Origin of the sequence: Streptomyces sp. NPDC101151, assembly GCF_044768335.1 — a bacterium.
Taxonomy (GTDB): domain Bacteria; phylum Actinomycetota; class Actinomycetes; order Streptomycetales; family Streptomycetaceae; genus Streptomyces.
This window is the reverse complement of the sequence record NZ_JBIWPP010000014.1, coordinates 1-56,424: the sequence shown is the minus strand read 5'-3', so window position 1 is coordinate 56,424 and position 56,424 is coordinate 1. Positions and strand designations below refer to the sequence as shown.

At 70.3% G+C, this 56,424-nt stretch carries 49 protein-coding genes, 5 pseudogenes and 2 riboswitches (1 of these 56 only partly in view); of the genes and pseudogenes, 26 read left to right on the top strand and 28 right to left on the bottom strand.

Translation table 11 applies throughout. The annotated features are described in order from the left end of the window. Positions 1 to 142, bottom strand: the 5' portion of a protein-coding gene (locus ACIRU3_RS24945; RefSeq protein WP_404060091.1) for a DoxX family protein. It extends 416 nt beyond the left edge of the window; 142 of the gene's 558 nt are visible here — the first part of the coding sequence; the start codon lies at positions 140 to 142; its stop codon lies beyond the left edge, outside the window. Between the two features lie 283 nt (positions 143 to 425). On the opposite strand from ACIRU3_RS24945, the gene ACIRU3_RS24940 reads away from it, so the two are divergent. Continuing rightward, positions 426 to 3,716 carry an AfsR/SARP family transcriptional regulator gene (locus tag ACIRU3_RS24940; RefSeq protein ID WP_404060089.1) on the top strand — a complete coding sequence of 1,097 codons (3,291 nt, stop codon included), beginning with the start codon at positions 426 to 428 and terminating at the stop codon, positions 3,714 to 3,716. 68 nt (positions 3,717 to 3,784) lie between these two features. Beyond that, positions 3,785 to 5,197: an FAD-binding oxidoreductase gene (locus tag ACIRU3_RS24935; RefSeq protein ID WP_404060087.1), complete on the top strand. Its 1,413-nt coding sequence runs from the start codon at positions 3,785 to 3,787 to the stop codon at positions 5,195 to 5,197. A 133-nt stretch (positions 5,198 to 5,330) separates the two neighbouring features. On the opposite strand, the gene ACIRU3_RS24930 is transcribed toward ACIRU3_RS24935, so the two are convergent. After that, positions 5,331 to 6,332, bottom strand: a complete 1,002-nt coding sequence (locus tag ACIRU3_RS24930; RefSeq protein WP_404060084.1) for a polyprenyl synthetase family protein — start codon at positions 6,330 to 6,332, stop codon at positions 5,331 to 5,333. A 492-nt stretch (positions 6,333 to 6,824) separates the two neighbouring features. Further along, on the bottom strand, positions 6,825 to 7,001 hold the full coding sequence (locus ACIRU3_RS24925; protein ID WP_404060081.1) for a hypothetical protein: 177 nt from the start codon (positions 6,999 to 7,001) through the stop codon (positions 6,825 to 6,827). 223 nt (positions 7,002 to 7,224) lie between these two features. Here ACIRU3_RS24925 and ACIRU3_RS24920 point away from each other — a divergent pair, with 223 nt between their 5' ends. From ACIRU3_RS24920 to ACIRU3_RS24885, 8 genes are all read left to right on the top strand, one after another. Continuing rightward, the gene (locus ACIRU3_RS24920; protein ID WP_404060079.1) at positions 7,225 to 7,791 is read left to right on the top strand and encodes an EF-hand domain-containing protein; all 567 of its coding nucleotides are present in this window, start codon (positions 7,225 to 7,227) and stop codon (positions 7,789 to 7,791) included. 956 nt (positions 7,792 to 8,747) lie between these two features. Next, positions 8,748 to 10,427, top strand: a complete 1,680-nt coding sequence (locus ACIRU3_RS24915) for a S8 family serine peptidase (protein WP_404060077.1) — start codon at positions 8,748 to 8,750, stop codon at positions 10,425 to 10,427. A 48-nt stretch (positions 10,428 to 10,475) separates the two neighbouring features. Continuing rightward, positions 10,476 to 11,141, top strand: a complete 666-nt coding sequence (locus tag ACIRU3_RS24910; RefSeq protein WP_404060075.1) for a hypothetical protein — start codon at positions 10,476 to 10,478, stop codon at positions 11,139 to 11,141. Positions 11,142 to 11,274: 133 nt separating this feature from the next. Beyond that, positions 11,275 to 13,188 (top strand): glycoside hydrolase family 5 protein, encoded by a 1,914-nt coding sequence (locus tag ACIRU3_RS24905; protein WP_404060072.1) that lies wholly within the window; start codon positions 11,275 to 11,277, stop codon positions 13,186 to 13,188. Positions 13,189 to 13,443: 255 nt separating this feature from the next. After that, positions 13,444 to 14,505: an alpha/beta fold hydrolase gene (locus tag ACIRU3_RS24900; protein WP_404060070.1), complete on the top strand. Its 1,062-nt coding sequence runs from the start codon at positions 13,444 to 13,446 to the stop codon at positions 14,503 to 14,505. Between the two features lie 62 nt (positions 14,506 to 14,567). Beyond that, entirely contained in the window at positions 14,568 to 14,762 is a 195-nt protein-coding gene (locus ACIRU3_RS24895; RefSeq protein WP_404060068.1) for a hypothetical protein, read from the top strand. A 106-nt stretch (positions 14,763 to 14,868) separates the two neighbouring features. Continuing rightward, complete coding sequence (locus ACIRU3_RS24890) at positions 14,869 to 15,432, top strand: CGNR zinc finger domain-containing protein (protein WP_404060066.1); 564 nt, start codon at positions 14,869 to 14,871, stop codon at positions 15,430 to 15,432. A gap of 32 nt (positions 15,433 to 15,464) precedes the next feature. After that, the gene (locus ACIRU3_RS24885; protein WP_404060064.1) at positions 15,465 to 15,710 is read left to right on the top strand and encodes a Smr/MutS family protein; all 246 of its coding nucleotides are present in this window, start codon (positions 15,465 to 15,467) and stop codon (positions 15,708 to 15,710) included. Positions 15,711 to 15,737: 27 nt separating this feature from the next. Here the strand turns inward: ACIRU3_RS24885 and ACIRU3_RS24880 are convergent, their stop codons facing one another. Next, a complete protein-coding gene (locus ACIRU3_RS24880) occupies positions 15,738 to 17,006 on the bottom strand; it encodes an alpha/beta hydrolase family protein (RefSeq protein WP_404060061.1) in 1,269 nt (422 codons plus the stop codon). A gap of 146 nt (positions 17,007 to 17,152) precedes the next feature. Between ACIRU3_RS24880 and ACIRU3_RS24875 the strand changes: the two are divergent. Further along, positions 17,153 to 17,247, top strand: a pseudogene (locus ACIRU3_RS24875). 32 nt (positions 17,248 to 17,279) lie between these two features. Here the strand turns inward: ACIRU3_RS24875 and ACIRU3_RS24870 are convergent. The 3 genes from ACIRU3_RS24870 to ACIRU3_RS24860 form a co-directional block, all read right to left on the bottom strand. Continuing rightward, complete coding sequence (locus tag ACIRU3_RS24870; RefSeq protein WP_404060419.1) at positions 17,280 to 17,756, bottom strand: DUF6174 domain-containing protein; 477 nt, start codon at positions 17,754 to 17,756, stop codon at positions 17,280 to 17,282. A 111-nt stretch (positions 17,757 to 17,867) separates the two neighbouring features. Beyond that, entirely contained in the window at positions 17,868 to 18,794 is a 927-nt protein-coding gene (locus ACIRU3_RS24865; RefSeq protein ID WP_404060059.1) for a hypothetical protein, read from the bottom strand. 144 nt (positions 18,795 to 18,938) lie between these two features. Further along, complete coding sequence (locus ACIRU3_RS24860; RefSeq protein WP_404060416.1) at positions 18,939 to 20,168, bottom strand: hypothetical protein; 1,230 nt, start codon at positions 20,166 to 20,168, stop codon at positions 18,939 to 18,941. A 244-nt stretch (positions 20,169 to 20,412) separates the two neighbouring features. Here ACIRU3_RS24860 and ACIRU3_RS24855 point away from each other — a divergent pair, with 244 nt between their 5' ends. Together ACIRU3_RS24855 and ACIRU3_RS24850 are read left to right on the top strand one after the other, a co-directional pair. Then, positions 20,413 to 20,553, top strand: a complete 141-nt coding sequence (locus ACIRU3_RS24855) for a hypothetical protein (protein WP_404060057.1) — start codon at positions 20,413 to 20,415, stop codon at positions 20,551 to 20,553. A 69-nt stretch (positions 20,554 to 20,622) separates the two neighbouring features. Next, positions 20,623 to 21,423, top strand: coding sequence for an SAM-dependent methyltransferase (locus ACIRU3_RS24850; protein WP_404060054.1), 801 nt, complete (start codon positions 20,623 to 20,625; stop codon positions 21,421 to 21,423). 79 nt (positions 21,424 to 21,502) lie between these two features. Here the strand turns inward: ACIRU3_RS24850 and ACIRU3_RS24845 are convergent. Next, positions 21,503 to 21,685, bottom strand: a pseudogene (locus ACIRU3_RS24845) (substrate-binding domain-containing protein); the annotation flags it as partial. On the opposite strand from ACIRU3_RS24845, the pseudogene ACIRU3_RS24840 reads away from it, so the two are divergent. Further along, positions 21,681 to 22,862, top strand: a pseudogene (locus ACIRU3_RS24840) (coagulation factor 5/8 type domain-containing protein); the annotation flags it as partial. The pseudogenes ACIRU3_RS24845 and ACIRU3_RS24840 sit on opposite strands and share 5 nt — an antisense overlap. Before the next feature lie 208 nt (positions 22,863 to 23,070). On the opposite strand, the pseudogene ACIRU3_RS24835 reads toward ACIRU3_RS24840, so the two are convergent. Further along, a pseudogene (locus tag ACIRU3_RS24835) lies at positions 23,071 to 23,937 on the bottom strand (class I SAM-dependent methyltransferase). Between the two features lie 105 nt (positions 23,938 to 24,042). Between ACIRU3_RS24835 and ACIRU3_RS24830 the strand changes: the two are divergent. Then, positions 24,043 to 24,534, top strand: a complete 492-nt coding sequence (locus tag ACIRU3_RS24830) for a peptidylprolyl isomerase (RefSeq protein ID WP_404060052.1) — start codon at positions 24,043 to 24,045, stop codon at positions 24,532 to 24,534. Between the two features lie 104 nt (positions 24,535 to 24,638). On the opposite strand, the gene ACIRU3_RS24825 is transcribed toward ACIRU3_RS24830, so the two are convergent. Both ACIRU3_RS24825 and ACIRU3_RS24820 read right to left on the bottom strand, forming a co-directional pair. After that, entirely contained in the window at positions 24,639 to 24,968 is a 330-nt protein-coding gene (locus ACIRU3_RS24825) for a branched-chain amino acid transporter permease (protein ID WP_404060049.1), read from the bottom strand. Beyond that, positions 24,961 to 25,710, bottom strand: a complete 750-nt coding sequence (locus tag ACIRU3_RS24820) for an AzlC family ABC transporter permease (RefSeq protein ID WP_404060046.1) — start codon at positions 25,708 to 25,710, stop codon at positions 24,961 to 24,963. Before ACIRU3_RS24820 ends, ACIRU3_RS24825 begins: the two co-directional genes overlap by 8 nt. A gap of 62 nt (positions 25,711 to 25,772) precedes the next feature. On the opposite strand from ACIRU3_RS24820, the gene ACIRU3_RS24815 reads away from it, so the two are divergent. From ACIRU3_RS24815 to ACIRU3_RS24805, 3 genes are all read left to right on the top strand, one after another. Beyond that, entirely contained in the window at positions 25,773 to 26,261 is a 489-nt protein-coding gene (locus ACIRU3_RS24815; RefSeq protein ID WP_404060044.1) for an Lrp/AsnC family transcriptional regulator, read from the top strand. 116 nt (positions 26,262 to 26,377) lie between these two features. Continuing rightward, positions 26,378 to 27,043 carry an epimerase gene (locus ACIRU3_RS24810; RefSeq protein ID WP_404060041.1) on the top strand — a complete coding sequence of 222 codons (666 nt, stop codon included), beginning with the start codon at positions 26,378 to 26,380 and terminating at the stop codon, positions 27,041 to 27,043. A gap of 157 nt (positions 27,044 to 27,200) precedes the next feature. Further along, positions 27,201 to 28,016 (top strand): ribonuclease BN, encoded by an 816-nt coding sequence (locus ACIRU3_RS24805; RefSeq protein WP_404060039.1) that lies wholly within the window; start codon positions 27,201 to 27,203, stop codon positions 28,014 to 28,016. A 276-nt stretch (positions 28,017 to 28,292) separates the two neighbouring features. Here ACIRU3_RS24805 and ACIRU3_RS24800 read toward each other — a convergent pair whose 3' ends face one another. Both ACIRU3_RS24800 and ACIRU3_RS24795 read right to left on the bottom strand, forming a co-directional pair. Continuing rightward, positions 28,293 to 29,183 (bottom strand): NmrA/HSCARG family protein, encoded by an 891-nt coding sequence (locus tag ACIRU3_RS24800; RefSeq protein ID WP_404060037.1) that lies wholly within the window; start codon positions 29,181 to 29,183, stop codon positions 28,293 to 28,295. 456 nt (positions 29,184 to 29,639) lie between these two features. Continuing rightward, a complete protein-coding gene (locus tag ACIRU3_RS24795; protein ID WP_404060034.1) occupies positions 29,640 to 31,706 on the bottom strand; it encodes a protein kinase in 2,067 nt (688 codons plus the stop codon). A gap of 396 nt (positions 31,707 to 32,102) precedes the next feature. Here ACIRU3_RS24795 and ACIRU3_RS24790 point away from each other — a divergent pair, with 396 nt between their 5' ends. Together ACIRU3_RS24790 and ACIRU3_RS24785 are read left to right on the top strand one after the other, a co-directional pair. Beyond that, positions 32,103 to 32,681, top strand: a complete 579-nt coding sequence (locus ACIRU3_RS24790) for a hypothetical protein (protein WP_404060031.1) — start codon at positions 32,103 to 32,105, stop codon at positions 32,679 to 32,681. A 117-nt stretch (positions 32,682 to 32,798) separates the two neighbouring features. Further along, on the top strand, positions 32,799 to 33,647 hold the full coding sequence (locus ACIRU3_RS24785) for a maleylpyruvate isomerase family mycothiol-dependent enzyme (RefSeq protein WP_404060029.1): 849 nt from the start codon (positions 32,799 to 32,801) through the stop codon (positions 33,645 to 33,647). A 32-nt stretch (positions 33,648 to 33,679) separates the two neighbouring features. On the opposite strand, the gene ACIRU3_RS24780 is transcribed toward ACIRU3_RS24785, so the two are convergent. The 8 genes and pseudogenes from ACIRU3_RS24780 to ACIRU3_RS24745 all read right to left on the bottom strand — a co-directional run. Continuing rightward, positions 33,680 to 33,907, bottom strand: coding sequence for a hypothetical protein (locus ACIRU3_RS24780; RefSeq protein WP_404060026.1), 228 nt, complete (start codon positions 33,905 to 33,907; stop codon positions 33,680 to 33,682). Beyond that, a complete protein-coding gene (locus tag ACIRU3_RS24775; RefSeq protein ID WP_404060024.1) occupies positions 33,894 to 34,208 on the bottom strand; it encodes a DUF6400 family protein in 315 nt (104 codons plus the stop codon). Before ACIRU3_RS24775 ends, ACIRU3_RS24780 begins: the two co-directional genes overlap by 14 nt. Positions 34,209 to 34,317: 109 nt before the next feature. Next, positions 34,318 to 35,052 carry a hypothetical protein gene (locus ACIRU3_RS24770; RefSeq protein ID WP_404060021.1) on the bottom strand — a complete coding sequence of 245 codons (735 nt, stop codon included), beginning with the start codon at positions 35,050 to 35,052 and terminating at the stop codon, positions 34,318 to 34,320. A gap of 93 nt (positions 35,053 to 35,145) precedes the next feature. Next, positions 35,146 to 36,114: a threo-3-hydroxy-L-aspartate ammonia-lyase gene (locus ACIRU3_RS24765; RefSeq protein WP_404060018.1), complete on the bottom strand. Its 969-nt coding sequence runs from the start codon at positions 36,112 to 36,114 to the stop codon at positions 35,146 to 35,148. Between the two features lie 69 nt (positions 36,115 to 36,183). Continuing rightward, positions 36,184 to 37,353 carry a DSD1 family PLP-dependent enzyme gene (locus tag ACIRU3_RS24760; protein ID WP_404060015.1) on the bottom strand — a complete coding sequence of 390 codons (1,170 nt, stop codon included), beginning with the start codon at positions 37,351 to 37,353 and terminating at the stop codon, positions 36,184 to 36,186. Beyond that, positions 37,350 to 38,324, bottom strand: a complete 975-nt coding sequence (locus tag ACIRU3_RS24755) for an ornithine cyclodeaminase family protein (RefSeq protein WP_404060013.1) — start codon at positions 38,322 to 38,324, stop codon at positions 37,350 to 37,352. Before ACIRU3_RS24755 ends, ACIRU3_RS24760 begins: the two co-directional genes overlap by 4 nt. Before the next feature lie 65 nt (positions 38,325 to 38,389). Further along, a complete protein-coding gene (locus ACIRU3_RS24750) occupies positions 38,390 to 39,040 on the bottom strand; it encodes a transcriptional regulator (RefSeq protein WP_404060010.1) in 651 nt (216 codons plus the stop codon). Positions 39,041 to 39,223: 183 nt separating this feature from the next. After that, a pseudogene (locus ACIRU3_RS24745) lies at positions 39,224 to 39,814 on the bottom strand (DUF4291 domain-containing protein); the annotation flags it as partial. 59 nt (positions 39,815 to 39,873) lie between these two features. On the opposite strand from ACIRU3_RS24745, the gene ACIRU3_RS24740 reads away from it, so the two are divergent. After that, positions 39,874 to 40,062: a hypothetical protein gene (locus ACIRU3_RS24740; RefSeq protein WP_404060007.1), complete on the top strand. Its 189-nt coding sequence runs from the start codon at positions 39,874 to 39,876 to the stop codon at positions 40,060 to 40,062. On the opposite strand, the gene ACIRU3_RS24735 is transcribed toward ACIRU3_RS24740, so the two are convergent. The 4 genes from ACIRU3_RS24735 to ACIRU3_RS24720 all read right to left on the bottom strand — a co-directional run bounded on the left by ACIRU3_RS24735 (position 40,059) and on the right by ACIRU3_RS24720 (position 44,507). Further along, positions 40,059 to 40,973, bottom strand: a complete 915-nt coding sequence (locus tag ACIRU3_RS24735; RefSeq protein WP_404060004.1) for a hypothetical protein — start codon at positions 40,971 to 40,973, stop codon at positions 40,059 to 40,061. The two genes, ACIRU3_RS24740 and ACIRU3_RS24735, sit on opposite strands and share 4 nt — an antisense overlap. A gap of 5 nt (positions 40,974 to 40,978) precedes the next feature. Further along, positions 40,979 to 41,428 (bottom strand): peptidase inhibitor family I36 protein, encoded by a 450-nt coding sequence (locus ACIRU3_RS24730; protein WP_404060002.1) that lies wholly within the window; start codon positions 41,426 to 41,428, stop codon positions 40,979 to 40,981. A 234-nt stretch (positions 41,429 to 41,662) separates the two neighbouring features. After that, positions 41,663 to 42,766 (bottom strand): hypothetical protein, encoded by a 1,104-nt coding sequence (locus ACIRU3_RS24725; protein WP_404060000.1) that lies wholly within the window; start codon positions 42,764 to 42,766, stop codon positions 41,663 to 41,665. 331 nt (positions 42,767 to 43,097) lie between these two features. Further along, positions 43,098 to 44,507: a short-chain fatty acyl-CoA regulator family protein gene (locus tag ACIRU3_RS24720; protein WP_404059998.1), complete on the bottom strand. Its 1,410-nt coding sequence runs from the start codon at positions 44,505 to 44,507 to the stop codon at positions 43,098 to 43,100. Between the two features lie 372 nt (positions 44,508 to 44,879). On the opposite strand from ACIRU3_RS24720, the gene aceA reads away from it, so the two are divergent. The 5 genes from aceA to ACIRU3_RS24695 all read left to right on the top strand — a co-directional run bounded on the left by aceA (position 44,880) and on the right by ACIRU3_RS24695 (position 52,347). Then, positions 44,880 to 46,163: an isocitrate lyase gene (aceA, locus tag ACIRU3_RS24715; RefSeq protein ID WP_404059996.1), complete on the top strand. Its 1,284-nt coding sequence runs from the start codon at positions 44,880 to 44,882 to the stop codon at positions 46,161 to 46,163. 117 nt (positions 46,164 to 46,280) lie between these two features. Further along, on the top strand, positions 46,281 to 47,879 hold the full coding sequence (gene aceB, locus ACIRU3_RS24710) for a malate synthase A (RefSeq protein WP_404059993.1): 1,599 nt from the start codon (positions 46,281 to 46,283) through the stop codon (positions 47,877 to 47,879). Then, positions 47,876 to 48,745 carry a 3-hydroxybutyryl-CoA dehydrogenase gene (locus tag ACIRU3_RS24705; protein WP_404059989.1) on the top strand — a complete coding sequence of 290 codons (870 nt, stop codon included), beginning with the start codon at positions 47,876 to 47,878 and terminating at the stop codon, positions 48,743 to 48,745. The genes aceB and ACIRU3_RS24705 overlap by 4 nt, the downstream gene beginning before the upstream one ends. A gap of 182 nt (positions 48,746 to 48,927) precedes the next feature. Continuing rightward, positions 48,928 to 49,151: riboswitch (cobalamin riboswitch) on the top strand. Between the two features lie 152 nt (positions 49,152 to 49,303). Continuing rightward, entirely contained in the window at positions 49,304 to 51,613 is a 2,310-nt protein-coding gene (gene metE, locus ACIRU3_RS24700) for a 5-methyltetrahydropteroyltriglutamate--homocysteine S-methyltransferase (RefSeq protein WP_404059986.1), read from the top strand. 143 nt (positions 51,614 to 51,756) lie between these two features. Then, positions 51,757 to 52,347: a histidine phosphatase family protein gene (locus ACIRU3_RS24695; protein ID WP_404059983.1), complete on the top strand. Its 591-nt coding sequence runs from the start codon at positions 51,757 to 51,759 to the stop codon at positions 52,345 to 52,347. Between the two features lie 254 nt (positions 52,348 to 52,601). On the opposite strand, the gene ACIRU3_RS24690 is transcribed toward ACIRU3_RS24695, so the two are convergent. The 3 genes from ACIRU3_RS24690 to ACIRU3_RS24680 form a co-directional block, all read right to left on the bottom strand. Continuing rightward, positions 52,602 to 53,354 (bottom strand): CbtA family protein, encoded by a 753-nt coding sequence (locus ACIRU3_RS24690; protein WP_404059980.1) that lies wholly within the window; start codon positions 53,352 to 53,354, stop codon positions 52,602 to 52,604. Between the two features lie 21 nt (positions 53,355 to 53,375). Continuing rightward, complete coding sequence (locus tag ACIRU3_RS24685; RefSeq protein ID WP_404059977.1) at positions 53,376 to 53,594, bottom strand: CbtB-domain containing protein; 219 nt, start codon at positions 53,592 to 53,594, stop codon at positions 53,376 to 53,378. A gap of 36 nt (positions 53,595 to 53,630) precedes the next feature. After that, positions 53,631 to 53,780: riboswitch (cobalamin riboswitch) on the bottom strand. Positions 53,781 to 53,911: 131 nt separating this feature from the next. Then, the gene (locus tag ACIRU3_RS24680; RefSeq protein ID WP_404059974.1) at positions 53,912 to 56,104 is read right to left on the bottom strand and encodes an MMPL family transporter; all 2,193 of its coding nucleotides are present in this window, start codon (positions 56,102 to 56,104) and stop codon (positions 53,912 to 53,914) included. Positions 56,105 to 56,424 lie beyond the last annotated feature (320 nt).

Sequence of the window (56,424 nt, the reverse complement as noted above, 5' to 3'; positions counted from 1 at the left end):
CGTGTGCCGCCATCAGCAGTCCGAAGGTCAGCCGAATGAGCAAGAGACCCCAGTCGGCGGCGGACGACGCCGGTGCGGCGGTGGCGTGCGATCGCGATCCGGTAGGGCTCGAAGGACGGTGCAAAATCCGTTTCGCATGCATGACAAGGCTCCGGGTAGGAACGCCGGAACGGGCGTTTCCCCCTGCTCGGACGGACGCCGAGGCACCGGTCGATGGAGAGTTCTGCCTGCGGTGCAGAGCGTGGACCACCACTGCCGATCCTTCCGCGGCGACCATGATCGTGCATCTGGGCGGCGCGGCCGTCGAGCGGCCGTCCCGCGGCTGTCCGGCAGCCCCGTCCGGGCCGGCCTCGACGGGTCCGGGGGGCGAGCGGGCTCGCGGGTCCGGCGTCCGGTGTGGCGGTAGCCTGCTCGTGAGGGCAGCCATGGGCGATGAGGTGTGCATCCGGCTCCTCGGCGGTTTCGCGGTGGCGGTCGAGGACCGCCCGGTCGCCGCCGGGGTGTGGCGGCTGCGCAAGGCCCGGAGCCTGCTGAAATTGCTGTGCATGTCCCCCGGTCACCGCATGCACCGGGAACGGCTCTACGACCTTCTGTGGCCCGACCTCGACCGGACGGCCGCGTCGAACAACCTCCACCAGGTGCTGCATGCGGTACGGCGCGCACTGGCCGCCACGGGGGCGCCGGGCGACCTCGTCGTACTCCGCGACGACATGGTGCTGCTCGGCCCCGACGGCGGGGTGCGGATCGACCTCGACGAATTCGACGAGGCGGCCCGGCGGGCCTCGGACGGTGGCGGTGCCGCGGACTACCGGGCCGCGCTCGACCTGGCCGGTCAGGAACTACTGCCCGAGGACCGCTACGAGCTGTGGGTGAGCGAGGCGGCCGAGGCGCTGCAGACGCGGCGCACGGCACTCCGGCTGGGCCTGGGTGAGGCTCTTGAGCACGATCACCGCACGGCCGAGGCCATCGACGTACTGGGATCCCTGATCGCCGAGGATCCTCTGCACGAGCCCGGCCACCGTGCGCTGATGAGGGTCCTCGCCGAGGCCGGCCGGCGCCGGGAAGCGTTGGCCGCCTACGAGCGGTTGCGGGACGCACTCCGTCTCGGCACCGGCGCCGACCCCGACCCGCAGACGCGCCGCCTCTACCGTGAGCTGCTGGCCGACTCGGTCGAGGGTCGGGAGCAACAGCCGCAGACCCGTCGGCACCATCAGGAGCAGCAGCCGCAGACCCGTCGGCCCGATCGGGAGGAGCGGCCGCAGCCGCCTCGGCACAATCTGCCGGCGTCGGCGACGGCTCTCATCGGGCGGGACCGCGAGATGGCCGAGGTGGAGGCGCTGCTCGGGCGGAGCAGGCTGCTGACCCTCACCGGGGCCGGCGGCTGCGGCAAGACCCGGCTGGCGCTCGCCGTGGCGGCCCGCCGGAGCGACGCCTTCCGTGACGGGGCGTGGTTCGTGGACCTGGCCGGGCTGGTGGAACCGCACCTCGTGCCCGAGGCGGTCGCAGCGGCCCTGGGACTGCAGCTGCCGCCGTCCGGCGAGGGCCGGGACGCGCTGATCACAATGCTCGGCCACCGGGACATGCTGCTGGTGCTGGACAACTGCGAACACCTGATCGACACCTGCGCCGTGCTCGTCTCGGAGGTCATGACGCGCTGCCCGGACGTCTTCGTACTCGCGACCAGTCGGGAGCCGTTGCGCAGCTACGGCGAACGTGCTTTCAGGGTGCCCTCCCTGGGGCTGCCGGATCCGCGTCGGCTGCCGTCCGTGCAGGAGCTGGGCCGCTTCGCCTCCGTGCGGCTGTTCGTGGAGCGTGCTGCGGACGCCGCCCCAGGATTCAGGCTGACCTCGCAGAACGCGGAGGCCGTCGCGCAGATCTGCTTCCGGCTCGACGGAATGCCCCTGGCCCTGGAGCTCGCGGCGGCTCGGGTGCATGTGCTGGCCCCACGCCAGATCGCCGAACGCCTCGACGACGCCATGACCCTTCTCGACCGGGGCAGCCGGCGCGCAGCGACCCGGCAGGAGACTCTGCTGGCCACCCTGGAGTGGAGTCACCGGCTGCTCGACGACCAGGAACGGCGCCTGTTCCGCCGGCTCTCGGTCTTCGCGGGCGGGTTCTCCCTTGCCGCCGCCGAGCAGGTGTGCGCCGCCGGTACCCAGGACGCCTCGGTGCTGGACCTCCTGGGCCGGCTGGCCGACAAGTCCCTGGTGGGGGTGGAGCCCCGGCCGGACGAGGTCCGCTACCGGCTGCTGGAAACGATCCGGCAGTACGCCGCCGGCCTTCTGCGGGCCGCCGGGGAACTGACAGCCACCGAGGCCGGACACCGGCGCTTCTATCTGGCACTCGCCGAGGCACGGGACCGCGAGCCGCCCACCGGCATCTGCGGGGCGACGTCGCTGGAGCTGGAGGCCGACTACGACAACCTCCGGGCCGCCCTGCGCTCCTTCCTGCGGCACGAACCGGAGAGCGCGCTGCGGCTGGCCGTCGCCCTGCGCTCGTTCTGGCCCGAACGCGGGCGCCTCGCCGAGGGCAGGCGCTGGCTGGACGACGCCCTGGCCGCCGCACCGGATCCCACCCCGCAGCGGGCGAGGGCCTTGATGGGACGCGCCGTGCTGGCGATCCGGCTCGGTGACGGTTCCCCGCTGGAGGACATCGCCGAGCGGATCGTCGGGATCCACCAGCGGCGGCGTGACCCGGCGGCGCTCGCCTCCGCCCACTGCCAGCAGGCCATCCTGCTCTGGATGCGCGGTGCGTGGGGCAGCGCCCGCACCGCGCTCGACCTGGCCCGTTCCTTCGCCCAGGAGGCGAGCGATCCCTCGGTCCTCGCTGCCGCCGCGTACCTGGAGGGGGTGTGGGCGGTCTGCCGTGGCGAGCACTCGGTGGCCCGCGAGACCTGCACGGAATGTCTGCGGCTGCTCGAAGAGGTCGCAGCGGACAACGGCCCGTTCTTCCCGGTCATGACACCTGGCTACGCGGTCGAGGAGGACGAGGAGGGGCGGGTGTCGGTGTTCTTCGAGGAGACGGTGCTCGCCGGCCGTACGGTCGGCCCGGCCCGGGCACGCGGCTACGCCCTGGCCGATCTCGCCTGGTCGAGCCGCCTCGGCGGCGACGCCGGCACCGCCGTCGAGGCGGCCGAGCGCAGCGCCGACTGCTTCCGCTCGCTCGACGACCCGCACGGCGAGTCCCTGGCCCTCAACGCTCTGGGCAACATCCACCGCAGCCGCGGCGACCGCGACGCGGCAAGGAAGTACCTCGACGCGGCGCTGGCGATCAGACGCCGACTCGGCGACCGCCGGGAGGAAGGCATCACTCTGGGTTGCCTGGGCCTCCTCCAGCTGGCCGACGGGGACACCGACAGCGCACAGGCGACCATCGCCCGGGTCCTCTCGGGCTTCGAGGAGACCGACGACCTCCCAGGCACCACCAACAGCCTGCTCCACCTCGGGCTCGTGGCCCGGACCGCAGGCGACTCGGCGCGCGCCCGCACCCTGCTGACCCGCGCCCAGCGCCTGGAGCACGTCGCCGGCTCGACCTCCGCCGCCGGCTGGGTCGGCCTCATGCTGGCGCAGCTGCAGTGGCGGACGGGCGAGCGGGAGGCCGCCGAAGCCACCGCCGCCCGGGCCGAGGCCCTCTTCACCCGCCTCGGCGACACCCGTGGCCCGGACGTCCTGCGGCGTTCGGTGCCCACCGCACCGACCGGCCAAAGCAGTTGCTGAGTGAGTGCTAAGAGGAGCTGCCTACGGTCCTGACCATCAGCGCGAACACTCACACCGAGGAGCCGACCATGTCGATCGACACGGCAAAGGGTGTCCTGGGGGACGCCACCGTCGCCGAACTGGAGGCGGGCCTGCGCGGCACCGTCGTACGCCCCGACGACGCCGGCTACGACCAGGCCCGCGCGGTCTGGAACGCGGCCCACGACAAACACCCGGCCCTGATCGTGCGCTGCGCGGGGACCGCGGATGTGATCCGCGCCGTCGAGTTCGCACGCAGCGAGGACCTGCTCGTCGCCGTGCGTGGCGGCGCCCACAGCATCGCCGGCTTCTCGACCTGCGACAACGGGATCGTCATCGACCTGTCCCCCATGAAGGGCGCGATCGTCGATCCCGTACGGCGCCGGGTCATCGCCCAGACCGGCCTGACCTGGGGCGACCTCGACCACGAAACCCAGGCCTTCGGCCTCGCCGTGACCGGTGGCCTGGTCTCCTCGACCGGTATCGCCGGCTTCACGCTCGGCGGCGGAGTGGGCTGGCTGCTGCGCCGCCACGGTCTGGCCTCCGACAACGTGACGGCGGCCGAGGTCGTCACCGCGGACGGCCGTGTGGTGCGCGCGGACCCGGACGAGCACTCCGACCTCTTCTGGGCCCTGCGGGGTGGCGGCGGCAACTTCGGTGTCGTGACCTCGCTCGAGTATCAGCTGCACCCGGTCGGACCGCAGGTCCTGGCCGGCCTGATCGTCTATCCCCTGGAGCAGGCCCGGCAGGTGGTCTCGGGCTGGCGTGAGCTGACGGGAGACATGCCCGACGAGCTGACGACGGTGATCAACCTGACGACCGCGCCTCCGCTGCCGTTCCTGCCCCCGGAGGTCCACGGCACCCGCATCGTGGTGCTGGTCGGGATGTACGCGGGCGACCCCGCGGCCGGCGAGGCGGCCGTAGGACCGCTGCGCACGCTGGGAACCCCCGTTGCCGACCTCATGGGCCCCATGCCGTACACGGCGATGCAGACACTGCTCGACCCGCTGTGGACGGCAGGCGCGCACAACTACTTCACGTCGGCGTTCATCGAGCCCTCCGACTCCGCGCTCGACGCGGTGCTGCGCCGCCACCTGACGACGCCCACACCCGCCAGTGAAATCCATCTGCACCAGCTGGGCGGCGCCTTCGCCCGCGTGCCGGCCGATGCCACGGCCTTCAGCCAGCGGGATCCGAGCGTGCTGTGCAACGTGGTCGTCCGGTCCCCCGACGCGACCGGCTTCGACGACTCCGTCGCCTGGGGCCGCGAGGCCCGCGAGGAGATCGCACGCCACGGCCGCGGGTCCATGTACGTCAACTTCACCGGGGACGCTGCCGAGGACAAGGTGCGCGCTTCGTATCCCGGGGCGGTTCACCAGCGGCTGGTGAGGGTCAAGGACGCCTACGATCCCACGAACCTCTTCCGCCTCAACCAGAACATCCGCCCGTCGGCCGCGGCGTGACCGCGTGAGCCCGGCGGCAGTGGTCGCCGCCTTGGTGCTCGGCCCGGCCGGAAGGGCCAACCGGTGGTCCGCTCGGGGACGTTGTCATCGGGACGGTGTTTCGAGCCCGGCCGTGAGGGTGCGTCCTGGGACGTCACCCGGGGGGCGAGGCGGTGGCGGTGCGGGGCTCGAGGAGTATGCGGGACGACTGGTCCACCAGGTCCCGGAGAACGGGCCGATAGGTCTCGTGGCCACCGAGTTCGTCCAGGATGCGGTGGGCGCGGTCGCGGAACTCGTCGATGTCCTTGGCGTAACGGCGCAGGACCGTGGGCGCGAGGAGCATGTCGGTGAGGTCCGTCCGGGCCTGCGCGGAGGTCTTCGCGGCGGAGTGCAGGGCCATGACGCGCTCTGTGGCAACGGAAGGCGTCTCTTCGAGGGCGCAGGCGAGCAGATAGGTCACGGTGCCGTTGCGCAGGTCCTCGTCGCGGCCGGACATGATGTCCTCCTGGTCGTTGAGGAGTTGCCACAGCACCCCGAAGACGTCGCCGAACTCGCGCCACAGCTCCACGCGCCGTCTGTCTGCGCCTGCGAGTTCCGCGGACATGGTGGTGATCATGCTGAAAGGTGCGCCGGACTTACCGATGTAGGCCGCGACCACAGACTCGCGTGTGGCGACGGCCGCCTCCCCGCGCAGGTCTCTGAGCTGGCCCTCGGCCGCCCTGACCGAGCACGCCACCAGCTCGGCCGACAGGACACCGCGGACCGGCTCCGCGGCCCGCATCGACTGAACGACGAGAAGCGGGAGGGACGTTCCTGCGAGCAGAGTGGCGATGAGCGCCTGGTTGTCAGTCAGGTCACCGGCCGCCCAGGTGCCCTGGGAGTCCGCCAGATCGTCCAGACAGCAGGCCGACGTCCACCACAGGTCATGGACGGCCGCCAGCGGCAGCGCCGGTTCGAGTGCTCCGGTCTCGACGGCGTGCACGACCAACGGCAGAACGGACAACGGGTATGTGAAGGTGCGGTGCTCCAGGAGTTCGGCCACGGCCGCGCGGGCCGTGGACGCCGAGGGACCGAGCAGGCCGAGTGCGGTGTCTCGCTCCGCTTCGATCCTGGCGGCCATCCGCCGATGCAGATCCGCGTACGACACTGCAGTCACGCAAGCTCCCCACCACCGAGTGCAATCGAGCACCGATTCGATCACCCCGCAAGGTGGGTCGCCAGATCGAATTCACGCCATGGCCGCTCAGGCGTACCCCGCTCAGGGAGGTGACCGACACACAGGGCGATGTGATCCCTTCCGTAACTCCCCTACATTCCTGGGACGTTGTGGATCAGGGCTGGGGGGCAGGGCGGCGTTACGGTCATTCTCCGAACGGGCGCGGGCGACAGAGTTGCCGGTGCGACGGAGGAGCCGGATGCCGAGTCATCCCTCGCCCTCAGCAGAACGGCCTGCACGATGCCGTTCAGCCGCGCGATGTTCAGTGACCATGCCAAAACACGGCCCCTGGCGGCGCAGCCGCCGACAGCAGCCGGACGACCGTGCGGGCCTGCCGCGAACGACAGAGGACCTGCATGGGCCTCGTAGCCGAGAGCGCGCAGGCACACGGGCCGGACGACCTGCCCGCGCCGCGGCGACCCGCACGCGCGGTCATGCACCTCCCGCGTCCTGCATCCGCTCGCCCTCCGCCTGGGACGGCTCCGTCCTGGGGACGTCCGGGTGCTGCTCCACACCTGTGCGCTCGGCCGGCTCGTCGCGCTCGCCCTCGGCCTGGGAGGGAGTGCGTGAGTACAGATAGGCGTCGTAGTCCGAGGCTCCGGTCTTCATGACGGCCCCCTTTGCTCGCTCACCTTCCATGTTCCTCCGCGAACGGCAGCGGGGCGAGAGCAGTCGGATCGGTCCCGTACGGCGCCTGATCACCACGCCGCCGGCCGGCGGCCGGGCAGGCCCCCGAACGGGGTATCTCCCGTCGCCCTGCGTCGCTCGGCGCAGCCGTGCGGGGAATACATGGCGGAGGACTTCAGCACCTGTCGCCGTGAAAGGGAGGAAAATGTCCGAGGACGTTCTCCGCGAGAAAATGGCCAAGCTGTTCGGCGCCTACGACACCGACGGCAATGGATATCTCGAGCGCCGTGATTTCGAGATTCTGGCGGACAGGATCTGCAAGAATTTCTCGGACTCCGGTTCGACGCGGGCGGCCGCCGTCAGTGCCGTCTTCCAGGAGGTGTGGGAGGACATGGCCTCGCGGATCGACCTCGACGGCGACCAGCGGATCTCCCTCGATGAATTCATCACGGACAAGCTCGAGGCGGCTCGGGTCGGTGCTGACACCTCGCGCATCCGGAAGCGGGAAGACGTCAGAAGGCGTCTTTTCGAGGCGATGGACCGGGACCGGGACGGCAGGGTGAGCCTGGACGAACACCAGGGTTTCTTCGGGGCCTTCGGTGTCTCGGCCACCGATGCCGAGATCGCGTTCGCCAGGCTCGACGCGGACGGGGACGGTTTCCTGTCGGTCGACGAGATGGTCGAAGCGACCCTGGAATACAACACCAGCACGGACGCGCAGGCCGACAGCAGCGGCCTGCTCGGCCCCCTGAATTTCAGAAGTAGCAGGTAGAGCGCCCCTGACCGAGCCCCCGACTCTTCCCGGAGCCTGTCGAGCCGATCGGCTGCCGGCCGTTCCGCAGGCCGCCCGCGCCAGGCCGTCTCCCCTCGCCGACCACTCGGCCGTGGGACTCAGGGCGCGGGCGGCGTCCAGCCTCTGCGCGGTCGCGCAATCCCCGGAGCGCACCGCGCCGAAGCCGCCCCGCCGGATTCCGTCGCCCGCGTACCCGCGACCCGGCCGGCCCGGACCCGAGCTCGACGACGGGTCGCGGGCGGCCGACGTTCTGCAGCAGTGGCGGAGAGTCTGGCCGGTTCGCCCCGTCCGTACGCCACTCCAGCCGCTGAGTTGAAGACAGGAGCCAGCAGGGTAAGGCAATTCCCCATGCCTGCATAGAATGCGTCGCCACCGGCACCTCTAAATGATTAACCACTTTCAGCCAATCGAATCTTTTCGGCCATATTTCACGGCACTGGCCTCTTGTGATCGAATTGCGCCACAGGCCCGCCATCGCCGAATTCGAACGCCAACAGACCAATTGACGCATAACTTTGCAGGCCTTTACGCTTGACGCCGACCACGGGGGAACTTGGGCGGCGCACATCTGTCTTGTCCTGCTTCACCTCGGCCGTTCGGTGGGTTCAGTCGCCCGGCACGCGAAAGGGGTCGGCTCGGCTCGGGGGTGCCGTGTGGTGATCAGCAAACTCGACGGACCGCTTCTCTCTCGCGTGCAGGCTCTGAAGGAACTCGTCCGCCATGCCGACGAAGCTGCCGAACGAGCCGCGGCACAAACCGCTCCGTCGAGGAGCGAAGCGGCCGCGGCCGCACGGACCGCGGTCGAAGCCGTGAAGACCGCGGGCCAGGAACAGGTCAGGGTCCTGACACACCTCGAGGGAGACTCGGCGGCCGCCGAGAGTGCCGGACTGTGAATCGAATTCCGCACGGCACGGATCGCGGTCGGCAGGGTCGCGGTGGCCGACCTGGAAGAGGTGGCCGCGGTGACCGGCGTCGTCGCGATCCACAGTGACCAGCCGGTGAAGCCGCTTCGTCCGGACCACGCTGGACACGCTCCGGCACAGGCGCAGACGGAAAGCAGGCGCCCCGATATCACGCGGGACATATCCACCAGGGACGCCGCAGACACGCACGCCGAGGCCATGCCGCCGCTGCCCAGCGGCGTGAGCGGGAAAGGCGTGCTCGTCGGTGTCATCGACTCCGGAATCGACATCTACCACCCCGCCCTCATCAAGCCGGGCAGCAATCCTCCCCGGACCCGGATCGTCTCACTGTTCGACTTCACACTCCGCCAGACGCCCGCGACACCGGTCGTCGTCGACTTCACGGGCCGCTACGACGGCAGAACGGTCGAGGAGATCGACCCGAAACCCACGTTCACCGGGGGCACCACGCCCAAGATCGCCGTGAGGCGCGGCCGCGAGATCACCGAGGCCGAGATCAACGCCGCGCTTCAGGCGAATCCACGTGCCCCGTTCGTGTCCCGGGAGGGCACCGACCATGGCACACACGTCACCGGCATCGCGGCGGGCGTCGGCAAGGTGTCCCGTGGGTGCTGCAAACGTGATCAGCCGATCGGCGTCGCCCCCGACGCCGACCTTGCCATCGTCAGGGCCCTGACCAAGGCCGACATCGTCGGGGGCGCCGCGCACATCTTCGGCCAGTCCTGGCTCGCCCCCGGGGTGTTCAAGAAGCCGGCCGTCGTGAATGTGAGCCTCGGCCGCTTCGGCACCGCAGGCGACGGCTCCGACCGACCGACATCGGACTGGACGACCTGCTGGTGGGAACCCAGGCGTCCGCGCCCCGACGCCGTCCTGACCATCAGGTACACCGAGCGCGTCGGCGGCAAGCTCACCCTCTTCGAGGTGTCCTCCCTGGCCGACACCCTGCGCTCGCTGCTGACCACCGCGCGCCCCCTGCGCCCGACCGACCTGCGGGCCGCGGCCGGTTCGAGCCCGGGCGACGCGACCGACGACGAGGCCGTCACGGTGCCCAGGGAACGCCCCGCCGCCGTGCGCACGGCCCTCGACGCCCTCCGCAAGAGCGTCGACGCCTTCCTCCGCGACCTGACCCCGCTCTTCCCGGCACCGCCCGCCGTCCCCGCGCGCGGTGAACTCGTCTCCGGCATCGACGACTTCCTCTCCCGGTACTCCGGACTGGTGACGACAGGCGGCGGATTCGGGATGGTCCGCAGCGGCTGGGGCGAGGGCATCGAGTGGCGGCGGAGCGTGTGCGCGGACTTTCTGGCGGCCGTCGCCGTCGCCGCCGACCGGATGGCCCGCTCCCTCGCCGACGCCGACGCCCTCGTCCGGGCGTACGACAACCTGCCCCTCTCCACCCCGGACGAGCAGCGCTTCGGCCTTCTCGAACAGGCCGAACGGCTCCTGACCACCACGCCCACCAGCCCCCGTCCGTCCAGCCCGGCCCGGCTGCGCGCCACCGTGGCGGTCGAGGACGGCCGTACGAACTTCGCCGCCGTGACCCCCGACAGCACCGACCTGGCGCGGCTGGTCTTCCTGGAGTTCGCGCTCGTCTACAGCAACGACTGGTACCAGCTGCCCTGCGCCCTGCCGGCCGGGACGTATACCTCGATCCGCGGGCTCGCCGTGACCGACGTCTTCGGGGAGAAGCTGTGAACCACTCCCGCGGGGGCGGGCAGCGACGCCCAGTGGCAGCGCTGGTCGATGTTCACCCTCGACACCGTCGGTGAAGACGACGTTCCCGCCGACACCGGTCTGCTCCTGCCGCCGGGTGCCGTGGTGGTGGCCGACGGCCGGCCGCTGGAGGAGGTCGTCCTCGCGCGCGACGAGAGCGCCAACCTGGTGTGGGGAGTCGAGGCGACCGTGCCCACCGCCACCGGAGCGGCCAGGCGCGGCACCGAGATCTCCGCCGAGGAACTCGCCCACCGGTTGCGGCTGCGCACACCACCCACTGTGCCGGCACCGGCGGCGGCCGTCGCCTACCAGGCCATGAACTCCGTGCCGGAGCACTGGATCCCGTTCATCCCCGTGCATGTGCCCGGGCAGGACCGGGCGATCCGGTTGCAGCGCGCCGCGATGCCGAGCACCGTCACCGGCCTGCCCGTCCACCCGCGGACCTCACTGCTGCGGCAGGGCCTCGATCGAAGGCAGCAGTATTTCGTCAACGAGGAGGAGGTCCCGCAGACAGGCACCCGTCTCTGCCTGGCCTACAACCGTGCCCGTTGGCGTGACGGCCGCGTCTCGGTCTGGCTCGGCGCCCGCCGGGGCACCGGACCGCGGCGAGGGCTCCAGCGGGCTGGCCTTCGACTTCCTGGCGGACACGACGGAAACGGGTGGGGCGGGGAGCCCGTGAGGGGTGCCGGCCGGTGAGGAAGGGAGGGTCGGCCGACTGGACCTTCGCAGCCCCAACGGGCACCGTACATCCTCGGAGAACTCCGCCTGCCCCAGGCGGAGTTCCTCTCCATTGGTCGTACGGCTCCCCCAACTACCAAGGGCTGTCCTCATGTCGATCGCACCAGCTGTCCTGCGTCTGGCCGGAACAGTCGCGGGACTAGTGCTCGTGGCCGCGCAGACGACCACGGCGTCCGCCGCCCCACCGGCCCGCTCGCCCGCCCTCCACGCCCCTGCGAGGGACTCCGCCACCTGGTCCGCACCGCTGTCCACCCAAGGCCGCTACATCGTCGACGGGCAGGGCAACCGTTTCCGGCTCAAGGCCGCCAACTGGGACGGCGCACAAGGATCGTGGACGGGCAACGGCAGTGTCACCGACCCCGCCAACCATCACGCCGGCCAGAACTCCTACGGCATACCTCTCGGCCTCGACCGCGTCCCGCTGGACGGGCTGCTGGCCGACTTCCACGAGCTGGGGATCAACACCATCCGGCTGCCGTTCTCCAACGAGATGATCCACGGTACGACCCCCGTGCCCGACAGCGCCGTGGGCGCCAACCCCCGGCTGCGGGGCAAGACGCCGCTGCAGATCTATGACGCCGTCGTCGGTGCGCTCGGCGAGAGCGGGTTCGCCGTCATCCTCAACAACCACACCAACACGTCCCGATGGTGCTGCGGGATCGACGGCAACGAGCGGTGGAACACCGGGCAGTCCACTCGGCAGTGGGCCGACGACTGGGTCTTCATGGCCCGGCGCTATGCCTCCGTTCCCCGCGTCGTCGGGGCCGACCTGTACAACGAGGTCAGACGCAATGTGCTGGACGATCCCAACTGGGGCCTGGGCGACGACCACGACTGGTACTCCGCCGCCCAGCTCGCCGCCGACCGGATTCTCACCGAGGCCAACCCCCGTCTCCTCGTCGTCATCGAGGGTATCAACTGGACCGGCGTACCCGTCGACGGACTCCCGCACGGCCGGCCGGCGCTCACCCCTGCCCGCACGCTGTCGCACACCCTCGTCGACGCCCACAAGCTGGTCTACTCCGCCCACTTCTACGGCTACACCGGCCCGCACCACAGCGGTGCCACCGGCATCGGCGAGACCCACGATCCCCGCTACCAGGACCTGACCCGCGAGCAGTTGGACGCGGCGCTCGACGACGAGGCGTTCTTCGTCGAGGAGACCGGTCGGCACTACACGGCACCCGTCTGGGTCAGCGAGTTCGGCATCGGGACCAACGAGACGAACGCGGCGGCCCGTACCTGGTTCGGCAACATCACCGACTACCTCGCCGGCCATGACGCCGACTTCGCGTTCTGGCCGCTGGTGGGCTTCGAGGGCCACGACGACTGGTCGCTGCTGCGTTACGACAGCGCGGGGCACCGCACCGGCATCCTCGACTCCGGCGACTGGCGCGGTGCGGCATGGCAGCACCTGATGTCCGCGTCGAGCACGACCGGTCCCGTGGCGGACGTTCCCCTCTGGCGGATGCTCGGCACCGACCATGGTGACGCGGTGGAGTCGCTGCGTGTGCGGAGCGCGGGAGACTGGGATTCGGGAGCCCACAAGGCCGCCTGCCCCGACGGGTTGCGGCTGATCGGCCTGAGCCACACGACCGGCCGGGGCCTGTGCACCGACGCCGGCGCGACAGATCTGCGGACCGCGGAAGCGGGTCAGACGGTCGTCGCCGACGAGCGCTACGTTCCCGCGGGCGCCGACTGGGCGTCCGGGTACACCAAGCTCCAGTGCCCGCCGGGCGGTTTCCTGATCGGCTACAGCGTGCGTGGGGAACGTCTGTCGGCTGCCCTGTGCGTGCCGGCACGCACGGCTCTGTCGGGGAGCGGACGCACCGTGTGGTTCGACCGGTCCGACAACCGTCCCTCCGGCGCGGCGGGCGGCGACTTCGCCTACGGCGACTACAAGGGCCAGTGCGCGGTGAACGAGTACGCCGCCGGGATCGCCTTCACCACACGCGTCGGCAGCAGTCCGGGACCCGATGCACTGCTGTGCCGGACGCTTTCCTGAGTGAAACGACACGGGCAGGGGCGCTGTCCAGTGGGCCTACGGCACGAGGCTGTGCGAGGAGGCCGACTGGTCATGCGCCCCGGCGCTCACAGCCTTTCGGCATCAAGGAAACCGGCCCCTGCGGGCCCGGAACCCTTCCCCACCAGCGTCACCTGTTTGACCGGTGACGCGCTCTGTGCGACAGTCGACGCACGCGCCTACCATGGCGAGCGGGGCGGCGCGGAGGTCGACACCGAACCGCACGGAGGGCTTCAGATGATCAAGAGGCGCACCTTCAACACGGCTTTGAGCCTGGGCACCGGCGCGGCCGCTGCTTCCACGGCCGGCCTGCAGGGTCTCCCCACCGCCTCTGCCGCCACCGGAGACGGAGCCGGGACGAGGACGTCACCCACGGTCACCCCGGGTGCGCACACGTCGTTCGCCTCGCTGAAGCAGGTAAGGGCCGGTCTGCTGAACGTCGGCTACGCCGAGGCGGGCCCTGCCCACGGCCCCGTGGTCATCTGCCTGCACGGCTGGCCCTACGACATTCACAGCTTCGTGGACGTGGCCCCACTGCTGGCGTCGGAGGGCTACCGGGTGATCGTCCCGCACCTCCGCGGTCACGGCACGACGCGCTTCCTCTCCTCGCGGACGTTCCGCAACGCTCAGCAGTCGGCCATCGCGCTCGACATCATCGCCCTGATGGACGCCCTGAAGATCGACAAGGCCGTACTCGCCGGCTTCGACTGGGGGTCGCGGACCGCCGACATCATCGCGGCCCTGTGGCCCCAGCGCTGCAAGGCCCTGGTGTCGGTGAGCGGATATCTCATCACCAACCTCGAGGCCAATCTGCGGCCGCTGGCGCCCAAAGCCGAATACGCCTGGTGGTACCAGTACTACTTCGCCACGGAACGAGGACGCCTCGCCCTGGCGGACAAGGCCAAGCGCCACGAGCTGACCAGGCTCGTCTGGGACACCGTCTCCCCGACCTGGGACTTCGACGACGCCACGTTCGAGCGCACGGCCGCGGCTTTCGACAACCCCGACTACACCGACATCGTCATCCACAACTACCGGTGGCGACTCAGCCTCGCCGACGGCGAGCCCCGCTACGACGGATTCGAGAAGCGGCTCGCCGCACGGCCGGTCATCGACGTGCCGACCATCACCCTCGATCCCGAGCGCGACCCCTTCACGGCGCCGGGCAACGGAGCCGCGTACCGGGACAGGTTCAGCGGCGCATACGACCACCGCACCCTGGCGGGCATCGGCCACAACCTGCCGCAGGAGGCGCCCTCGGCCTTCGCACAGGCCGTCGTCGACGTGGACCACTTCTGATCGCATCAGCCAAGCGTCACCCACTTGAAGGGTGATGCAGTAGAGGAGCAGGGAGGACGACTGTGGAGAGCGACAACATCCTGGACGGCGCCGCCGCGGCACGCAACGCACGGTTCGGCAAGCTGCCCGAGCGCATCCGCTACGAGGACATGGTCGAGGAAAGGGCTGCGGGACCGAAGGACCCGACGGGCGACTCGCACTCCCCGGAAGGATCTTGGACTTCCTTTTCCTGCCTGGCCGCGGACCTGGGCCTCTGAGCCGCGGATTCCGGACGGACACGCGCCGGAAGCAGCCCCGGGAGCCGGCACCCTGCAGCCCCCGACGCACCTTGCAGGCCCCATCGTCACCTGTCAAGATGGTGATGTGAACCTGGAGCACGTCTTCGTCTGCGGACACCCCGCCCTCGACTTCGCCGCAACCCTCCGCGCGCGCCGCACGGTGGGCTTCGAGATGTTCGTGTCACCCGAGCGCCTGGACGCCTGGTACCTGGAGTCCGGCATCGTGGACGCCATCTCCCCCAGCCAGGACGTCGACGTCGAGCGGGCCGTGGCCGTACGCGAGGCTCTGTACCGCCTCGTCACCGCTCGCCGCCTCGGCGAGCCGTACGACGACGAAGCACTGGCCACGGTCAACGGCGCGGCCCGCAAGCCTCCCGCGACGCCCCAGCTCACCGCGACCGGGCGATGGACCGTCGCGGCCCCGGAAGCGGCCCTGTCCAGCGTGGTGAGGCAGGCCGTGGAGCTGCTGAGCGGGTCCGACGTACCGTTGCTCAAGGAATGCGGCAATCCTGAATGCACCCGCATCTACATCGACCGTTCCCGAGGCACGCGCCGCCAGTGGTGCGGCATGGAGTCCTGCGGTAACAAGATCAAGGCAGCCGCCTACCGGGCCCGCAAGAAGCAGGCACCGACCGAGGACGCCCACTGAAGCCGGCAGCGAGCACCAGGAGGAGCCTCCGCATGATGTCGCTCGATCTCCATCCCCTCTTCCGCAACAACCGCGACATCGAACTGGCGCTGCGTCAGTTCGTCTTCAAGGCCAACCACGCGGGCGAGCCTGTTGCGGAGATCATCCCGGGCAAGGGAACAGGACAGCTCAAGGCTCGCGTCCTCGCGTTCCTCGATCAGAAGCACATCAGGAAGCTGTACGTCCGCCGGGAGGTCGACTCCGGCAACACCGGGCGCATTCTCGTCCACTTCAAGTGAGCTGTCGTCCATGGCCACGGCCGTCGATCAGTCGACGAACTCCATGGCCGGGTAGCGGGGTGAGGGCCCGTTCAGCAACTGGCCGTGCCGCCCGCGCAGCCAGTGGTCGAAGAAGGCGGATACGTAGGCCTCGTTGGTGCGGACAGCCGTGGTCGGGTCGATCGTGCCGATGTCCTGTGTCCGGGTGGCCGGTGACAGATCCAGCTGCGGGAGCAGAACCTCCGCGTCCGTGAAGGAAGCGTGCTCGGACCCGCGCAGCCTGAGCTGACGGCTCCAGCCGGGTGTGTGGGCCCGGAACGCGGTCCAGCCGGGACCCGTGTCCGTGGGGCCGTCCTTGCCCATCAGCAGGAACGGCCGGGTGAGCCCGTGCTCGGCCACCGGCATCAGTGTGCCGTCGAAGTCGGTCAGGTTGCCGTCCATGTTGATGCCGGCGGTGATCCGCGGGTCGGCGTCCATGGCAGTCGCCGTCGCGGTGCCGCCCATCGAGTGGCCGAACATGCCCACCTTGGACAGATCGAGAGAGCCGGCGAGGCCGCAGGGCAGTGGGCGGCCGTCCACGTCGGGGTTCCGGCCGGCGTTCAACGAGCCCAACTCGTCCAGCACGAAGCTGGTGTCGGTGTTCCGGATACCGAGAGCCTTCTTGATGAATGCGTCGGGATCGGTCGGCGTGACCATGGTGGCCAACGAGCCGTCGGGGAACTCCACTTCCGGGGACTCGTAGGTGTTGTCGATGGTGACCACCACATAGCCTCGAGCGGCGAGGTCCGCCACCAGAGTGGTGCCCCAGGTGCGAGGCTCGCCCAGACCCGGGGAGTAGATCAGCACCGGCCGCTTCCTGCCGGCGTCGGCGACCGGCGCACCCTGTGAGGCGTGCGTGACCGTGGCTGCCCAGTCGGTCTGTCCGACCGGCAGCCCCATCCCCAGATAGTCGTTGGCGGTCACCGAGTCGAAGTGGGCCGCCGCACTGGGCAGCATGTAGGGCGCGGCCGGACGTCCGGCTGCTCGGGCCGTGGGGTAGTAGACACTGACCATCAGCTCGCGGCTGTCCCTGCCCGGCTGCCAAGGGTCGTGGCGGGAGGTGTCGGACAGGTGCAGGTTCACTTCGCCGACCTGGAAGCTGCCCGTGGGAACCGGTAACCGCATCCGGGCAGGAGGCGCGGCCGACCCGCGTCGTATCGCGGCTTGAGCGGGAAGAACCGCGATCAGCGAGCTGATGATCAGGACCGCGCAGACGGCCACTGCCCGCAGGCCGTGCTGCTGCTGGAGTCGACGCTTGGTCGGCTGTGCCTTCGTCATACCGCCCATCGTGCAGGCCCTGATCCCGCCCGCGCATCGGGGACATCCCCCACTCGAACCCGGACAGTGGCGTGTCAGTGCGCTGTCAGCGCCTCCTGTCACTCTTCTTCATGTGAACGGCACGGGAAACCGGAAGCCGGACGCAGGGAGAGGTGCCCGGAGTGGTTGATCGGGGACCAGCGAGCACGCCTCGAGGTCGGGCCCCCCGGGGCCCACGCAGGTTCGAATCCTGCCCTCTCCGCACCGATGTACCAGCGCGCCACCACGTAGTAGTCACTTGTCCTGATGCGCCACCACGTAGTCACTGATCACGTACTGGGCTTCGTCGTCAGCGGCGTTCACCGACCAGTCCACGGTGATGCGCACCGGATACCCGGTGGTCGAATACTCCGCCTCCGCCGTGTCCGCGCCGTCACGGCGGGCCTGTTCGAGCTCCCTCACCAGTGCGCCGATGGTGGGCACCGTCCCGGGCGACCGCCGCACCACACCGCGGCCCTGCTCGTCCAGACCCACCGCATGCATCACCTTCCCTTCGCGCACGGTCACCCTGAAGCTCCCGATCAGGAGTCGCTCTCCCCCGGTCGACTTCAGGGTGTACGTGTACGCGGAAGGCTCTCTCCAGGCAGTACTTTCCTTCGCCTGTCCGAGGGACTCGGACTCCCCCTGGCACGCGGTGGTTGCCCAGACAAGCCCGGCGATCAATGCGAGACGCGGCAGCGGGAACCGGGGAACGAGACGGACGGATGCCATGTTCGGGCCTTTCACTTCGCCGGCTGTTTCTCCTCCGACGTCGCAGGAGCTCGGAGCGTTCAGAGCACCGTCCTGAGCCTCGGTTCATGGCACGCCGAACCGCCGTGCCGACTACACCAGGAAGGCGTTGACCCGGCCCGCCGCGATCTGCTTCTTGCCCGTCACCGGCTGTGCGACCGCCGGCTGGGGCTCGGAGGAGTTGACGCTCCAGCGGTATCCCGCGAAGAGGGATGTGTCGGGGTCGGCGTAGAAGATCATGTGGCCGTAGCCCACGCCGCTGTGCTCGGTGTAGGCGCTGTTGTCGTCGGCGAGCTCGGCGCGGGTGTCGGGGTAGGAACGGTAGCGGTCGACACTGGACGCGCTGCTGCGGTCCGGGCCTCCGTGGGGGCTGTTGGTGCAGTCGACGATCTGGAAGAGGTGCGGGACCACCCCGGTGATGCCGAGCTTGCTGTCGACGGAGGAAGTCAGAGTGCCCAGGTAGGCACGGATCAGCACGGTGTGCCCGGTGTACGGGGTGCTCTTGACGGCGGGGTCGTAGTCCCAGGCCACGATGTCCCCGGGACGCAGGTTCACCGGCTTGGTCACCGGGTCGAAGTGCGGCACGTCGGAAGCGTTGAGGAAACCGGCCTGCAGATCCTCGGCGTTGGGGAAGGAGGAGGTGCGGGTCGAGCCGTCCTTCGGCGGAAAATACTGATTGAAGTACGACGGGGTGGCCCAGCCGTACGCGGTGTCGGCGCCGTAGGAGCGCTGCAGCAACGACGTCATGAACGAGGCGCACTGGGAGAGGTTCTCGAACTCCTCAGGATGTCCCGGACGGCCCCAGGTCACCTGGGTTCTGCCGAGATTCTCCCCGTCGGCCTGTTCGACGTTGTAGCGATTGTGGTCCCACTGTCCCGCACGGAGCCGCAGATACTCCACCAGCGTCTCGGCCTCCAGCAGATGCGGCGGCTTGAGCTTGTAGAGCGCGGAGGCCGCCGGCTCGGCCGCGGCGGCGCGGTCGGGTGAAACCAGTGACCCCGCAGATGCCGCGAGCGCCAAACCGGCACTCCCGGCCAGCAGATGACGACGGGAAGGGCGGGAAGGACGGGAAAAGGACGTGGACAAGACGACTCCCTCGGTGTGGACGCTACGCATGTTAAGCGGGTGATGCGGACGCCCTTGGTGATCAGCTGTGGGACCGCGTCAGGGCTTGGCGGGCGAGCGGCGGCGTACAGCCGCGATCAGGAGCCCGCCGAAGCCCGCGGCGGCAGCCGCGGCCCCGGCCATGAGCGAGGTGCCGGCGGATCCCGTGGCGGCCAGGCTGCCGCCCGTGGAACTGCCGGTGGCACCAGAGCCGCTGGTTGGGTCACCCGTCGACGAGCCGCCCGATGTCGAGCCCGTCGTTCCCGTACCGCCGGCGACCTGGCCCTGCGGGTGGTTGCCGTCGCCGCCCGTCGTGGAACCGCCGTCCTCCCCGTCGCCGCCGGTGCCGCCGCCGCCCGAGGTGCCGGGGTCGGGCTTGTCGGCGCCGGGCACGTCGATGATGAGCCGGGCCGTGTCGTTCGCGGAGTTGTGGTCGTACGCCGGGTGGATGTCGTACACCGAGGTCGCCTTGACCTCGCCCTCGGTGTCCTGCGCGGTCGCCTTGAGCCGTAGTACGAAGGTGTAGGTGAGCGTCCGACCGACCTCCAGGATGTGGTCGGCGGGCCAGCAGACGTATTGGGGCTTGCCCGGTGCGGAGGGTCCGGTCGGGCCGTCGATGCCGAACGGCTCGCAGTCCTTGGGCACGTCCACGGCGACCGTGCCGGCCGGAATCCGGACCAGGAGTGCCGCGTGGTCGTCGCTGTCCTGGTTCTGGATCCATCCCGGTCCGTCGTTGCGCAGGGTCGCCTCGAGGGTCACGGTGCTGCCGGCGCGTGCCTCGACCCGGTCACCGACCGCGGCGAGGTCGGCCGTGTTGTCGGCGGTCAGGGTCAGGCGCCGGTAACTGTCGTCGAAGCCTTCCCCCGGCTCCTCGCCCGTGCGTCCGGTGCCGTATTCGACGGCCTCCATCAAGGCGTCGGGCAGCGCCCGGAACCGTACGGGGGCGGTGACGGAGGCACCTGGCTCGATGACCGTGTCGAATGTGCACAAGGCCTGCCTGACCTGGTCCTCGACGGTCGAGTAGGTGCAGCCGGCCACGGGGGCGGGGAATTCGAGTCCACGTGTGAGCCGGATCCGGAACACCACGCCGTCCGCGGCCGCCGTGCCCTTGTTGGTGATGGTGACGGACTCCTCGTACATCTCTCCCGGCTCGGGAGCGCTGCCCGGCAGCGTCGAGACCACCAGGTCAGGACCGGTCTCGGCGGCGTGCGCCGCGGGGGCGAGAGCGACGGGGACGGCTGCGGCGATCGCGACAGCCGCGATGAAGGCGGCCGACGGGCGGCTGTGCACGCGCAAGACGGAACTCCTCGTGGGGGGGCGGACGGTGACCCGGCCGTTTGCGGCCTGGCCATGTACTGGACATCCGAAGGGACCAGGAGGTTGTGGTGATCGCTACGAGAGGCGGCTGCCGGCCGCCGACGGCTCCCCCCGACGGCGCCGTCCTGGCCCTGTGCACCGACGGGCTGGTGGAAAAGCCCGGCACGGACGCCGCCGATACCACGTCCGACCTCTCGGACGCCTTCTCGGACACCTCGTGGACACCGCGGACGATGACCTCAAGCACCTCACGGACAGCCTCATCCACCGCGCCCGGCCCGGCGGTCAGTGCACGGACGACGTCATGGTGCTCCTGCTGCGGGCAGCGCACAGCAGCCAACTCACCCCGATGGCATGAAAGTTGATGTGCGAAACTGTCGTGGTCCGCTCGCGGGTGAGGCGTGGCGGTCATCGAGAGGAGCGCGGTGTGAGACGGGACGGCGGCTTCAGCGTCGGAGAGATCGACACCAGCAGGCCGCACCCGGCCCGGATCTACGACTACCTCCTGGGCGGCAAGGACAACTACGAGGTGGACCAGCGGGCCGGCGAGGAACTCGCCGCCGCCGCGCCCGAGGTGCGCATCGGCCTGCAGGCCAACCGCGCCTTCCTGCAGCGCGCCGTCCGGTACGTCGTCGGCAACGGAGTGCGCCAGATCCTCGACATCGGCACCGGGCTGCCCACCTCGCCGAACGTGCACCAGATCGCACACGAGCTGGCACCGGACGTGCGCGTGGCCTACGTCGACAACGATCCCATCGTGGCCGCGCACGCCAACGCGCTGCTCAGCAGCTCCGGCGCGACCAGCGTCGTGCTCGCCGACGTACGCGACCCGCAGACCGTCGTGAACCACCCCGACGTCCGCCGGGCCATCGACTTCGACCGGCCCGTCGCGCTGCTCCTCGTCGCCGTCCTCCACTTCCTCACCGACGCGGAGCAGCCCGAGCAGGCGGTCGCCACCCTGCGCGACGCGCTGCCGGCCGGCAGTTTCCTGGTGCTCTCGCACGCCACCGGCGACTTCGCCGACCGCCGCGCGGCCCAGGCCGTCTACAGCAAGGCCACCGCCACGCTGAACCTGCGGTCCCGCGGCGAGGTCGAGCGGTTCTTCGACGGCTTCGAACTGGTCGAGCCCGGCCTTGCCCAGGTGCCGTTCTGGCGCCCGGACACCCCGCCACCGCCGAGGTCCGAAGAGATCGGCTTCTACGGAGGGGTGGCCCACAGGACCGGGTGACCTAAGGGAGTGCGCGCGGTCGGACACCGACGAACCGGCCGGAGCGATGCGGCAGGCGCCGTCGTCACCGGCGTCCGGCTCACGCCGAGTCCCGCACGATCAGCTCCGGATCGAACACGACCGACGTGGGCGCGGTGCGCGTGCCGTGGATGTGCTGGCCGAGGAGGCGGGCCATTTCGGCGGCCATGTTCTCCACGGGCTGGCGGACGGTGGTGAGCTGGGGTCGGCAGGTGAGCGCGACCGTGGAGTCGTCGAAGCCGACGTCGCAGCAGCAGTGGTACACCCGTGACAGCGCCGTCGGGAGCTGGCTCAACAGCGTGTGGAACATGGTCTTCTCAGGCGTCCAGGGCGCCCCGGCGCAGAGCTTCCCGAATCCGCCGTACACCATCCTCGACACCACCCCCGTCTCCCGCGAGAAGCCGTTCCTGTACGTCGGCGGCAGCGAGTTCCGGGTCTTCCTGCCGGAGCTGCGGACGAACGCCCGCGGTGTCACCTGGGGCAACGGCACCCCGAGGGGCACGTCCCTGCCGCTGTCGCAGTTCTACGTCGCAAAGCCGGGAGTCAGCGCGGCGACGCTCAACCAGGCCCTCGCACAGGGACTTCATCTGCTGGTGACACCGGGCATCTACCACGTGGACCAGCCGATCCGGGTGAACCGCGCGGGCACCGTGGTGCTGGGCCTGGGCTACGCGACCCTCGTCCCCGACAACGGGACCACGGTTGTGAAGGTGGCCGACGTCGACGGCGTTCGGCTCGCCGGGTTCCTGATCGATGCCGGGCCGGTCAACTCCGCGACCCTGCTGGAGGTCGGCCCGGCAGGCGCGTCGAGGGACCACTCGGCCAACCCCGCCACCGTGCAGGACGTCTTCGTGCGCATCGGCGGCGCGGGCACCGGCAGGGCGACCACGAGCATGGTGATCAACAACCGTCACACCATCGTCGACCACACCTGGGTATGGCGCGCCGACCACGGCACCGGTGTCGGCTGGAACACCAACCGCGCCGACTACGGAGTCGTGGTCAACGGCGACGACGTGCTGTGCACCGGTCTGTTCGTCGAGCACTTCAACAAGTACGACGTGCAGTGAAACGGCCAGCGGGGCCGCACGGTCTTCTTCCAGAAGGAGAAGGCGTACGACGCCCCGAGCCAGGCCGCCGTCCAGAACGGTTCCGTCAAGGGCTACGCGGCCTACAAGGTCGCAGACGGCGTCACCGCGCACGAGGGCTGGGGCCTGGGCAGTTACTGCTGCTACAACGTCGACCCGTCCATCGTGCAGCACCACGGCTTCGCCGCGCCGAACCGTCCGGGCGTGAAGTTCCACAACCTGCTGGTGGTCTCACTCGGCGGCAACGGCCAGTACGAGCACGTGATCAACGAGACGGGCTCCCCGACCTCGGGCACGTCCACGACGCCGTCGACCGTGGTGTCGTACCCGTGACGCCGGTACCGCGCTGATTCCCGGCCGGATTGCGGATCCCGGGCGGTCGTTGCCGGCCTGTGGGCCGATCAGGGACCCGGTCGGCGGGCGGCCGGACCGCGGCGAGCACCCACTGTCGCCGGCCGCCTGAGCCGGGGTCTCCGGCACTCCCGCCGTGCGGGTCTCCGGCGGGCGCGGTTCCGCTGTCGGCCCGCCGGATCCGGGTTCATCACCCGCGCCCTCCGCGTGTGACGGACGCGGACGGCTTTCGCCACACGAACACCTCGGTGCTGGGGCCTCGTTCGCTGAACCGGCCCGCCGGGGAGCAGGAGCGCAGCAGCCGGCGCAGGTCGGCTTCGAAGGCGTCTCGGTGCGGTCCGAACAGGCCGGGAGCCGAGGAGGACATGGAGAAGGCCCAGGCGACTACGTCGTCCTCGCCGCGTTCCAGCACCTGCCCGCCGGGGACGACATGCCGTTCGGGTCCCAGGAAACCGGCCCGGCCGAACACGGCCGCTTCCCCTCCGGGTGTCCCCTAGGGGAGCACTCCGCGCCCGGCACGGCGGACCGGCCCCAGGTACGACCGGACCAGTTCGCCGATGGCCGGGTACGGCGCAACCGGATACGGCAGGCCCACCGCGTCCAGCCGCTCACCCTTCAGGTCCGAGACGTGCACCAGCGCTCCCCCGGGCCGGAGCATGCCGTGCACGGTGGCCGCCACCAGGTCGCGGTCCATCCAGTGGAAGGACTGGGCGAAGGCCGCCACGGTGAAGGTGCCGAGGTCCGCCGGAAGTTCCTCGGCGCGCATCCGCACCCAGCGTGTCTTCGCGGTCGTTCCCCGATCGGCGGCCCGGCGGGCGGCTTCGCCGAGCATGCCGGGGTCGGGGTCCAGACCGACGACTTCGCCGAACAGGTGTGAGAGGGGCACGGCCAGGGTGCCGGGTCCGCATCCCACGTCGAGGAGCCGCCCGGTCCCGTCGAGTGCGAGCACGTCGGCCAACCGGGACACGAGGGCGGGGGCGTACGGCGGCCTGCCGTGCTCGTAGTAGGCGGCGGTCCCCGCGAACAGGGTTTCGTCCCATACCCAGCCTTCGGCCACCGCAGGCTCCTCCGCTTCCGTTCCCGGGCTCGTGGCACGACACCAAGCACCCAAGGAGACCCCTTCTGCACATCCCGGTCCTGAGCGACGGTAAAGTTGATCGCCATGAGTGACAACGTGTACTTCGACATCAGCATCAACGACGAGCCGGCCGGCCGGATCGTCTTCAAGCTCTTCGACGACGTGGTCCCCAAGACCGCCACGAACTTCCGTGAGCTGGCCACCGGCAAGCACGGCTTCGGTTACGCAGGCTCCTCGTTCCACCGGGTCATCCCGCAGTTCATGCTCCAGGGCGGCGACTTCACCCGAGGTGACGGCACCGGCGGCAAGAGCATCTACGGCGAGAAGTTCGCCGACGAGAACTTCTCCCTCAAGCACGACCGTCCGTTCCTGCTGAGCATGGCGAACGCGGGCAAGAACACCAACGGCTCGCAGTTCTTCATCACCACGGTCATCACGGACTGGCTCGACGGCAAGCACGTCGTCTTCGGCGAGGTCGTCGAGGGCGAGGACCTCGTCAAGCGCATCGAGTCCCTCGGCAGCCGCAGCGGCTCGACCAACGCGAAGATCACGATTTCCGAGAGCGGCACGGTCTGACGGACGCTCTCCCGCGTGAGCGGGTGACGTAATCGACCCGGTGATGACGCCGGTCGGTCCTCATCTGGCCGGCTGTCTCACCGGGCGTCCTGCTTTTCCGGGCCTCAGTGGGCGAAGAGCGTGCTGGCCAGTACGACGTGGACGGTGGTGCCGCCGAGGATGCTCAGCAGGGAGTTGCGGCGCCACAGGTGCAGGCCGACCGTGACGGTCAGGGCCGCCAGGGGGGCCGCCACGCGGGCGTGGGTCAGCGGTAGGTCGCGCAGGCAGTAGACGACCAGGATCACCATGATCCCGGCGGGCATGCGTGTGCTGAGGTACTGGATGGTGCCACTCGCGCGCAGCGGGGCGAGGGCGGCGAAGGGCAGGGCACGCAGGGCCCAGGTCACGGCGGCGGAGACGAGGACCGCGGCGACGCGGTAGGTCGTGTCAGGCATGGCTCGGCTTCCTGCGGACGATGCGGCGGCGGGCCAGGAGCCTGGCGGTGAACAGGGCGAAGGCGACCGGCAGCAGCTGGCCGGGGAACACCAGCCGGGCGGCGAGGGCGCTGAGGAGTGCGAGCGCCGGGGTCGGCAGATCGCCCCGCCGGTCGCGGACGGCGTCCAGCGCCAGCACGGTGAACAGGGCGGTCAGCGCGAAGTCCAGCCCCGTGACGCTGTCCGGGACGAGGGAGCCGAGCAGGGCTCCGCCGATGGCGCCCCCGGCCCAGTACAGGTGCATGTAGAGCTGCAGCCAGAGGATGCGCCGGCTGGACCAGGAGCGGGCCCGGTGCCCGGCGGTCAGGGCGTACGCCTCGTCGCACAGGGCGAACGTGCTGTAGGTCTTGCCGAGACGGCCCTTCACGCGGTGCAGCGGGAAGGACAGTGCGTAGAAGACGTGCCGCAGGTTCACCAGGAACGCGGACACCGCGACGGAGACCAGCGGTGCGCCGGCGGCGACCAAGCCGATCAGCAGGAACTCGAACGACCCGCCGTAGATCAGCGCGCTGGACAGACCCGCCCACCACCAGCCGACACCGGAGTGGGCGACGAGCACCCCGAAGGCGATGCCGAGCGGGACGAAGCCCAGGCCCACGGAGGCGGAGTCCTCGAACGCGGCCCGCGCCTCGGAGGGCGTCCGGGACGGCGGCCCGGGCGTGGGCCGGTCGACGGCGACGGCGACGGCGGTGGTTGCTCGCATGGAGACATTTTAGGAAGAATGTCACGTCATATGGTTGCCGATAATGTCCGTAGGATGGCTTCGTGCGCAATGAAGTGAAACTCGATTCCATCGACCGGGACATTCTGTTTCACCTGCGTCAGGACGGGCGGCTGACCAACGTCGAGCTGGCCCAGCGGGTGGGGCTGACCCCGCCGCCGTGCCTGCGCCGGGTCAAGCGGCTGGAGGAGGCGGGTGTCATCGCCGGGTACCGGGCCGTCGTCGATCCCGAGGCCCTCGGCCGTGGGCTTGAGGTCCTCATCGACGTCGAGGTCAGCGCCAACGACCGCACGACGTTCCTGGAGTTCGAGGACACCGTGGCCGCCTACGACGAGGTGATCGAGTTCCGGCGCATGTACGGTCGCCCCGACTACTTCGTCCGTGTCGCCGTCGCCGACCACGCCGCCTACGAGTCCTTCCTCACCGAGAAGCTCAGCGGCCTGAGCTGCGTCCTGCGCATCGACTCCCACCTGACCATGAAGACCATCAAGGCGGGATCATGCCTCGCCCGCGGTGAGCAAGCGCACCTGTAAGTGCTCACCTGCATCTCGACTCCGAGATCGACCGTGCACGCCGCCGGGCCACCATCGTCGCCTCCGCCATGGTCGTCCTGCGGACCTGACCCCCACTCCCTCCCCCGGAGCCCTTCATGAACGTCGTCGTCTTCGGCGCGTCCGGCATGGTCGGACACGGCGTGCTGCGCGCCTGCCTGCTGGATCCCGCCGTCACCCGTGTCCTGGTGGTGAGCCGCCGCCCGCTCGGCATCAGTCACCCCAAGCTGCACGAGCTGGTCCACCAGGACTTCACCGACCTGTCCCCGCTCGCCGGGCAACTGACCGGCCTGGCCGCCTGCTTCTACTGCCTCGGCATCTCGGCCGGCGGCCGCGGCGAGGCCGACTACACGCGCGTCACCTACGACTACGCCCTCGCCGCCGCCCGCACCCTGTGCGCGGACAACCCCCGGCTCACCTTCACCTACGTCTCCGGGGAAGGCACCGACAGCAGCGAGGAGGGCCGCACCATGTGGGCCCGCGTCAAGGGACGCACGGAGAACGCGCTGCTGGCGATGCCGATGAACGCGTACATGTTCCGCCCCGGCTACATCCAGCCCCGCCACGGCGCCGTCTCCAGGACCCCCGCCTACCGCCTTCTCTACACGCTCACGGCGTGGCTCTACCCGCTGCTGCACCGCATCGCGCCCGGCCACACCACGACCACCGAGCATCTCGGCCGCGCCATGCTCGCGGTGACCCGCCCCGGGACGGCCGACCGGCGGATCCTGTACAGCCGGGACATCAATCGGCTGGGTGCCTGACACTCGTATCGGTTCGGCGGTTCCGGTTCTTCGGATCCCCGGCCCTCGGCATGTCCGGCCGGGCGATTCGGTCACTTTCGTCCGATCATGTCACCAGGGATTCAGCGAGAGCCGCCCGCGCGATGCCGACGGCACACAATCGTTGGCGACGAGCACGATGCGGCGAGCACGGGAGGGACCCGTGAGTCAGTGGCGGCGCGGCCTCCACCGCGCTTGGGAGTGGCTCGGTCTGCGCATCCTGCTCCGACGCGGCCGCGATCTGGAGCTGATGCACCGGGCCATGGGGTTCGCCACGCTCGCCCTGGTGACGCTGGCCCCACTGCTGATCGTGGTCGCCGCGGCCGATCCACTGGTGCGGGGCGGCTTCGCGTCGTGGCTCACCGACGGCATGGGGCTGTCCGGGCAGTCCGCCGACGCGCTCACCGGCATCATCAGTCCGCCGCGCAAGGTCGTAGGCACCACCAGTGTGCTGAGCCTGGTCCTGCTCGCCGTGTTCGGTGTGTCCTTCGCAGGCAGTATCCAGAACGGTTACGAGCGCGTCTGGGGCCTCGCGTCCGGCCCCTGGCACCGGGTCTGGCGGCAGGCGACCTGGCTTGCGGTGCTGACCGCCTACCTCTATCAGGAGGTACTGACCCGGACGGCGCTGCAGGGGATGGAGCGGGTCGCGCTGTCCGTGGTGAGCGCGGTTCTCTTCTTCTGGTGGGGCCAGCGCTTCCTGCTGGGGGGCCAGGTCCACTGGCGCACCCTGCTGCCGGGTGCGCTCGCCACCGTCGGCGGCCTGGCCGGTCTCAGAGCCTTCTCGTCCCTCGTCTTCACCCCGCTCATCGTCACCAACGCACTGAACTACGGTGCGGTAGGAACGGTGCTGGTGGTGGAGTCGTGGCTGATCGGCGTCGGGTTCGTCGTCTACGGGGGCGCGCTGTTCGGCCGCTGGTTCTGCGAGCACCACTGGACGCCGTCCCACGAGGAGTGAGCGACCCGTCGGGCGGCCGAAGCCACGACCGTCGCCGCCTCGACATTGCGCGCCAGGCGCTCAGCACGTGTACGACGGTGCGGTACTCCCCTGGTGAGAGGCCGGCGCCGGCCATCTCCCGGAGGGCGACGACGCGTTCGGTGACGGCGACCGGACGGGCGCTGCCCTCGGGCGGTGAGCACGAGGCGGCCCGGGGCGCGGCGCATCGACCAGCCGTCGGCGAGGACGGTGGCGACCGCGGCGGCCAAGGCGGTGCTGTCCGCGCCGACCGCCGCTTCATGACAGGGCGGGCTCCTGCGGGTTCGGAGCGAGCAGGGCGGGCCAGTCCTGGGCGGCGGCCCACTCCGCAAAGGTGTGCCAGCCCACCTCGGGGTGGGCGCGGCGCAGGCCGGTGACGTCGACGTCGAGACCGGTACTGGTGAAGTAGGCGAACATCGCCGCGAGGTCGCGCGAGTGGGTGCGCACGTAGGACAAGGGCACCTCGCGGTGCGTGACAGGGCGGCCCGTGGCGGCCGACACGACGGTGGCGATCTCGGCCGCGGTGAGTTCGTCGGAGGCGATGTCGATACGACGGCCGGTGAACGCGGCCCGGCGCTGCAGGACCAGGGCCGCGAACGCGCCGATGTCGTCGGCGGGGATGAGCGTCAGGGAGCGGTCGGCCGGCATGGGCCAGGCGAAGGTGTTCTCGCGCAGGCCCTCCAACGTCCAGCCGGAGGCGAAGTTGTCCATGAAGGCCGCCGGGGCGATGACCGTCCAGGGGACGCCCGTCATCCGGAGGTGGCGCTCGATCTCGTCCTTGCTGTCGTAGTGCGGGATGCCCGTGCCGCGGTCGGCGTGCGCAGCCGAGGTGAACACGATGTGGCCGACCCCGGCGGCGGCCGCCGCATCGAGCAGGGCCTTGCCCTGGCGGACCTCGGCGGCGGTGTCCGTGCCGAACGGGGTCGTCACCGCGAAGAGGGAGTCGGCGCCTGCGAGGGCGGCGTCGAGGGACGGGAGGTCGTCGAAGTCGGCGCATCTGACGTCCGCACCGAGCCGGCGCAGAACCGCGGCCGCCGGCGAGGCGGGGGTGCGGGTGAGGGCACGGACGCGGTGGCCGGCGGCCAGCACGGCGCGGGCCGTGGCACCGCCCTGGGCGCCGGTCGCGCCGGTGACGGCGATGGTGAGCATGTGGCTCCTTGGGAGGGTCCGGGATGAGTGAGCAAAGGGCAGCGCAAGGCACAACTTTGCCTGCGCCACACATTGACTGCGTTACGAAGAAGAATAGGCACACATCTTCGCTGTGTCACGCAGATAAACCCTGAGGGGGTGGATCACCCCCGGGCCCGGCGCCCGTGGCGCGCAACCCGTGACCCGTGCCCCGTCCGCGAACAGATGGCACAGCGAGCCACATCGCGATGGCGGAGTCCACTCCCCGGCCGTCCCCGTCTGATCACCCGTCCCGGCGGTGGCGGTGGCGGTGGCGGTGGCGGTGGCGGTGGCGGACAAGTAGAGCGTTGTGGCAGGCCACCGCATCTTTCGCAATCGCGGAGGCGCTCACCAAGGCCGCCGAGCGCGGCGGTGGCGGACGGGCGGCCGTACGGCCGGAACGCGTGCGCACCGCGCTGTGTGCCGCCCTCCGGCCCGTCACGGCATGCAGTCACCCGAGCCCGTGAACTCCGGGACGCCGCTGTTGCCGGCGAACACGGCGACGGACCAACGGGTGTACTGCCACTTCTTGTTGCTGCTGTACTCGGAGACCAGCTTCCGACAGGCGGTCGTGGTGACGACGTCCTGGAAGTTGGCCCGCTGGGCGCGGCCGATCAGCGTCGCGCTGGAGTCGTAGATCCACACGTACGCGGCCTTCTCGACTGGATCGAAGCCCAGGCTGATCTCGTTGTCCGCGGCTGCGGGATCCACGCCGTTCCCCTCGGCGACCCGCACCTTCCAGGCCGCGGTGATGGCCTTGTCGGTGGCGTCGGCGACACGGATCTCCGCCTTGTCGCTGCTCGGTATCTCCGCGGTCGCGATACCGGACTCGTCCCCCTGCCATTGTCCGGCGACCTGCGTGTAACACCCGTCGGTGGCCTCGCCGAAACCGAGGATGTCCGCCTCGGGATCGGTGTCGGAGTCCTTCCAGAAGACCGCGTAGCGCCCGTACGGCCAGGCGGTGGGGTCGTCCTTGAGCCGGCGTGCGAGGGCGGTACAGGCGGCCATCTCCCCGCTTCTGCGGAACACTTCCTGCTGCTCCTCGGGAAGCTGGGAGACCGGGCCGCCCGTCACCATCAGCGTCTGCGCGCCCTTGTTGAAGGTGACCGTGGGCTCCATGAAGTCCATGTCCTTGGTGGCGAGCATGGCCTTCATCCCCTCCCGGACCGCGGCCGCGACGCCCTTCTCGGTCGCGGTGCTCGCGCCCGCGCTGAGTCTCCACTCGTCGTCGAGGGGCTGGGTCTCGTCATCGGCTCGGGTGTAGGCGGGGTGGGGCACACCGGCGAGCGGGTCGACCGGGACGGGCGCTCTGCGCGGATCGACCGCCGGCTCCGTCGCCCCGTCGGGCACTGCGGATTCGGTGCGCGGTGCCGTGCTGTCCCCGTGTGCGGCGCGGGACGCAGAGGCCGTTGCCGCGGAGGCCGTGGAGCCCTTGTTCCCTCCGGCGTTGTCGTGACCTCCGATGGGGAAGGCGACGGCGGCGCCGACGAGGCCTCCGGCCACGGCCGCGGCGGCGAGGACGATCGCAATGGTCCGCTTGCGGGAGGAGGGCGTTGCCGGGGCGTGCCAGCGGGGGTCGTCGAGGGTGGGCATGTCCCACTGGGCCATGACCGTTCCACCAGCGGGCGGTGACTGCGGGCCCGCTTCGCCTCCGACCACCTGGGTGGCCTGCGAGGCGAGCAGCCGTGCGCATTCCTCCGCCGCCGTGGCGGCCCGTATCCGGTCGGCGGGCTGCTTGGCGAGGGCCGTCCGCACGACCTCCCGCAACTCCTCGGGAACTCCGTCCAGGTCGGGCTCCCCCGACATGACGCGGAACGCGACCGCGTCCGGCGCGCCACCGCCGAACGGGAGACGGCCCGTTGCGGCGAAGGCCACCAGCGCACCCCAGGCGAACATGTCGCCCTCGGGCCCGGCGGTGCCGTCGCGGTAGTACTCGGGGCTGATCCAGCCAGGTGTACCGGTGAGGACGCCGGTCCGGGTCACGCTGGTGCCGTCGGCGGCGTGTGCGATGCCGAAGTCCAGCACGCGGGGGCCGGCGGGCGTGAGGATGACGTTCTGCGGCTTCACGTCACGGTGGACCACACCGGCCTCGTGGATGGCCGCCAGCGCCTGGGCCGTCCCCGTCGCCAAGGCGTACAAGGTGCCGCCCGTGAGCGGGCCGTGCTGGGCCAGGTGCTGGCTGAGGGTGGGGCCGGGAGCATAGGCGGTCGCCAGCCAGGGCGCGGCGGCCTCGGGGTCGGCGGCGAGCAGGGGCACGAGGAAGGGCCCCTGCACACGGGCGGAGAGCTGCACTTCACGGCGGAACCGGGCCCGGAACTCCGGGTCCTGGGCCTGCGCGGAGTGGATCACCTTGACCGCGACCCTGAGCCCGTCGACGGTGAGGCCGGCGTGGACCGTACCCATGCCGCCCGAGCCGAGACGGCCGATGATGCGGTACGGCCCGATGCCGGAGGGGTCGCCGGGGTGGGCGGGCTGAACCCGCCCGCCGGCACCAGGTGCGCTCACGGAACTCCCCCCAGGAGCATGCAAACAGACGGTGCGGAAGATGTGGAGAATGTGTATATCACGCAGGTGGTCGAGGTCCGCACGTCGGCGACCGCTCCGGACCTCTGCCCACGGACCATCGCCCCACACGCAGTGCATTCCGTCGCGACGCAGGAAGTCACCGGCGGCGAACCGGTGGTGGGGCCGTGCACGAAGTCATCCGGCACCGCGCACGAACACAACCGGCACCACGCACCGTTCCACCCGGCACCGTCCCGGTGCGCCGGGGGCGGTTCCGGCTGCGGACAGTCGCGACGAAGCCGGAGCGTCGAAACTCCTGCCACCTCAGCATGCAACCATCCGCCATATCTGCGTGTCTCATCACATAAACAGCATGCGATGGCCAAGGGGGACATCATGCGAAGAATTGGGGCAGTGATAGCGGCGCTCGTTCTGGCGGGCACCGGGTTGGGAGCGGCGTCGTCCGCGGCGGGTGCCGCACCGGCGGCGGCTGCGCGTGCCGCGGCCTGCCCGACCGGCTGGGGCAGCGGCGCCAAGGGCGGTGTCACCGCCGGAGCCGTGCCGCTGGACGACATCAGGACCGGTCGGCACGCCTGCTACGACCGTATGGTGTTCGACGTGCCCGGTGGTGGCGGTTCCGTCGGCTACTACGTCAGGTACGTCGCGCGGCTCCAGCAGACCGCAAGCGGCCGCTACCTCCCGGTCGGCGGCGGAGCCGTACTCGACGTCCGTGTCGGCGCGCCGAGCTACGACCCGGAGACCGGCGCGTCCACGTATCCGGCACGGGTGGGCCGTACCCTTCCGGGCGTGAACCTCGCCGGGTACCGCACCTTCAAGGACACCCGGTTCGCCGGCAGCTTCGAGGGCGAGACCCAGATAGGTCTCGGTGTCCGGGCCCGTCTGCCGTTCCGGGTGATCCAGTTGTCCGACCGCCTGGTGGTCGACGTGGCCCACAACTGGACGGGCAGCCGCTGAGTGAACCCCAGGGGTGTGGAACGCACGCCGCCCGCGGACTTGCCGCGTGCCCCCGAGTCTGGTTGGGTACCGGCGCCCCGTGTGCACGGGGAGTGGCAGGCGGGAGGGACGGGCGGCGTGCATTCGACGGTTCGGCAGGACGGCACGGGCTCCTTGCCCGAAGGACTCGGGCAGGCGATACGAGAGACCGCCGACGACATCGCCACGCTGTTGCGGGGCGCGTCGGACACGGCGGTTCCGGTACCGCGATCGGAGTGGACCGTGGGCGAGGCGGCCGCCCATCTGGCGCTGGCCAACGAGCTGATGACCGACCTGGCGTCCGGGCGTGAGCGCCCCTACGGGGACGGCACCCCGCAGAGCCTCGCCGCGGCCAACGAACAGTCCCTGGCCGTCTTCGAGGAGCGCCGGGCCGAGCCGCTGGCGACGATGATCGCGGACCAGGCCGGCCTGTTCCTGGACGCCATGGCGCGGACCACGGCCCAAGGGTCCACCGGGGCCGACGACGGGCTCGTCCCGGCCACGCCGCTGGGATCCATGGACCGGCACACTCTCGCATCCTACCTGCTCACGCACATGCTGGGCCACGGATACGATCTCGCGCGCGCTCTGGGCCGCCCGCACATGGTCGACCCCACGCGGGCGGGACTCTGCATGCCGTTCATGCTCTCGGTCATGCCGCGCGTGACCAACACCGCGGCCACCGCCGGTCTCACGGCGCGCTACACGATCCGCCTCCGCGGCGGCGAGGCCTTCGGGGTGTCCCTGACCTCCGGCGCCGTGCAGGTCACACCGGGACCGCCGCAGGGCCGCTCGGACTGCACCATCCTCATCGAGCCCACGGCCTTCCTGCTCATCGCGCTGGGCCGGGTCAACCCCTGGCGCGCCATCGCCCGAGGTCAGATCCTCACGTGGGGACCCAAACCCTGGCTGGGCCCCCGCTTCCCGGCTCTGTTCACCGCGCCCTGAAACGCACTGTCCTTTCGGGCCACCCGGGCGGGCTACCCGTCGGATCGGGTGGCGCCGAAATGGGTCTCGTGCGTCCAGACGTGGGTGCAGGACGGGCACTGCAGGTGGAGCAGGCTGCCGGTGTTGGACAGCAGGTAGCGCCAGTGGTCGTGGCACGCCCGCCCCTGCTCGCAGGTGGCGCACCGGCGGCGGTCGTCGCAGTTCGGACAGTCCACCCAGGCCCGGCGGCCGATGTCGGCCTGCGGGTCAAGCGGCAGCATCGCCGCCGCCTCGCTTCGGAAGCACCCCGGCCGCGACCAGCTCGTCGTATATGCGCTGCTGCTCCGCGCTGAGGCCGGAGTACAGCAGGTCGTGCGCCTCCTCCTCGCCGCGCAGCGCAGCGACGGGGTCCCAGTCGGGCCCCAGCGCGGCCAGGGCATGAGTGCGCCGGAGCATTTCGTGGGCGGTCAGGTCGACGACGAAGTCGACCGGCTCGGAGGTTCCGGGGCGGTCCGCCGCGGGCCTGCTCGCCTCGGCGGATTCGTCCGGCTCGCCGGGAAGGATGGGGCCAAAAGAGGACATACAACCGAACGTAGGTAAGCCTTCCCCGCCACGGCAAGAGTAGGTGGGGGAAGTCACAGCAGGTCGGAAGGGCTGACGTCCGGGCTCGGGACGACGAGACGGGGCCCTGTCACTTCAGGATGTTGACCGCCCGCGCGACCACCAGGACGACGGTCACCAGGGAGACCGAGGACTGCAGCATCATCAGCATCTTCGCCCACCGTGACAGCGGCATCACGTCGGTCGGGCTGAAGGCGGTGGAGTTGGTGAACGACAGATACAGATAGTCGAGGAACGCCGGTTCCCAGTCCGGCGGGGCGACCTCCGGGCTCTGCATCTGCACGAAGAGGAAGTCGGGGTGCTGCTGCTCGCCGAGGGCCCGCGCCATCGGACCGCCGCGGTCCCACTCCCAGTACCACAGGGCGAACACGATCACGTTGGTCAGCCAGATGCCGCCGCCGGCCAGCAGCAGCGGCACCGCGTCCTGCCCGGCGCTGCCGCTCACCAGGTCCGCGACGAGCCGGACCGCCGCCCAGCCGTTGGCCAGGCTGATCACGCCCATCAGGGCCAGGCCCAGCCATCGCAGCCGGCGGGTCCGGGGCTCGACCCGTCGCGGGTTCGCGGCGATCAGGCCGGCCAGCAGCACCAGCTCCAGTACCGGCAGCACCCAGAACGGCTGGAGCGCGAGCCGGTGCGGCAGCATCAGCTGCAGGGCGACCGCCACCAGGATCACGGCGGTCACCGCCCAGCGTGGCTCCCCGCGCGTCGCTCGCCGCCACGCGGGGACCAGATCGCGCTCGCCGCTCTCCAGCAGCCGCTCGATCCTGGTCAGGCGGCCGTCGGCGTCGCCCGTGTCTTCGGTCATGGCGAGGATTGTCCCGGGTGGGGTCGCAGGCCCCGGAGCGGGGTCCGGGACGCGGTGCCGCCAGGCACCATCGAGGAGGGCCAGGCGTCGGTGTCAGCCGCTGATGAGCTGGGTGAACCGCTCGGTGTCGATGTTGCCGCCCGAGGCGATGACGCCGATCCGCCGCGGGAGGTTGTCCACGCGGCCGGACATGAGAGCGGCCAGGCCCGTGGCGCCGCTGGGTTCGAGGACGATCTTCAGGCGCTCGAAGGCGAACCTCATGGCCCGGACGATCTCTTCGTCACTGACGAGGGTGACGGCGTCGACCAGGCGCTGGTTGACGGCGAAGGTGATCTCGCCGGGGGTGGCGATCGCCTGGCCGTCGGCGATGGTGCGGGGCACGGGGATGGTGATCCGCTCGCCGCTCTCCAGGGAGCGCTTCGTGTCGTCGCCCGCTTCGGGCTCCACACCGATCATCCGGATACCGGGATGCAGTGCCTTCGCGGCGGTGGCGCTCCCGGCGATGAGGCCGCCCCCTCCGACGGGCACGAGGAGCGCGTCGAGTTCTCCGGTGTCCTCGAGGAGTTCGAGGGCGGCGGTGCCCTGGCCGGCGATGACGTGGGGGTGGTCGTAGGGCGGGATCAGGGCCAGGCCCCGGTCCTCGGCCAGAGCCTCCCCGAGCGCGGTGCGGTCCTGGGTGTAGCGGTCGTACGTCACGATCTCCGCCCCGTAGCCGGCGGTCGCCTCCATCTTGGAACGCGGGGCGTCCTCGGGCATCAGGATGACGGCGCTGGTGCCCAGTTCGCGGGCGGCCAGGGCAGTGGCCTGGGCATGGTTGCCGGACGAGTAGGCGGCGAGACCCTTGGCCAGTTGCTCGGCAGAGAGCTGGGCGGCCGCGTTGTAGGCGCCGCGGATCTTGAAAGCGCCGATCCGCTGGAAGTTCTCGCACTTGATGAACACCTCGGCGCCGACCAGCGAGTCAAGCGTGCGGGAGGTGAGTACGGGGGTGCGGTGGGCGATGCCCTTGAGGCGCGCGGCGGCCTCACGGACGTCGTCGAACGTTACGGGGGAAGCGGACGCCATGGCGTGTCCTTGCGCTGGGAGAAGGTACGGGAAGCAGGTACGGGGGCGGGATGGAGGCACGCGGGCGGGTCACCAGCCGCTGACGCGGTTCCAGGCCCCCTGGATCGCGGGCGCGGGGCCTTCCGGCTGTGTGCCGTCGACGACGTGGTAGCCGTGGTGCTGGGCCGCCGTGGCGCAGGCGTGGTTGGGCAGGATGCGCAGGCGGGTGCCGACGGGCAGGTCAGGCAGGGAGCCGCCGTCCCGTGGGGTGAGGGTGCCGTGCTCCTGGCTCGCGGCGCTCATGACGAGCCCGGGGATCAGGTGGCCGGTCAGGTCGGTGACCAGGCCGTAGCCCTGGTCCTGGGCCTGCGCGGAGGTACCGCGGTCGCGGGACATGGCCATCCAGCCGCCGTCGGTGATGATCCAACCGTACTCGGACCGGTGACCGATGACGGTGACGACCACCGACAGGGCCAGGTCGTCGAGGTCGCAGACGCCCAGCCCGGCCATGACCAGGTCGAAGAACACGTAGTTCCCGGCGCGCAGTTCGGTGACACCCGTGAGGTCCTCGGCCGCGTGGGCGGTGGGGGTGGAGCCGACGCTGACGACGTTCACGGGCAGGCCGGCGGCACGCAGTGTGTCGGCCGCGGTGACGGCGGTGTCGCGTTCGTTCTTCGCCGCGAGACGCCGGTCTTCTGCGGTGTGGGCGAAGTAGGACTCTCCCGCGTGGGTCAGGACGCCGTCGAGACAGCCGGCGTCGTGCAGAATGCGGCCGATGCCGACGAGTCCGGGCGCGTCGGGCTTGAGGCCGCCGCGGTGGCCGTCGCAGTCGATCTCGATCTGGGCGGGGATGCCGATGCCCGCCTCGCGCGCGGCGTCGGCGACGAAGGCCGCCTGTTCGCTGCTGTCGAGCAGGGTGCGCAGTGTGACTCCGCGACGCAGCAGGGCGATCACACGCGGCAGCTTGTGGGGGTCGACACCGACGGCGTAGGTGATGTCGGTGTAGCCGCCGTCGGCGAACGCTTCGGCTTCGGCAAGGGTGGATACGGTCACAGGGCCGGGCGTGCCGTCGTGCATGAGGGCGGCGACGTCGAGGCTCTTGGCCGTTTTGACGTGCGGGCGCAGAGTGACCCCGAGCCGGTCCGCCCGCTGGGCCAGCCGTTCGATGTTGCGTCGTGTCCTGTGCACGTCGACCACGGCGAACGGGGTGCCGGGATCGGCCAGGGTCCGGATGGGAGCCGAGGGCGGGGTGCCGGTCACAGCGTGATGTCCATCCTCTTCAGAAGGGCCAGACCCAGGTAGAGGTCCTGCAGGCCGATGCCGGAGCTGTCGAAGACCGTGATGTCACCGTCGTCGTGGCGTCCCGTGGCCCGGCCGGTGAGGACCTCTCCGAGCGGGGTGAGGACCGTCCCCTCGGGGGCGTGCTGGCTTTCGCCCATGCGGCGGGCCTGTTCGGGCAGGTCGCAGAAGACGCGTGCCAGGGAGAACAGTTGGGGGTCCAGTTCCCGTTTGCCGGGGGCGTCGGCGCCCATGCAGGAGATGTGGGTGCCGGGCCGGACCCATCGGGCCCGGAACAGAGGCGGGGCATCGGCACGGGCGGTGGTCGCGGTGACGATCACATCGGCCCGGGCGCAGGCTTCTTCGGCACCGGTCGCCGTCGCGGTACGGCCTTCCGCCACAAGGTCGGCGGCCAGTCGTCCGGCGCGGTCCTTGTCGCGGCCCACGAGCAGCACCTCACCGATCGGACGGACGCGGCTGACCGCCCGCGCTTCGTAGCCGGCCTGGTGCCCGGTGCCGAACACGGCCAGGGTGGTGGCGTCGGGGCGAGCCAGCAGATCCACGGCGAGGGCGTCGGCGGCCGCGGTGCGGTAGGCGTTGGCGGTGCCGACTTCCAGGACGGCGGCGATCCTGCCGACCGTCTGATCGAAGAGCAGCAGCGTGGAGTGATGGCGTGGCAGCCCGTGCTCCGGGTTGCCCGGCCAGTAGCTGCCGATCTTCACCCCGGCATGCGTGGCGGAGGCCGACGGCTTCAGTGTGAAACGGTTCTTCGGATCGGATCCGTGCACGGCCAGACTGGGGAGGACGACGCCGTCCACAGTCGCGGCGAACGCCTCGCGGGCGGCCTCAAGAGCCAGCTCCTCATCCACGAGCGCGGCAGTCTGCTCCTCGGCGATGTGCAGCAGACGGCGGCCACCGCCGTTCTCCTGGGCCAGGTCAGTCGAGGGCGGCAAGCGCGCCCACCTCCACTGCCCAGCCGGCGGCCGACCGGAGATCTGCGTTCATGACGGGTGGCCCTTCACTTGGTGTAGTTGTAGACGGTCGCCCGGGACACACCGAGCAGATCCGCGATGGTCTGCGCGGCATCGCGGGAGTCGAAGTAACCGTCCCCGTGCAGCTGTCGTACCAGTGCCTTCTTGGCCTCCCGGCCCAGCGACCTCGGGGTGCCCCCGCGTTCCGCGGCGCACACCTCGACCGCCCGGCGCAGCTCGCGGGCGTTGCGGTCGCGCAGTGCCTCCAGCGGCTGTTCGCGGTGCTCGGTGTCGGTCGCGACGAGATTGGCCAGGGCGAGCGTGACCGGCGACAGCACAGAGACGTCGAGGTTCAGGCACAGGGCCGCGATGTACTCGCCGGCGGCGTTCTTGATTCCGATCGACGTGCTCTTCGCCGGCCGGCCGTCGGGGAACTGGTTGGGGTAGTTCTGGATCACGCTGGGGTACTGCGGGTCGGCGATGCGGGCCAGACCCAGCTCGGTCGCGGAGTCGCCGACCCGGCGGCCGGAGAGGTTGTTCTCGATCGCCCGGATGGCGTGCTGCGGGTCGCGCAGGTCGTGCAGAACCACCTCGCAGAGGCCCGGGAACATCCGCCCCAGGGCCACGGCGATCTTCTCCGCTTCGCGGATGAGGTGCTCATCCGCCTCGGCCGAAGCGGTGTCCATGAGGTGGTCCATGGAAGACACTCCCGGTGGCTTCGAGTCGACAGGTCTCCCGGGCGGTCCGCACACGCAACCTCGACTGTTTTTCTAATTCTGGACAACAATGCTAGACGGTTGGCCCCCCGGCCGTCCAGACACAGCCGTACGCGCGGCCACCGACGTCGCCTCAGAGGTCGTCTCCATGGCCGGTCCAGCTCCCTGGCGCAGGTGAGCGAGCATCTCGTGGTTCACGGGGTAGGGGCGTTCACGGGGCAGGAGTTGGCGTGCGGCGTCCACGTCTCCGGCCTGCACGTGCGCGTGGATCGTGCGGACGAGCGGGGTGATGTCGGTGATGGAGGTGATCCACTCGTCGGCGTAGAGATGTGCGGCTTCGCCGGCGAGGCCGAGTTGGAGCGACCGGTGGGGAAGAGGCTGGAGACGCAGGTCGCGTTCGGGGTCCCATTGCACCCGGGCCGGAGCCCGCTTCAACTGGCGCGTCCACGTGGCGCGGTCGGCGTGGAGCCCATGCTCGTAGTGGGACAGGCAGGCGTGTTCCAGCGCCCACTCGAAGCCTTCGCGGGAGATCTCGACGGCGAGGACGGTCTCCTGGCCTCTTTTGGTGCCCCACCCGCAGCGGTACATCATCCATAGGAACGACGGTTTGATCCATGTCATGCGGTCCCGCTGCCACACCGCCGGGAAACGGCCCTCCCGAGCGGCCGGCAGACCGATCTCCGGCGCGTACGCCTGGTAGACGGTGACCGTGGAGTCCGTGTGCAGGGCTCGAATCTGATATCTGGGTTCTGCCACGGGGACCAGGGTGGGCACACTGCTTCGCGCGCGCCATCGAATTACCGCGGCGCGCGGCCGTGCGGGACGCACTGCAGCACCTGCTGCAGCACCTGCTGGACGGTGACCCGAGCACGGCCGGCCAGTTCGTCGGCCACGACGGCGACGAGGAGGAACTGGGGGCCACGTCGAGCGCGTGGAAGCCCAGGACCGGCTGGGCCGCCCCGAGCGGCCCAGCAGTCAGCGCGGCCCCGGCCCGTCGCGACTAGCCCTCCGCGACGATACGGCGTGCCGCCTCCGCTTTCTTGCGGTGGGCGGTGCGCAGCTTCTCCAGCGCCTCGGCGTCCTTCTTGATGTCCGCCTGCTGAATGCTGGATTCGGCCGTGAACCAGATACCGAGCAACTCGGTCTTCCCCTTGCACCGCACATCCGCGGTCGCGGTCTTCTTCTCCTTCCCGGAGACCGTTGCGCCCTGGAAAGCGGGGTTGTTCAGTGGCTCCATCGGGGACTTGTATTGGAATCCGGAATTCCGCATGCAGGCGGACCATTTCCGGAATCCGTCCTTCACCTTCGGATCGGTGAGGGATTTCTCGTAGCTACCGGTGGCGATTCGGCTCGCGACCGCCGCTCCGGCCGGGTCGTCGTACCCCTTCGAGAGCTTTCTGACCGACTGCCCGAAACAGCCGTCCGCCGGAACCTCTTTCCCCTTGTACATGACCTTGTCCCGCGCGCCCGTGACCGAGCCCCGCTTGCCGTAGAACACCGGGAGCGCATCCGTCGGGAGATCCGGCTGTGGGGGCGGCGGGCCGGCATCGGAGTTCGGGTGGTAGCCGAAGCGTGCCGCCTCGCTCGCGCTCGACAGTCCGTAGCGGCGATCGGCGGGCTTGGCCGCCCTCGGGGCCGGCTTCGCCGGTTCGTAGGCGATGCCGTAGGTGCGCATGCAGCGCCGCGTCAGTACCTGCTGGGCCGACTCGATCGCGGTGTCCTCGGCCGCGGTGTAGCTGTACCGGGCGATGGGCAGTCGGGTGGTGTACGTGATCTGCCGCTCGGCCGCCGGGCCGCCGGAGGCGGGCTGTTCCGCGGCCCCGGCCGGGCCGCCACCCCCGCCCGTACCGTTCCCGGAGGAACAGCCGAGCAGGGCGGCGGCCAGGGCCAGGCAGACTGGTGCCAGGCGTCGCACGCGGATCAGAACTTGTAGCAGTTGCCGTCGTAACGGCCGTAGCCGAAGGACGCGTTGTTGTTGTACGTCTTCACGAGGCGGTCGCCCGGGTCTTCGCCGGTGGTCTTGAAGGCCGGGATGGCGTCGCAGGCGCCCGCCAGGTTGCTGTTGTAGTAGATGACCAGGTTGTAGGGGGCCATGTTCACCGCGGAGGCGGCGTTGTTCTTGACCGCCTGACCCTTTCCGGCCCCGGAACTCAGGAACGTGTAGCCGTTCAGGCTGTAGTGGTCGAAGCCCACGAAGACGGTTCTCGACCCCTCCAGGCCGCTGTTGTAGTAGAAGACCATGCAGTAGGTCTCGGAGTTGGGACAGGTCAGCGAAGCGGAGGCCTGGGACTGCGGGGCCGTTCCGAGTACCAGGCCCGCGGTGGCGGCGGCGGTGAGGCCCAGAGCGGCGAGCTTTCGGCGCATGCGCATGGGAAATTCCCTCAGGGTTGGTCGGGCACGGGCAGTGCGGCGCTCGAATTCCTCGCCGCGTGGGTCGCCCGATCTTAACAACGCTTGATCCGTAAGGGAATTGCAATTTCTTGGCCGCCGACTTCCCGGCTCGGGAATGCAAGAGTCCGCTTAAGGGTGTGTGAATTCCGGTGGCATTTCTCCGCGTTGACCGGTTCATACGGAAAGCGCGCCCTGTGCGCTTCCGGCCCGTCGCTACAGGCGGCGCAGGATCTGGGACTCCACCCGCTCGACGAATGTGCGGCCGTAGACGTGCACGAGGGACAGGTGCAGGAGGGCGGGCGCCAGGGGTGCCCAACGGTGGACGCGGTCGGCGCGCAGCATGTAGGTGACGACCGCGGCCGGCCGGAACGGTACGTAGTCGATGGTCTGGTGCTCCCAGCGATCGGCCACTCCCCGGCTCATGCGCGCCTGAAGGCTCGTGCTCGAGAGGTCCTTCAGCCGGGCGTAGAAGTGACCGCTCCAGTGCCGCCTGTCCGTGTCCAGCACGAAGGCCAGCAGGTCGAGCGAGTATTCGTGGGGCTCCAGGGCCAGCTCCTCCCGCATCCCGCGCCGGGCCACCGCGTGCAGGTCCGGCGCGTTCCTCCCGGCGGAGTCGATGTGCCGCGAGAGCCCCTCGTTGACCGAGGAGTTCCAGACCCCCGGTGCCATGCGTACGCGGTTGCTCCGGCGGCTCACGACCAGCATGTCGTCGGCGGTGACCACGGCGACGTTGACGGCGAAGCTGCACTGGAGAAAGGCCGGGGCCGTCAGCGGATCCTCGGGATCCAGATAGCGGGTCCGGGGCGTGGCGCCGTCGGGGAGGCGACGGTCCAGTTGCTGGGCGGCGAGGAAGGTGTAGTAGTCGGTCGGGCGCAGCCGCAGCCGGATCTCGGACCGTTCGTCGAGTGCGGTACGGGAGATGTCGAACGACTCGACGGCGTAGCGCGGACCGTTCCACAGCGGCACGCTCCCCTCCGCCCTCAGGCGCTCGCTCTCCTCGGCGATCTCGTCCCGCCACCCGGCCATCTCCTCCGGCAGCCGCACCTCCTCGTCGAGCACCTGGACATCGATGGCTTCCACGGACACCGGCGACGTCCCGTCGCCTTCGACGATCAGGGCGGAGGTCTGCAGGGGCCCGAGGGAGAAGGTCCGCCAGGCCGGCCCCGACTCCTCCCGCCGCCGCATGGTGCGCAGCACGGTCGCCGAGCGCTTGCGCACCCGGTACCAGAGGTTCTGCAACGGCTGCTGGAACAGCACCGCGCAGACCATGCCGAGCACGGCCCCCATCACGCCGTTGGCGATATCTATCCCGTCCATGCCACAGACACTAAGGATCTTGCTGCGATCGGGGGCCGTCGTGCCTGATCCGTTACGCCCCGGTGCCGCTCAGGCCGCGATCGTCTTCGTAGCGACATCAAGGGGGCTGCTGACGGGGCCGAATCCGGCCGACCGCGGCAAGCCGGGATCGACAACCACCTGATCACCGACCGGAACGGGTTGCCGTTGTCCCAGGGGCATCTTGGGGCGGACATACGCGACAGCCAGGGTCTGGAGCCGCTCGTCCGCGCTGTCCCGCCCATCCGATCGCGCCGCGGGCCGCGACGCCGGCAACCGACGCAACTGCACGCAGACAAGGGCTACGGCTTCCTCAGCCGCCCGAGGCCTCCGTCACGGGGTAGGGGACGAAGGTGCCGGCGTTCTGGTCGATCCTCAGCGGCCTGCCGAGGGGCGGGGCGGCGCGCTGGGGGCAGTCGAGGCGTTCGCAGACGCGGCAGCCCATGCCGATGGGGGTGGCGGCGGAGGCATTGGTGAGGTCGAGACCGTCGGAGTAGACGAGGCGGTGGGCGTGGCGGATCTCGCAGCCGAGGCCGATGGCGAAGGTCTTGCCGGGTTCGCTCCAGCCGCCGCGGTGCCGGGTGATCGCTCGGGCGGTCCACAAGTAGCGCTGCCCGTCGGGCATTTCCGCGATCTGTACATGGATGCGGCCGGGCGCGGCGAACGCCTCGTAGACGTTCCACAACGGGCAGGTACCACCCGCGCGGGAGAAGTGGAAGCCGGTCGCGGACTGGCGTTTCGACATGTTGCCCGCCCGGTCGACGCGGACGAAGGAGAAGGGCACGCCGCGCAGTCTCGGGCGCTGGAGGGTGCTCAGGCGGTGGCAGACGGTCTCGTAGCCGAGGCTGTGACGGTCCGTGAGGCGTTCGATGTCGTAGCGCACCTCCTCCGCCGCGGAGTGGAAGTCCCGGTACGGAAGGATCAGCGCGGCGGCGAAATAGTTGGCGATGCCGATGCGGGCCAGGGCGTGGGCGGGCGACCCCGGTGCGAAGTCCTCGGCGGCCTGACTGGTGAGCGTGTCACCGTGTTCGAGCAGGGCGAGCTGGGTGGCCATGCGGAAGGCGCGCTGGCCGGGGCGCAGCCGGGTGGACAGGTGCAGGGTGCGCGTCGAGTCGTCGTAGTGGTGCAGGTGGTCGCCGGTCTCGACGGTCAGGCGGATGCCGTGGCCGTCGGCGAGGCGGGCGGTCAGGACCCGGAGGACGTCACCGGGACGGATACCGACCTCCGCGGCAAGCGACTCGGCGGCGAGGTCGGTTTCGTGCAGGTAGTTCTGGCGGCGGTAGAAGAAGTCGCGGATCTCCTCGTGGGGTGAGATCGGTGTCTCCTGGTCGCCGTCACGGCCGCCGGAGACGGTGGCGAGGCGTTCTGCCAGACGGTGATTGCGGCGGCCGAGGTCCAGCAGGACCTGGGCGACCGCCGGCATGCGCGTGGCGAGTTCCGCCAGGTCGGACGAGGAGACGCGGGCCTCGGTGATCTCGCCGGCCAAGGCCTCCCTGAGGTCGGCGACCAGCCGGCTGGTATCGCGCTCGGAGAAGAAGCCGGCGTCGACGCCGAAGGCTTCCGTCAGCCGCAGCAGAACGGGAACGGTGAGCGGGCGCGAGTCGTGCTCCATCTGGTTCAGATAGCTCGGGGAGATGGCCAGGACGCGCGCCAGTTGCGCCTGGCTCATCCGACGCTCCTCGCGCAGCCGCCTCAGCCGCGCCCCCGCATAGGTCTTGCCCACCGCGCCCACCTCCGTGTCCGGGACCAGGTCAGCCTAGCGAAGCCGTCGCCCGTGCACGCTTTGCAAAGTTGGCAATCAACAGCTGAAAGATTCACAGAAGTTGGCATTCAGCCATGGTTGATGGCACCCAGTGCCAATGCCAGAGTCTCAGTGCGGCCCGCCGGACCCGGCGGTCGCCACTCGGATCCGGGCGCGATTCATGCCCTGACGTCGGAGATCCCGGCGATGGTGGCGGCCGGTGAACGGCAGCATTGCTCACCTTCTCCGCTCAGCGGACGGCGGGCCGCATCCGGAGAGAGACACAGAGTGCCACCCTGCTCCTCCGAGGCAGCGGATTGGCAGAATCAACAGACCGAGGAGACGGTGACAGTCATGGCAGATGCGAGGACGCAGGCGGCCGAGGAACTCGCGCGGCGCTGGTCGACCGACCCCCGGTGGCAGGGCATCGAGCGCACCTACTCCGCCGAGGACGTGGTGCGACTGTCCGGCAGTGTCCGTGAGGAGCACACCCTGGCCCGGCGCGGCGCCGAGCGCCTGTGGCGGCAGCTGCACGACCTGGACTACGTCCACGCGCTCGGAGCCCTCACCGGCGGTCAGGCCGTGCAGCAGGTGAAGGCCGGGCTCCAGGCGATCTACCTGTCCGGCTGGCAGGTCGCCGCCGACGCCAACCAGGCCGGACACACCTACCCCGACCAGAGCCTGTACCCCGCCAACTCGGTGCCGCAGGTGGTCCGTCGGATCAACAACGCGCTGCTGCGCGCCGACCAGATCGCCACCGCCGAGAACGCCGGCGACACGACCGACTGGCTCGCCCCGATCGTCGCCGACGCGGAGGCCGGCTTCGGCGGCCCGCTGAACGCCTTCGAGCTGACCAAGGGGATGATCGCGGCCGGCGCGGCCGGCATCCACTACGAGGACCAGCTCGCCTCCGAGAAGAAGTGCGGCCACCTCGGCGGCAAGGTCCTGGTACCGACCTCGCAGCACATCCGCACCCTGAACGCGGCCCGGCTCGCCGCCGACATCGCCGACACGCCCACGGTCATCGTCGCCCGCACCGACGCCCTGGCCGCCAACCTGCTGACCAGCGACGTCGACGAGCGCGACGCCGAGTTCGTCACCGGCGAGCGCACCGCCGAGGGCTTCTACCGCGTACGCAACGGCATGGCCCCGGTCATCGCCCGCGGGCTCGCCTACGCCCCGTACGCCGACCTGATCTGGGTCGAGACCGGCACCCCCGACCTGGCGCAGGCCCGCGAGTTCGCCGAGGCCATCCATGCCCGGTACCCGGACCAGATGCTCGCCTACAACTGCTCGCCGTCCTTCAACTGGAAGGCGGCACTGGAGGACGACCAGATCGCCAAGTTCCAGCGCGAACTGGGCGCGATGGGCTACAAGTTCCAGTTCATCACGCTGGCCGGATTCCACTCCCTCAACCACGGCATGTTCGACCTCGCCCGCGGCTACGCCGAGCACGGCATGACCGCCTACGTCGACCTGCAGGAGAAGGAGTTCGCCGCGCAGGCCCACGGCTTCACGGCCGTCAAGCACCAGCGCGAGGTCGGCACCGGCTACTTCGACCTCGTCTCCACCGCCGTCAACCCCGCCTCCTCCACCACCGCGCTGGCCGGCTCCACCGAGGAAGAGCAGTTCCACTAGGCGCACCCGTTCGGCCCGTCGGGCCCGTCCAGCCCGTCCGGTCCGCCCCAGCCGAACGGGGGTCGTACGACCGTCCCCGTCCGACCCCCGTTCCCCCTTCCTTCCGCAGGAGAACCGATGCCCACCAGTGCTCCGACCCGCCACGTCCGCATCCTCGCTCCCCTGGGCGACCGTCACGACGAGATCCTCACGCCCGCCGCCCTGGACTTCGTCGGTCAGCTGGCCTCGGCCTTCGCCCGGCGCCGCCAGGACCTGATGAAGGAACGCCGGCGCCAGGTCCTGCGCCTGGCCAGTGGGTCCCCGCTCGACTTCCCGATGGTCACCGCCGCCGTCCGCGCCGACCCCTCCTGGCGTGTCGCACCGCCCGCCCCCGGCCTGACCGACCGCCGCGTGGAGATCACCGGCCCTCCGGACCGCCGCATGACGGTCAACGCCCTCAACTCCGGTGCCCGTGTGTGGATGGCCGACTTCGAGGACGCCACCGCTCCCACCTGGAACAACGTGATCGGCGGCCAGCTCAACCTGCTGGACGCCATCGAGCGGTGCATCGACTTCACCGCCGACGACGGCAAGGAATACCGACTCGCCGACCGGGATCAGCTCGCCACCATCGTCGTACGGCCACGCGGCTGGCATCTCGACGAAGAACACCTGGAGTTCGACGGCCGTCCGGTGCCCGCCGCGCTCGTCGACTTCGGCCTGTACTTCTTCCACTGCGCGCAGCGCCAGATCGACGCCGGGCACGGCCCGTACTTCTACCTCCCCAAGCTGGAGAACCGCTACGAGGCCCGCCTGTGGAACGACGTCTTCGTCGCCGCCCAGGAACTGCTCGGCATCCCCCACGGCACGATCCGCGCCACGGTCCTCATCGAGACGATCACCGCCGCGTTCGAGATGGAGGAGATCCTCTACGAGCTGCGCGAGCACAGCTCCGGCCTCAACGCGGGCCGCTGGGACTACCTCTTCAGCCTGATCAAGACCTTCGGCCACCGCACCGACTTCCTGCTGCCCGACCGTGCGAAGGTCACGATGACCGCCCCCTTCATGCGCTCCTACACCGAACTGCTCGTGCGCACCTGCCACCGACGCGGCGCCCACGCCATCGGCGGCATGGCCGCCCAGGTGCCCAGCAAGGACCCGGCCGCCCACGAGGCGGCGCTCGCCAAGGTCCGACTGGACAAGGAGCGCGAGGCCGAAGACGGCTTCGACGGCTCCTGGGTCGCCCACCCCGGGCTCGTGCCCGTCTGCCGCGAGGTCTTCGACTCCGTCCTCGGCGACCGGCCGCACCAGCTCGACCGCACCCGGGACGACGTGGCGGTGACGGCCGCGGACCTGCTGTCCGTGCGCCGCATCAGCGGACCGCCCACGGCAGAGGGCGTGCGGACGAACATCGCGGTCGCCCTGCGCTACTTCGCCGCCTGGCTGCGCGGGCAGGGCGCCGTCGCGCTGAACGGCCTCATGGAGGACGCGGCCACGGCCGAGATCGCCCGGGTGCAGATCTGGCAGTGGCTGCGGCACCGCGTGATCGACCGGGACACGGTCCTCGGGATGCTCGACGAGGAACTCGTCGCTCTCGGCGCCGAGTACCCGTGGGCGCCGGTCGACGAGATCCGTGACCTCTTCGAACACACTGCACTGACCGGTGAGTTGCCGCTCTTCTTCACGCCGGACGCCTATGCCCGCCACCTCGTGCGCCGGACGGAGACCCGGTCATGAGCGGCGGCATCCGGCGCGTCGGAGTGGTCGGCGGCGGCCAGATGGGCGCGGGCATCGCCGAGGTGTGCGCACGGGCCGGGCTGGACACGGTGGTCTGCGAGGCCGACGCCACGGCCGCCCTCGCGGCACGGGGGCGTGTGGCCTCCTCGCTGGAGCGTGCGGTGCAGCGGGGCAAGCTGGAGCCGGCCGCCGCGCAGGACGCCCTCGCCCGCCTGGTGTTCACCGGCGATCTGGAGGACCTGGCGGACCGGGAGCTGGTCGTCGAGGCCGTCATCGAGAACGCGGAGGCCAAGACCGAGGTGTTCGCCGCCCTCGACAAGATCGTCGAGGACCCGGCGGCCGTTCTCGCCACGAACACCTCCTCGCTCCCCGTCATGCGCCTCGGAATGGCCACCGGTCGCGCCGACCGGGTCGTGGGACTGCACTTCTTCAACCCGGTGCCCGTACTGCCGCTGGTCGAGGTCGTGTCCTCGCTGCACACGGCACCGGAGACCCTGGCCGCCGTCGAGGACTTCGCCGCACGCACGCTCGGCAAGACGGTCGTCCACTCCCGGGACCGAGCGGGCTTCGTCGTCAACGCGCTGCTCATCCCGTACCTTCTGGCGGCCGTCCGCATGGCGGAGTCCGGCTTCGCCACGGCCGCCGACATCGACACCGGCATGGAGCTGGGGTGCGCCCACCCCATGGGGCCGCTCCGGCTCGCGGACCTGATCGGGCTGGACACCGTCGCCTCGATCGCCGAGTCGCTCTACGACGAGTTCCGGGAACCCCTCCACGCCCCTCCCCCGCTGCTCCAGCGGATGGTCGAGGCGGGACTGCTGGGCCGTAAGACCGGCCGCGGGTTCCACGTGTACGGCCAGGACTGAGCAGCCTGGCACCACTGGGCTGAGGGGCCCGGACCGCACCCGCCGGCCGAGGGAACCGGCGGGTGGACGCAGGGGAAGGGCGGGGGCGCACAGGCGACGCCTCCCGTCCGGCCGTCCGTGCCCGTCGTCCATCCCACCGTCCGAATGGTGGAGTGGGACTCCGGCCGCTCGCGCCACCGTCTAGGCTTGCCGGTGCAGCTGGTTCGCCCCGTCCGCCAGACGGGACGCGTCGTAAGAGGGAACCCGGTGGGAATCCGGGACTGCCCCGCAGCGGTGAGCGAGAACGACCGCCGTCATACGCACTGGGCCCGACGTACCGGGCCTGGGAAGCGACGGCCAGTAGGTGTCCTCCTCGGTGAGGACGTGCCCGCGAGTCCGAAGACCTGCCATCTGCCCGTGTGCGAAGCACTCGTACGCGGACATCCCGGTGACCCCGAGGGCGGGTCGGCGAACACACCGCACGGACGGCCACCGGTCGCTGCCGTCCGGTCCGTCACCCCTTCGCGCTCTCGTCCCGTCCCCGGGATCTCAGGGATCAATCTCGCGAAGGAGATCTCCGTGACCACCAAGCCCGCAGCCGCGGCAGCACGGGCCACCGTGTACGGCTACCCCCGCCAGGGACAGAGCCGGGAACTGAAGAAGGCGATCGAGGGCTACTGGAAGGGCCGCGTCACCGCCGCCGCCCTGGGCGCCACCGCCACCGAAGTGCGCCGTACGAACTGGCGGCAGCTCGCGGACGCCGGCATCGGCGAAGTGCCGACCGGCGACTTCTCGTACTACGACCACGTGCTCGACACCACCGTCATGGTCGGCGCGATCCCCGCACGCCACCGGGAGGCCGTCACCGCCGACCCGCTGGCCGGGTACTTCGCCATGGCGCGCGGCACGCAGGACGCGGCGCCGCTCGAGATGACCAAGTGGTTCGACACCAATTACCACTATCTCGTGCCCGAACTGGGTCCGGACACGGTCTTCTCGGGCAACTCGGCCAAGCAGGTCGCGGAGTTGCAGGAGGCCCTCGCGCTCGGCCTGACCGCGCGGCCCGTGCTCGTCGGTCCCGTCACGTACCTTCTCCTCGCCAAGCCCGCGCCCGGCGTGCCCGCGGACTTCGACCCGCTCACCCTGCTCGACCGACTGCTTCCGGTGTACGCCGAGGTCCTCACCGACCTGCGCGCGGCAGGCGCGGAGTGGGTGCAGCTGGACGAGCCCGCGCTCGTCCAGGACCGGACACCGGCCGAGCTGAACGCGGCAGCCCGCGCCTACCGCGACCTCGGTGCCCTCACGGACCGGCCGAAGCTGCTCGTCGCCTCCTACTTCGACCGCCTCGGCGACGCCCTGCCGGTACTCGCCAAGGCCCCGGTCGACGGCCTCGCCCTCGACTTCACCGAGTCGGCCGCCGCCAACCTGGACGCGCTCGCGGCCATCGGCGGGCTGGCGGGCAAGCGCCTGGTCGCCGGTGTCGTCAACGGCCGCAACATCTGGGTCAACGACCTGGAGAAGTCCCTCGCCACGCTCGGCACCCTCCTCGGCCTGGCAGACCGGGTGGACGTGTCGGCCTCCTGCTCCCTCCTGCACGTCCCCCTCGACGCCTCGGCGGAGCGGGACATCGAGCCACAGATCCGGCGCTGGCTCGCCTTCGCCCGGCAGAAGACCACCGAGATCGTCACGCTGGCCCGCGGGCTGACCCGCGGCCCGGACGCCATCGCCGCCGAACTGTCCGCCAACCGCGCCGACCTCGCCTCCCGGGCAGGCTCGCCCATCACGAGCGATCCGGCCGTCCGCGCCCGCGGCGCCGCCGTCACCGATACGGACGCCCGCCGTTCCCAGTCGTACCCCGAGCGGGCCGCCGCCCAGCGCTCCCACCTCGGCCTGCCGTTGCTGCCCACGACCACCATCGGCTCCTTCCCGCAGACAGGCGAGCTGCGCACCGCCCGTGCCGACCTGCGTGCGGGCCGGATCGACACGGCCGGCTACGAGGAGCGGATCAGGGCGGAGATCCAGGAGGTGATCGCCTTCCAGGAGAAGGCCGGCCTGGACGTCCTGGTGCACGGCGAGGCCGAACGCAACGACATGGTCCAGTACTTCGCCGAACAGCTCACCGGCTACCTCGCCACCCAGCACGGCTGGGTCCAGTCCTACGGCACGCGTTACGTCCGTCCGCCGATCCTGGCCGGGGACATCTCCCGCCCGGAACCGATGACGGTGCGCTGGACGACCTACGCCCAGTCCCTCACCCCTCGCCCGGTGAAGGGCATGCTCACCGGGCCGGTCACCATGCTCGCCTGGTCGTTCGTCCGTGACGACCAGCCGCTCGCCGACACCGCCCGCCAGGTCGCCCTCGCCCTGCGCGACGAGGTGAACGACCTGGAGGCGGCGGGCACTTCGGTGATCCAGGTGGACGAGCCCGCGCTGCGCGAGACACTGCCGTTGCGTGCCGCCGACCATGGCGCGTACCTGGCGTGGGCCACGGAGGCGTTCCGCCTGACCACCAGCGGCGTGCGGCCGGACACCCAGGTCCACACGCACATGTGCTACGCCGAGTTCGGCGACATCGTCCGGGCCATCGACGGCCTCGACGCGGACGTCATCAGCCTGGAGGCCGCCCGCTCCCATATGCAGGTCGCCCGCGAACTCGCCGCCTACGGCTACCCGCGCGAGGCCGGACCGGGCGTGTACGACATCCACTCCCCGCGGGTACCCGGGGCGGACGAGGCGGCCGAACTGCTGCGCCTCGGGCTCCGGGCCATCCCCGCCGAGCGCCTGTGGGTCAACCCCGACTGCGGGCTCAAGACCCGCGGTTGGCCCGAGGTGCGGACCTCCTTGGAGAACCTGGTCGCTGCGGCACGCACGGTGCGCGCGGAGCTGTAGCGGGCCATTCTCCGGTCACCGAGCCCCCCCCCCCGTCCGTTCTGGCCGGGGCGGGCGTGCATGGCTGCCGGGCATGCCCGTACCGTCGTACGCATTCGGTCCAGGACAACCCGCCGTGCGGCGGAAGCAGGAGGAGCAACCGCGTGACCAGCCGTGTCACCCTCATCTCACCAGCGACCACACCGTCACTGCGGCGGGCCCGCTTCGACGACGGCGACTCGATCGAGGAAAGTGCAGGGGCACGGGCCAGGTCGGCGGCCGGATCCCTGCCGCCTGCCGGCCGGGTCTTCGCCTCTCCCAGCGTGCGCTGCCGGGAGACAGCCTCCGCGCTCGGCCTCGATGCCTCACCGGACCCGGCACTGGCGGGCCTGGACATGGGCCGCTGGCGGGGGCGGACGCTGGAGGAGGTCGGTGCCGCCGAGCCGGAGGCGGTGGCCGGCTGGCTGGCCGATCCGGGGGCCGCACCGCACGGCGGAGAGTCGGTACGGGTGTTGTGCGCGCGGATCGCACGGTGGCTGGACACGACTGCTCTGGCCGACGACAGGACGGTCGCCGTGGTGGAGCCGGAGGTGGTGCGGGCCGTGGTGGTGCACGCGCTGGGCGCGCCCGAGGCCGCGTTCTGGCGTGTCGACGTCAGGCCGCTCACGGCGACGGAAGTCACCGGCCGGTCCGGCCGCTGGAACCTGCGGCTCGGACACGACCTCGCCCAGTCGGGGGAAGCAGCAGGTCGCTGACGCCGCTCACCATGATGGTTGCGCAGGCGGTCGCGTCCCGGTGGCGCCGCAGCGACTCCGCGACCGCGCAGCGCAGGCAGCCGGTGTCCGTGTCAGGGCGACCGCCTCAGGTCCGCCAGGAGCGATGTGGAACGGTCGGGGCTGTGGGGATGTGCGGCCACCGGGCTCCTCCGCTCCTGCACGCCGCGGGTGCTCGGGGGAACGCGAGAGGGCCCCCGGATGGTTCCGAGGGGCCCTGTCGTGTCCTGAAGGATTCAGTGTGCGGCCGGAATCGTCTGTCCACTCGCGGCGGTCGCGGGCTTCGGGTTCAGCAGGCGTTCGGCCAACTCGCCGAAGAGCAGACCGAAACCGCCCCACAGAACGGTCTGGATGGCCAGCGCCGAGAGCCGGAACCGCCACAGCAGAGCGGCCGGGAAGTCCTTCGGCACCTCGTCGACGACCGGCAGGAACCCATACGCCACCCCGATCACGACGACGAACGCCGCCACCGCGGCCACCGTCGCCCACCAGGCGCCCAGCGAGGGCGCGAGGCGCTTGCCCACCATGGTGGCGGCAATCGCCAGGAGCACGCTGAGCAGCATCATCAGGAAATACAGCGTGGTCCGCCTGCCGATGGTGTCCGGGTCACCGACCGACGGCGGATTGGCCGGGTACTTCAGGAACGGCACCACGTACACGGCCACCAGGGCACAGACCGACAGCAGCAACGCGGTCGCCCGCGGGCTGAAGCGGCCCACCCGGCCCAGCGCGAAGCAGTACGCGAGCGCCGCGATGCCACCGAAGGCGACCCCGTAGACGAGGACACCGGTGGCCAGACCGGCGGTGGACTGCAGGGAGCGGGAGACGACTTCCATCTCGTGCTCGTGGGAGTGGGCGTCCTCGAAGCCGATCGCCCTGTCCACGCTCGGCTCACCGAGGAGGTAGGCGACGACGAGAGCGAGCACACCGGCGGCCAGACCGGCGAGCATGCCCCGCACAAGGAGGTTTCTTACCGTTGCGGAGTTCATGAGAGTGCGGCGTCCCTCGCGTCAGTGGCAGGGGAAGCCGAGCAGGTGACGGGCGTCGTGCACCCACTCATGGACGTCCGTGCCGCTGAACACGGAGGTGGCGCCCTGCTCGGCGCCGACGAAGTACAGCAGAACCAGCATCAGGATGCCGAAGAAGACCCCCCACGGCGCTATCGCCTTCAGCGGCAGCGTGGCGGGAACAACGGGAGTGGCTGTCGGCGGAGCGACGGTCTGCGCCATGGCAGGACCTCCTCTGGGAGTTCGCGTCCCATCTCGGTGGTGCACAGGACGACGGCCACGGGTCTGACTCACGAAACACCCCTTCTTCCAAGGTGTCTCGCACACAGTGGCGCGACCGTACCGGATTCCCACCGGCTTCCGTCTCGCCGTCGTCAATATCGCACCGACCGTACCGCGTGCCGCCTGCCCGGCCAAGACCGCCTGGACAGTCGTGATCTTCCTCTCGCCGTGCACCCGAAGCGCGCGCTCGGTCCTACCGGGGAACGCCGGGTCTGCCGGGCCGTACGGCCCGGCAGACCCGCCCTGTCACAGCGCCGCTAACCGCGGCGACCCGACGGATCGTGCGCGACCGCGTCCCGGCCGTGGTCGTGGACCGGATCGGCATCGAAGGATCCGGCGCCTGCGACGACTTCCGCTTCCACCGCCCGGTCACCGTGCCCCGGCCACCAGGCCGCGTGGCCGATCAGCGCGGTGAGACTCGGGGTGAAGAACATCGACATGACAAAGGCGGCGACCGCGATACCGAAGGAGACCGCGAAGCCCATCTCCGTGAGCAGTGCGTTGCCCGCCAGCATCATCGTGGCGAAGGTCGCCGCCAGGATGAAACCGGCCGCCGCGACGGTGGGCCCGGCATGTCGCAGCGCCATGCCGGCCGCCTCACGCGGGTCACGGCCCTCGCGGGCCTCCTCGCGGAGCCGGGCGATCATGAGGATGTTGTAGTCGGTGCCGATGGCGACAACGAAGAGATACATGATCACCGGGAGCATGAACATCAGACCCGAGTGTCCCTGTCCCTCCTGGAAGATCCACACGGTTGCGCCGAGAGTGGCGCCGAAGCCGAGGCCCACCGAGGCCATCAGATACCAGGGGGCGACCACACTGCGCAGCAGCAGCCCCAGGATCACCATGATCAGGAGGGCGGCGACCGGGAAGACCGTCCGGTAGTCGTGGTTGACCGCGGTGTTGATGTCCTTGTAGATCGAGGACATGCCGCCGACGAGGGCTTCGGTCCCCTCGGGGGCGTCGGAGTGCGCGACGTCGCGCACCTCGCCCACGGTGTCGATCGCCTTGTCCGTCGATGCCTCGTACTTGAGCGTGACGGTGAAGTCCGCCGTGGTCCCTTCCTTGTTCAGCTGGGTCATGCGGGCAGTCGCGACGCCGTCCACGGCACCGAGTTTCTTCGCGTACGCGTCGAAGCCGGCCTTGTCCAGCGGTTTGCCGCCGGTGCTGGACAGATAGACGTCGGTGGGTGCGGCGGCGCCCGCCGAGTACGCCTTCTGCATCTCGTCCTGGACGACCATGGACTCCTTGGTCTTGGGCATGGAGCCCGACGCCAGGTCGAACGTGGCCTTGTAGCCGAGCGTACCGAGCGACAGCGCGACCATGACGAGTCCGGACACCACGGCCGTCAGCGCCGGGCGGCGCTGCACACCGCGGCCGAGGGCGGCGAAACGCGCGTTGGCCGGCTCCTGTTGCCAGGACTTGGACGGCCAGAAGACCTTCGGCCCGATGAGCGAGACCACGGCCGGGATCAGCGTGAGGCCCGCGACCAGGGTGGCAGCGACCGCGATGGCGAGCGCCGGGCCCATCTGCTTCAGGAAGCCCAGCGTGGACAGCACCAGGGCGAAGAAGGCGATGATGACCGCTCCGGCGGCCGAGGCGATGGCCTCGCCCACCCGGGCGACCGCGTTGACCATGGCCTGTTTGGGTTCGTCGCCGGCGCGCAGGCGTTCGCGGTAGCGGAACATCAGGAAGAGGAAGTAGTCCGTGCCCACGCCGAAGAGCACGACGATCAGGATCGACGAGATCGAGCTGTTGGCCTGCAGGTCGAACAGCTTGGTGGCGTACGCGATCAGCCCGTTGGCGATCGCGGACACCAGGCCGATCAGGACCAGGGGCAGTAGGGCGAGGATCGGCGCCCGGAAGATGATCAGCAGGGTCACCAGGATGATCACAAAGGTGCCGATGCCGATCAACGCCTGGCCGCGCTTGGACGAGTCCTGCTGGTCGAGGGCCTGGGCGGCGGAGCCGCCGAGCTTGACATCGAGATGGGTGCCCTTGGCCAGCTCCTTCACGTCCTCGCGCAACACCTTGGCCGCATCCGCCTGTTTGGGCTGGCCGGCGTTCTTGCTGTCCATCTGCACCAGGGTCAGGTCGTACCTGCCGTCCTTGGACGGCAGGCCGGGGACGACCTTCTGCACCTGGTCGATGTGCTTCTTGCCCAGGTCGGAGGTGATCCGGGCGATGTCCTTCTTGTCTGCGGCGGTCAGCTTGCCGCCGTCGGTGCGCTGATACAGCGCGATCGCGGACGGGGTGAAGGCGCTGGGGAACGCCCTCTCCTGGAGATCCGCCGCTTTGATGGACTCATAACTCTTGGGCAGGAAACTGCTCTCGTCGCTGTTCGAGGGCAGGCTCGGTGCGGTGGCGACGATCGCCACCGCCGCGATCAGCCATGCCAAAATCGTCCAGACGGGATGTCGGACGACGGCATTCCCAATGCTTCGGAACATGCGGAAGGTCCTCCTGGGCAGGAAGATCACCGCAGCCCGGGGAGCGGACCCCGGCATCGGCGACCCTGACCGGCCCACATGCTCGGGCCGGTCGTCTGGTTGTCTTGAGATGCGATCGTAGTAACCGCACGACGCGATCATTTCATTCGGCGAACATCCGACGCGAAATGCTGTTGTATTTCCGGCCAGATGGTGTGTCGCCTTGCCGGGCAGTGGACTCCCGCCCTAAGGGCCCGCAGATCATTAACTCGTCTCTTTGATCTTCGATTAGGTGCGGTCTGGAGTGAGGAAGGCCGCGATGTCGGCAGGTGTGCGGAAGC

Bases quoted from the DNA above. Each gene is read 5' to 3' on its own strand.
- ACIRU3_RS24940 (WP_404060089.1), top strand. From the start codon at position 426: ATGGGCGATGAGGTGTGCATCCGGCTCCTCGGCGGTTTCGCGGTGGCG.
- ACIRU3_RS24935 (WP_404060087.1), top strand. From the start codon at position 3,785: ATGTCGATCGACACGGCAAAGGGTGTCCTGGGGGACGCCACCGTCGCC.
- ACIRU3_RS24925 (WP_404060081.1), bottom strand. From the start codon at position 7,001: ATGAAGACCGGAGCCTCGGACTACGACGCCTATCTGTACTCACGCACT.
- ACIRU3_RS24920 (WP_404060079.1), top strand. From the start codon at position 7,225: ATGTCCGAGGACGTTCTCCGCGAGAAAATGGCCAAGCTGTTCGGCGCC.
- ACIRU3_RS24910 (WP_404060075.1), top strand. From the start codon at position 10,476: ATGTTCACCCTCGACACCGTCGGTGAAGACGACGTTCCCGCCGACACC.
- ACIRU3_RS24905 (WP_404060072.1), top strand. From the start codon at position 11,275: ATGTCGATCGCACCAGCTGTCCTGCGTCTGGCCGGAACAGTCGCGGGA.
- ACIRU3_RS24900 (WP_404060070.1), top strand. From the start codon at position 13,444: ATGATCAAGAGGCGCACCTTCAACACGGCTTTGAGCCTGGGCACCGGC.
- ACIRU3_RS24885 (WP_404060064.1), top strand. From the start codon at position 15,465: ATGATGTCGCTCGATCTCCATCCCCTCTTCCGCAACAACCGCGACATC.
- ACIRU3_RS24880 (WP_404060061.1), bottom strand. From the start codon at position 17,006: ATGACGAAGGCACAGCCGACCAAGCGTCGACTCCAGCAGCAGCACGGC.
- ACIRU3_RS24870 (WP_404060419.1), bottom strand. From the start codon at position 17,756: ATGGCATCCGTCCGTCTCGTTCCCCGGTTCCCGCTGCCGCGTCTCGCA.
- ACIRU3_RS24830 (WP_404060052.1), top strand. From the start codon at position 24,043: ATGAGTGACAACGTGTACTTCGACATCAGCATCAACGACGAGCCGGCC.
- ACIRU3_RS24825 (WP_404060049.1), bottom strand. From the start codon at position 24,968: ATGCCTGACACGACCTACCGCGTCGCCGCGGTCCTCGTCTCCGCCGCC.
- ACIRU3_RS24820 (WP_404060046.1), bottom strand. From the start codon at position 25,710: ATGCGAGCAACCACCGCCGTCGCCGTCGCCGTCGACCGGCCCACGCCC.
- ACIRU3_RS24810 (WP_404060041.1), top strand. From the start codon at position 26,378: ATGAACGTCGTCGTCTTCGGCGCGTCCGGCATGGTCGGACACGGCGTG.
- ACIRU3_RS24805 (WP_404060039.1), top strand. From the start codon at position 27,201: ATGCGGCGAGCACGGGAGGGACCCGTGAGTCAGTGGCGGCGCGGCCTC.
- ACIRU3_RS24800 (WP_404060037.1), bottom strand. From the start codon at position 29,183: ATGCTCACCATCGCCGTCACCGGCGCGACCGGCGCCCAGGGCGGTGCC.
- ACIRU3_RS24790 (WP_404060031.1), top strand. From the start codon at position 32,103: ATGCGAAGAATTGGGGCAGTGATAGCGGCGCTCGTTCTGGCGGGCACC.
- ACIRU3_RS24780 (WP_404060026.1), bottom strand. From the start codon at position 33,907: ATGCTGCCGCTTGACCCGCAGGCCGACATCGGCCGCCGGGCCTGGGTG.
- ACIRU3_RS24775 (WP_404060024.1), bottom strand. From the start codon at position 34,208: ATGTCCTCTTTTGGCCCCATCCTTCCCGGCGAGCCGGACGAATCCGCC.
- ACIRU3_RS24770 (WP_404060021.1), bottom strand. From the start codon at position 35,052: ATGACCGAAGACACGGGCGACGCCGACGGCCGCCTGACCAGGATCGAG.
- ACIRU3_RS24765 (WP_404060018.1), bottom strand. From the start codon at position 36,114: ATGGCGTCCGCTTCCCCCGTAACGTTCGACGACGTCCGTGAGGCCGCC.
- ACIRU3_RS24750 (WP_404060010.1), bottom strand. From the start codon at position 39,040: ATGGACCACCTCATGGACACCGCTTCGGCCGAGGCGGATGAGCACCTC.
- ACIRU3_RS24730 (WP_404060002.1), bottom strand. From the start codon at position 41,428: ATGCGCATGCGCCGAAAGCTCGCCGCTCTGGGCCTCACCGCCGCCGCC.
- ACIRU3_RS24725 (WP_404060000.1), bottom strand. From the start codon at position 42,766: ATGGACGGGATAGATATCGCCAACGGCGTGATGGGGGCCGTGCTCGGC.
- aceA (WP_404059996.1), top strand. From the start codon at position 44,880: ATGGCAGATGCGAGGACGCAGGCGGCCGAGGAACTCGCGCGGCGCTGG.
- aceB (WP_404059993.1), top strand. From the start codon at position 46,281: ATGCCCACCAGTGCTCCGACCCGCCACGTCCGCATCCTCGCTCCCCTG.
- ACIRU3_RS24705 (WP_404059989.1), top strand. From the start codon at position 47,876: ATGAGCGGCGGCATCCGGCGCGTCGGAGTGGTCGGCGGCGGCCAGATG.
- ACIRU3_RS24690 (WP_404059980.1), bottom strand. From the start codon at position 53,354: ATGAACTCCGCAACGGTAAGAAACCTCCTTGTGCGGGGCATGCTCGCC.
- ACIRU3_RS24685 (WP_404059977.1), bottom strand. From the start codon at position 53,594: ATGGCGCAGACCGTCGCTCCGCCGACAGCCACTCCCGTTGTTCCCGCC.
- ACIRU3_RS24680 (WP_404059974.1), bottom strand. From the start codon at position 56,104: ATGTTCCGAAGCATTGGGAATGCCGTCGTCCGACATCCCGTCTGGACG.